The organism is Parapusillimonas sp. JC17, from assembly GCF_052180245.1.
GTDB lineage: Bacteria > Pseudomonadota > Gammaproteobacteria > Burkholderiales > Burkholderiaceae_B > Parapusillimonas.
In genome coordinates, this window is record NZ_CP197474.1 from 3504607 (window position 1) to 3562277 (window position 57671).

General features: G+C 62.5%; 53 protein-coding genes (2 of these 53 only partly in view). 22 read left to right on the forward strand and 31 right to left on the reverse strand.

Annotated features, from left to right (window positions below; all coding sequences use genetic code 11):
• On the reverse strand, positions 1-101 hold the beginning of the coding sequence (locus ACSBPU_RS16935) for a cytochrome d ubiquinol oxidase subunit II (protein WP_442593056.1). It extends 949 nt beyond the left edge of the window; only the first 101 of its 1050 coding nucleotides appear in the window; it begins with the start codon at positions 99-101; the stop codon falls past the left edge of the window.
• Positions 98-1438, reverse strand: a complete 1341-nt coding sequence (locus ACSBPU_RS16940) for a cytochrome ubiquinol oxidase subunit I (protein ID WP_442593057.1) — start codon at positions 1436-1438, stop codon at positions 98-100. Before ACSBPU_RS16940 ends, ACSBPU_RS16935 begins: the two co-directional genes overlap by 4 nt.
• A 112-nt stretch (positions 1439-1550) precedes the next feature.
• Here ACSBPU_RS16940 and ACSBPU_RS16945 point away from each other — a divergent pair, with 112 nt between their 5' ends.
• From ACSBPU_RS16945 to minE, 4 genes are all read left to right on the forward strand, one after another.
• Positions 1551-3317: a glutamine--tRNA ligase/YqeY domain fusion protein gene (locus ACSBPU_RS16945; protein WP_442593058.1), complete on the forward strand. Its 1767-nt coding sequence runs from the start codon at positions 1551-1553 to the stop codon at positions 3315-3317.
• A 37-nt stretch (positions 3318-3354) separates the two neighbouring features.
• Positions 3355-4146, forward strand: a complete 792-nt coding sequence (gene minC / locus ACSBPU_RS16950; protein ID WP_442593059.1) for a septum site-determining protein MinC — start codon at positions 3355-3357, stop codon at positions 4144-4146.
• 114 nt (positions 4147-4260) lie between these two features.
• The gene (gene minD / locus ACSBPU_RS16955) at positions 4261-5076 is read left to right on the forward strand and encodes a septum site-determining protein MinD (RefSeq protein WP_180066453.1); all 816 of its coding nucleotides are present in this window, start codon (positions 4261-4263) and stop codon (positions 5074-5076) included.
• 1 nt (position 5077) lies between these two features.
• Positions 5078-5344: a cell division topological specificity factor MinE gene (gene minE / locus ACSBPU_RS16960; protein ID WP_442593060.1), complete on the forward strand. Its 267-nt coding sequence runs from the start codon at positions 5078-5080 to the stop codon at positions 5342-5344.
• 89 nt (positions 5345-5433) lie between these two features.
• Here the strand turns inward: minE and ACSBPU_RS16965 are convergent, their stop codons facing one another.
• The 3 genes from ACSBPU_RS16965 to ettA all read right to left on the reverse strand — a co-directional run bounded on the left by ACSBPU_RS16965 (position 5434) and on the right by ettA (position 8016).
• A complete protein-coding gene (locus tag ACSBPU_RS16965) occupies positions 5434-5661 on the reverse strand; it encodes a glycine zipper 2TM domain-containing protein (protein ID WP_180066457.1) in 228 nt (75 codons plus the stop codon).
• Positions 5662-5765: 104 nt separating this feature from the next.
• Positions 5766-6320: an isochorismatase family protein gene (locus tag ACSBPU_RS16970; RefSeq protein ID WP_442593061.1), complete on the reverse strand. Its 555-nt coding sequence runs from the start codon at positions 6318-6320 to the stop codon at positions 5766-5768.
• Between the two features lie 22 nt (positions 6321-6342).
• The gene (gene ettA / locus ACSBPU_RS16975) at positions 6343-8016 is read right to left on the reverse strand and encodes an energy-dependent translational throttle protein EttA (protein WP_442593062.1); all 1674 of its coding nucleotides are present in this window, start codon (positions 8014-8016) and stop codon (positions 6343-6345) included.
• Between the two features lie 231 nt (positions 8017-8247).
• Between ettA and ACSBPU_RS16980 the strand changes: the two genes are divergently transcribed.
• Complete coding sequence (locus ACSBPU_RS16980) at positions 8248-8763, forward strand: hypothetical protein (RefSeq protein ID WP_442593063.1); 516 nt, start codon at positions 8248-8250, stop codon at positions 8761-8763.
• Positions 8764-8802: 39 nt separating this feature from the next.
• On the opposite strand, the gene ACSBPU_RS16985 is transcribed toward ACSBPU_RS16980, so the two are convergent.
• Both ACSBPU_RS16985 and ACSBPU_RS16990 read right to left on the reverse strand, forming a co-directional pair.
• Complete coding sequence (locus ACSBPU_RS16985) at positions 8803-9732, reverse strand: glycosyltransferase (protein WP_180066465.1); 930 nt, start codon at positions 9730-9732, stop codon at positions 8803-8805.
• Positions 9733-9907: 175 nt separating this feature from the next.
• Positions 9908-10036, reverse strand: coding sequence for a hypothetical protein (locus tag ACSBPU_RS16990; RefSeq protein WP_264129781.1), 129 nt, complete (start codon positions 10034-10036; stop codon positions 9908-9910).
• Between the two features lie 231 nt (positions 10037-10267).
• On the opposite strand from ACSBPU_RS16990, the gene uvrA reads away from it, so the two are divergent.
• From uvrA to ACSBPU_RS17020, 6 genes are read left to right on the forward strand one after another with little or no spacing between them, the layout of a single operon-like run.
• On the forward strand, positions 10268-15970 hold the full coding sequence (gene uvrA, locus ACSBPU_RS16995) for an excinuclease ABC subunit UvrA (RefSeq protein ID WP_442593064.1): 5703 nt from the start codon (positions 10268-10270) through the stop codon (positions 15968-15970).
• Positions 15967-17112: an aminodeoxychorismate synthase component I gene (gene pabB, locus ACSBPU_RS17000; protein ID WP_442593065.1), complete on the forward strand. Its 1146-nt coding sequence runs from the start codon at positions 15967-15969 to the stop codon at positions 17110-17112. The genes uvrA and pabB overlap by 4 nt, the downstream gene beginning before the upstream one ends.
• Entirely contained in the window at positions 17109-17765 is a 657-nt protein-coding gene (locus tag ACSBPU_RS17005) for an aminotransferase class IV (RefSeq protein ID WP_442593066.1), read from the forward strand. Before pabB ends, ACSBPU_RS17005 begins: the two co-directional genes overlap by 4 nt.
• Complete coding sequence (locus ACSBPU_RS17010) at positions 17762-18466, forward strand: glutathione S-transferase N-terminal domain-containing protein (protein WP_442593067.1); 705 nt, start codon at positions 17762-17764, stop codon at positions 18464-18466. Before ACSBPU_RS17005 ends, ACSBPU_RS17010 begins: the two co-directional genes overlap by 4 nt.
• Before the next feature lie 35 nt (positions 18467-18501).
• Positions 18502-19302 carry a PhzF family phenazine biosynthesis protein gene (locus tag ACSBPU_RS17015; protein ID WP_442593068.1) on the forward strand — a complete coding sequence of 267 codons (801 nt, stop codon included), beginning with the start codon at positions 18502-18504 and terminating at the stop codon, positions 19300-19302.
• A gap of 40 nt (positions 19303-19342) precedes the next feature.
• Positions 19343-19570 (forward strand): hypothetical protein, encoded by a 228-nt coding sequence (locus ACSBPU_RS17020; RefSeq protein ID WP_442593069.1) that lies wholly within the window; start codon positions 19343-19345, stop codon positions 19568-19570.
• On the opposite strand, the gene ACSBPU_RS17025 is transcribed toward ACSBPU_RS17020, so the two are convergent.
• On the reverse strand, positions 19548-20420 hold the full coding sequence (locus tag ACSBPU_RS17025; protein WP_442593070.1) for a tRNA threonylcarbamoyladenosine dehydratase: 873 nt from the start codon (positions 20418-20420) through the stop codon (positions 19548-19550). The genes ACSBPU_RS17020 and ACSBPU_RS17025 overlap by 23 nt on opposite strands.
• 184 nt (positions 20421-20604) lie before the next feature.
• On the opposite strand from ACSBPU_RS17025, the gene ACSBPU_RS17030 reads away from it, so the two are divergent.
• The 5 genes from ACSBPU_RS17030 to purU are packed head-to-tail and all read left to right on the forward strand — an operon-like array spanning position 20605 to position 24504.
• A complete protein-coding gene (locus ACSBPU_RS17030; protein ID WP_442593071.1) occupies positions 20605-21252 on the forward strand; it encodes a gamma-glutamylcyclotransferase in 648 nt (215 codons plus the stop codon).
• Positions 21253-21312: 60 nt separating this feature from the next.
• Positions 21313-21942, forward strand: a complete 630-nt coding sequence (gene pdxH / locus ACSBPU_RS17035; RefSeq protein WP_442593072.1) for a pyridoxamine 5'-phosphate oxidase — start codon at positions 21313-21315, stop codon at positions 21940-21942.
• 21 nt (positions 21943-21963) lie between these two features.
• On the forward strand, positions 21964-22488 hold the full coding sequence (locus ACSBPU_RS17040) for a flavin reductase family protein (RefSeq protein WP_442593073.1): 525 nt from the start codon (positions 21964-21966) through the stop codon (positions 22486-22488).
• 36 nt (positions 22489-22524) lie between these two features.
• Positions 22525-23640, forward strand: a complete 1116-nt coding sequence (locus tag ACSBPU_RS17045) for an NAD(P)/FAD-dependent oxidoreductase (protein ID WP_442593074.1) — start codon at positions 22525-22527, stop codon at positions 23638-23640.
• Between the two features lie 15 nt (positions 23641-23655).
• A complete protein-coding gene (purU, locus tag ACSBPU_RS17050) occupies positions 23656-24504 on the forward strand; it encodes a formyltetrahydrofolate deformylase (RefSeq protein ID WP_442593075.1) in 849 nt (282 codons plus the stop codon).
• Between the two features lie 148 nt (positions 24505-24652).
• Here the strand turns inward: purU and ACSBPU_RS17055 are convergent, their stop codons facing one another.
• Positions 24653-26371, reverse strand: a complete 1719-nt coding sequence (locus tag ACSBPU_RS17055; RefSeq protein ID WP_442598393.1) for a gamma-glutamyltransferase family protein — start codon at positions 26369-26371, stop codon at positions 24653-24655.
• A gap of 71 nt (positions 26372-26442) precedes the next feature.
• Positions 26443-27348, reverse strand: coding sequence for a LysR substrate-binding domain-containing protein (locus tag ACSBPU_RS17060; RefSeq protein WP_442593076.1), 906 nt, complete (start codon positions 27346-27348; stop codon positions 26443-26445).
• Positions 27349-27478: 130 nt separating this feature from the next.
• Between ACSBPU_RS17060 and ACSBPU_RS17065 the strand changes: the two genes are divergently transcribed.
• Together ACSBPU_RS17065 and ACSBPU_RS17070 are read left to right on the forward strand one after the other, a co-directional pair.
• Entirely contained in the window at positions 27479-29179 is a 1701-nt protein-coding gene (locus ACSBPU_RS17065; protein ID WP_442593077.1) for a thiamine pyrophosphate-binding protein, read from the forward strand.
• Positions 29180-29274: 95 nt separating this feature from the next.
• Positions 29275-30468 carry an acyl-CoA dehydrogenase gene (locus ACSBPU_RS17070; protein WP_442593078.1) on the forward strand — a complete coding sequence of 398 codons (1194 nt, stop codon included), beginning with the start codon at positions 29275-29277 and terminating at the stop codon, positions 30466-30468.
• Positions 30469-30597: 129 nt separating this feature from the next.
• On the opposite strand, the gene ACSBPU_RS17075 is transcribed toward ACSBPU_RS17070, so the two are convergent.
• Positions 30598-31053 (reverse strand): MaoC family dehydratase, encoded by a 456-nt coding sequence (locus ACSBPU_RS17075; RefSeq protein ID WP_442593079.1) that lies wholly within the window; start codon positions 31051-31053, stop codon positions 30598-30600.
• 103 nt (positions 31054-31156) lie between these two features.
• Between ACSBPU_RS17075 and ACSBPU_RS17080 the strand changes: the two genes are divergently transcribed.
• Positions 31157-31768, forward strand: coding sequence for a nucleotidyltransferase family protein (locus ACSBPU_RS17080; protein ID WP_442593080.1), 612 nt, complete (start codon positions 31157-31159; stop codon positions 31766-31768).
• Here the strand turns inward: ACSBPU_RS17080 and ACSBPU_RS17085 are convergent.
• The 13 genes from ACSBPU_RS17085 to ACSBPU_RS17145 are packed head-to-tail and all read right to left on the reverse strand — an operon-like array spanning position 31713 to position 48138.
• Positions 31713-33383 carry a thiamine pyrophosphate-binding protein gene (locus tag ACSBPU_RS17085; RefSeq protein WP_442593081.1) on the reverse strand — a complete coding sequence of 557 codons (1671 nt, stop codon included), beginning with the start codon at positions 33381-33383 and terminating at the stop codon, positions 31713-31715. The genes ACSBPU_RS17080 and ACSBPU_RS17085 overlap by 56 nt on opposite strands.
• Positions 33384-33406: 23 nt before the next feature.
• Positions 33407-34561, reverse strand: coding sequence for an alpha-hydroxy acid oxidase (locus tag ACSBPU_RS17090; RefSeq protein WP_442593082.1), 1155 nt, complete (start codon positions 34559-34561; stop codon positions 33407-33409).
• A 28-nt stretch (positions 34562-34589) separates the two neighbouring features.
• Positions 34590-35396, reverse strand: coding sequence for an enoyl-CoA hydratase-related protein (locus tag ACSBPU_RS17095; RefSeq protein ID WP_180066515.1), 807 nt, complete (start codon positions 35394-35396; stop codon positions 34590-34592).
• Between the two features lie 35 nt (positions 35397-35431).
• Positions 35432-36034: a UbiX family flavin prenyltransferase gene (locus ACSBPU_RS17100; RefSeq protein WP_442593083.1), complete on the reverse strand. Its 603-nt coding sequence runs from the start codon at positions 36032-36034 to the stop codon at positions 35432-35434.
• Between the two features lie 7 nt (positions 36035-36041).
• Positions 36042-37484, reverse strand: coding sequence for a UbiD family decarboxylase (locus ACSBPU_RS17105; RefSeq protein WP_442593084.1), 1443 nt, complete (start codon positions 37482-37484; stop codon positions 36042-36044).
• Positions 37481-39028 (reverse strand): AMP-binding protein, encoded by a 1548-nt coding sequence (locus tag ACSBPU_RS17110; protein WP_442593085.1) that lies wholly within the window; start codon positions 39026-39028, stop codon positions 37481-37483. Before ACSBPU_RS17110 ends, ACSBPU_RS17105 begins: the two co-directional genes overlap by 4 nt.
• Positions 39029-39044: 16 nt before the next feature.
• Complete coding sequence (locus ACSBPU_RS17115) at positions 39045-39551, reverse strand: (2Fe-2S)-binding protein (RefSeq protein WP_442593086.1); 507 nt, start codon at positions 39549-39551, stop codon at positions 39045-39047.
• Positions 39548-40381: an FAD binding domain-containing protein gene (locus ACSBPU_RS17120; protein WP_442593087.1), complete on the reverse strand. Its 834-nt coding sequence runs from the start codon at positions 40379-40381 to the stop codon at positions 39548-39550. The genes ACSBPU_RS17115 and ACSBPU_RS17120 overlap by 4 nt, the downstream gene beginning before the upstream one ends.
• The gene (locus ACSBPU_RS17125; RefSeq protein ID WP_442593088.1) at positions 40378-43371 is read right to left on the reverse strand and encodes a xanthine dehydrogenase family protein molybdopterin-binding subunit; all 2994 of its coding nucleotides are present in this window, start codon (positions 43369-43371) and stop codon (positions 40378-40380) included. Before ACSBPU_RS17125 ends, ACSBPU_RS17120 begins: the two co-directional genes overlap by 4 nt.
• A 26-nt stretch (positions 43372-43397) precedes the next feature.
• Positions 43398-44378, reverse strand: a complete 981-nt coding sequence (locus ACSBPU_RS17130; RefSeq protein ID WP_442593089.1) for a Bug family tripartite tricarboxylate transporter substrate binding protein — start codon at positions 44376-44378, stop codon at positions 43398-43400.
• Between the two features lie 37 nt (positions 44379-44415).
• Positions 44416-45876: an aldehyde dehydrogenase family protein gene (locus ACSBPU_RS17135; protein ID WP_442593090.1), complete on the reverse strand. Its 1461-nt coding sequence runs from the start codon at positions 45874-45876 to the stop codon at positions 44416-44418.
• Between the two features lie 53 nt (positions 45877-45929).
• Positions 45930-46961, reverse strand: a complete 1032-nt coding sequence (locus tag ACSBPU_RS17140) for a Bug family tripartite tricarboxylate transporter substrate binding protein (protein ID WP_442593091.1) — start codon at positions 46959-46961, stop codon at positions 45930-45932.
• Positions 46951-48138 carry a mandelate racemase/muconate lactonizing enzyme family protein gene (locus ACSBPU_RS17145; protein WP_442593092.1) on the reverse strand — a complete coding sequence of 396 codons (1188 nt, stop codon included), beginning with the start codon at positions 48136-48138 and terminating at the stop codon, positions 46951-46953. Before ACSBPU_RS17145 ends, ACSBPU_RS17140 begins: the two co-directional genes overlap by 11 nt.
• Positions 48139-48395: 257 nt before the next feature.
• Here ACSBPU_RS17145 and ACSBPU_RS17150 point away from each other — a divergent pair, with 257 nt between their 5' ends.
• The 3 genes from ACSBPU_RS17150 to ACSBPU_RS17160 are packed head-to-tail and all read left to right on the forward strand — an operon-like array spanning position 48396 to position 51115.
• Complete coding sequence (locus ACSBPU_RS17150; RefSeq protein WP_442593093.1) at positions 48396-49304, forward strand: LysR family transcriptional regulator; 909 nt, start codon at positions 48396-48398, stop codon at positions 49302-49304.
• A 12-nt stretch (positions 49305-49316) separates the two neighbouring features.
• Positions 49317-50297 (forward strand): XdhC family protein, encoded by a 981-nt coding sequence (locus ACSBPU_RS17155; RefSeq protein WP_442593094.1) that lies wholly within the window; start codon positions 49317-49319, stop codon positions 50295-50297.
• Positions 50294-51115, forward strand: a complete 822-nt coding sequence (locus ACSBPU_RS17160) for an alpha/beta fold hydrolase (protein WP_442593095.1) — start codon at positions 50294-50296, stop codon at positions 51113-51115. The genes ACSBPU_RS17155 and ACSBPU_RS17160 overlap by 4 nt, the downstream gene beginning before the upstream one ends.
• Here the strand turns inward: ACSBPU_RS17160 and ACSBPU_RS17165 are convergent.
• From ACSBPU_RS17165 to ACSBPU_RS17195, 7 genes are all read right to left on the reverse strand, one after another.
• Positions 51108-52115: an L-threonylcarbamoyladenylate synthase gene (locus ACSBPU_RS17165; protein WP_442593096.1), complete on the reverse strand. Its 1008-nt coding sequence runs from the start codon at positions 52113-52115 to the stop codon at positions 51108-51110. The two genes, ACSBPU_RS17160 and ACSBPU_RS17165, sit on opposite strands and share 8 nt — an antisense overlap.
• A gap of 8 nt (positions 52116-52123) precedes the next feature.
• Positions 52124-53305: a 5-(carboxyamino)imidazole ribonucleotide synthase gene (locus ACSBPU_RS17170; protein WP_442593097.1), complete on the reverse strand. Its 1182-nt coding sequence runs from the start codon at positions 53303-53305 to the stop codon at positions 52124-52126.
• 60 nt (positions 53306-53365) lie between these two features.
• Positions 53366-53908: a 5-(carboxyamino)imidazole ribonucleotide mutase gene (gene purE / locus ACSBPU_RS17175; protein WP_442593098.1), complete on the reverse strand. Its 543-nt coding sequence runs from the start codon at positions 53906-53908 to the stop codon at positions 53366-53368.
• 21 nt (positions 53909-53929) lie between these two features.
• Positions 53930-54811, reverse strand: a complete 882-nt coding sequence (locus ACSBPU_RS17180; RefSeq protein WP_442593099.1) for a phosphoribosylaminoimidazolesuccinocarboxamide synthase — start codon at positions 54809-54811, stop codon at positions 53930-53932.
• 75 nt (positions 54812-54886) lie between these two features.
• Complete coding sequence (gene fba, locus ACSBPU_RS17185) at positions 54887-55951, reverse strand: class II fructose-bisphosphate aldolase (RefSeq protein ID WP_442593100.1); 1065 nt, start codon at positions 55949-55951, stop codon at positions 54887-54889.
• 255 nt (positions 55952-56206) lie between these two features.
• Positions 56207-56812 (reverse strand): molybdopterin adenylyltransferase, encoded by a 606-nt coding sequence (mog, locus tag ACSBPU_RS17190; RefSeq protein WP_442593101.1) that lies wholly within the window; start codon positions 56810-56812, stop codon positions 56207-56209.
• Positions 56813-56898: 86 nt separating this feature from the next.
• Positions 56899-57671: the 3' portion of an aldehyde dehydrogenase family protein gene (locus ACSBPU_RS17195; RefSeq protein ID WP_442593102.1), read on the reverse strand. The gene runs 661 nt beyond the window's last position; the window shows 773 of its 1434 coding nt (coding positions 662-1434); its start codon lies beyond the right edge, outside the window — the gene reads right to left on this strand; the stop codon is at positions 56899-56901.

Below are 57671 nucleotides of genomic sequence, written 5' to 3' on the forward strand. Positions count from 1 at the left end.
GCGACGACGATCCCATAGAAGAGCGCCATGAAGACCAGCGGCATCCAGAACGATGGATCCTGGGCGCCAAGACCCAGCGCCACGGCAAGCGAGTCGATCATGCGCGCCCCCTGTGCCGTGCGACGGGCACGACGCCGTAGCGCACGATATGCCACAGCATCTGAAAGAAGCCAGCCAGGAAAAGCATGTAAAAACAGAGGTATGCCAGGCAGCCGACCAGCACAATGTCGAACGCCGTATCGCCGGTGACTTCACTGACGGTGATCGTTCCGGTGACGACGTAGGGGAAAGAGCCAAAAAATACATATGCCGCGCCCCCAAGCAGCATGGACCATCCGGAAAAGCTCATGGCGATGAGCGCGCGGCGCCAGCCCCGCGACAACGCGCCCGGATCGTAATCGCGCCGCCTTCCGCGCAGCAGCGTGATCGTCGCGACGAAAAGCATGAGCAGGCCCGTGAGCACCGCGAGGCGGTAGGACCAGAAGGTGACGGCCACCGGCGGCGCCATGCCTGCGAACTGATCCAGGCCCCGAAAGCCGCCGTTCTTGTCCCGGGCCAGCCAATAACCCGCAGCATCGCGCCAGAACGGGCTCTTGTCCCCGGCCCGCTCTTCTTCGCCGGACGAGTCGAAGAGCGCCACCCGGGGCGACCCGCCGCTATGCCAATAACCCGACACCGCCGCAGCCTTGGCCGGCTGATACCGGGCGGTCATGCCGCCCGCGCCCGCCGCCAATACGGCCTGCAGCACGATACTGACGCCCGCCAGCCAGACCGCCGTCTTGAACACCAGGCGCCCGCTGTCGTCCACCGGACGCCTCAAGGTTTGCAAGGCAATGATGCCCAGCATCAGGAACGCGACGGCCAACAGGCTGGTCAGCACGAACAGGCCCGCATACCACGGCAAGGCAGGATTGAAAATGATCTGCGCCCAGTCGATCACCCAGTACCTGTCGTCCAGGATGCGGGCGCCGGTCGGGACGTGCATCCACGAGAGCAGGGCCAGCATCCAGAACGAGGACGCTGTCACGCCCGCCGCGACCATGAATACCACCAGGGCGTGCAGCCTTTCGGACAGATGCCGCTGCCCGAACAGCATGGCGCCCAGGAAACAGGACTTGAAGATGAATGTCGACAGAATACCCGCCGCCAGCAGAGGGCCCGCGACATCGCCGATTTTTTCCATCAGCGTGGGCCAGAGTCCGCCCAGCTGTATCAGCACCGGCATGCAGGCGGCAAAGCTGAGTACGAAAGCCAGGGCGAATACCCGCACCCAAAAACGATAGGCGGCCGTCCACGCGGCATGGTCGCGTCCGAATGCGCGCAGCTTGAAGTACAGCAGGACCCAGGCCAGACCCAGCTCTATGACAAGAAACATCAGCATGAAGCCAAGGCTGGCAAAGAACTGGATTTGTGATAGCCACAATGTCGAGTACGTCATAATGAGCGCTAGTTTAGAGCCAGTTCGCCATTTGTAAACCGTCCAGGCAGGCAAATACCGGCGAACGTGGCAAAATGCTTACTTCACTCGACATTCTGTTTCTTATATCGTAATGACCTCAGTGCCCACCCCCGCTCCGGTATCCAATTTTCTGCGCACCATTATTGATAACGACCTCGCCCAGGGCCGCTACGCGGAAAAGCGCTGGGCAGGCAAGCCGGGACCGGCCTCCGTGCAACAGCAAGGCGACATCGACACCGCGCGCATCCGCACGCGCTTTCCTCCGGAACCCAATGGCTACCTGCACATCGGCCATGCCAAAAGCATATGCCTGAATTTCGGCCTCGCCCGCGACTACCAGGGCGCCTGCCACCTGCGCTTCGATGACACCAATCCGGAAAAAGAAGAAGACGAGTACGTCAACGCCATCATCGACATGGTGAAGTGGCTGGGTTTCGACTGGACCAACGGCGACGAGAACAACTGCTATTTCGCCAGCGACTACTTCGAATACATGTACCAGTTCGCCGAAGCGCTCGTCCAGGCGGACCTGGCCTATGTCGACGAACAAAACGCGGACGAAATGCGCGCCACGCGCGGCACGCTGACGGAAAAAGGCACGGACTCGCCATGGCGCAACCGGCCTGTGGAAGAGTCGCTGAGGCTGCTGCGCGAAATGCGGGCCGGCAAGCATCCCGATGGCAGCATGGCGCTGCGCGCCAAGATCGACATGGGTTCGCCCAATATCAATATGCGCGATCCGGTGCTGTACCGGATCCGTCATGTCGCGCACCACCGCACCGGCGACGCCTGGTGCATCTACCCCATGTATTCGTGGGCGCATCCGGTCGAGGATGCGCTGGAAAGCATTTCCCACAGCATCTGCACGCTGGAATTCGAAGACCAGCGGCCGTTCTATGACTGGATCCTGAATCACCTGGCCGATCTGGGGCAGCTATCGCGCCCCCTTCCGCAACAGTATGAATTCGCCCGCCTTAATTTGTCCTACGTGGTGACCAGCAAACGCAAGCTGCTGCAATTGGTCCGTGAAGGCCATGTGGACGGCTGGGACGATCCACGGCTTCCTACCCTGGCCGGCCTGCGCCGCAGGGGCTATACGCCGTCTTCCATACGGCTTTTCTGCGAGCGCCTGGGGGTGTCCAAGGCCGATTCCCGTATCGACTACAGCATTCTGGAACAGGCCTTGCGCGACGACCTCGATCCCAAGGCTCCGCGCACGGTCGCCGTGCTCGATCCCATCAAGCTGGTGCTGACCAACTACCCGGAAGGCCAATCCGAGTCCTGCCAGGCCCCCCGCAATCCGCATGACCCCGATGCCGGCCAGCGCGAGTTCCCCCTTACCCGGGAACTCTGGATAGAGCGCGACGATTTCCGCGAAGAAGCGCCCAAGAAATACTTCCGGCTCTTCCCCGGCAACACGGTACGCCTGAAGTATGCCTACATCGTCCGGTGCACGGGCTGCGTGAAGGACGACGACGGCAACATAGTGGAAGTCCATGCGGAATACCTCCCGGACACCAAAAGTGGCACACCCGGCGCGGACTCGGTGAAGGTCAAGGGCAACATCACCTGGGTCAGCGCCGAACACGCCGTGCCGGCCGAAATCCGACTGTACGACCGCCTGTTCACTGATGCCCATCCCGATGGCGGCGACAAAGACTTCCTTGCCGCCATCAATCCCGATTCGCGGAAGGTCGTCCAGGGCTGGCTCGAACCCGGCACGCTCGCCGAGCCCGGCAACTCCTGGCAGTTCGAACGCCTGGGCTATTTTGTTGCGGATCGCGAAACCTCCACGGCCGCAAAGCCGGTCATCAACCGCAGCACCACCCTCAAGGATTCCTGGGCTCAGCAAAAATAAACCCGGAACATGTAATTTTTATTTGCGAATCAGATCAGTGAGCGACTCTTCCACCCACCGCAAAAGCCAGCTGGCGCTCGATTTCAAAAGCGCCACTCTATACGCCGTCCGCGTCGTGCTGCACAGCCACGAAACCGAAGCGCTGACGGCAGCCCTGGCACAAAGAATGAAAGATGCCGGTGCTTTTTTCGAGAATGAACCCGTGGTCCTCGACGCCGCCAAGTTGGACCAGCCGGTCGACTGGGGGGCGCTCGTCCAGGCGCTGAAGGCGCACAAGCTGCACCCTGTCGGCGTGGTCGCGCCCGAATCCATGCTGGACGACGCCTTGGCGCATGGCCTGCCCGCAGTCGATCTGTCCAGCCCTACCCCTCGCCCTGCCAGCACGCCCGCGCCCGACAAAGACGTTCCGGTGGTGGCGCCGCCCGCTGCCGAAGATGCGGCCCCCGCGCCCAAGGCCAAGCCGGCGCCGTCCGGCGCACCGGCGGAACCTGCCCCGGCGGCCATGGTCATCAACCGGCCGCTGCGTTCCGGCCAGCGCATCTACGCCCGCAATACCGACCTGATCGTGATCGGCGTGGTAAGCCAGGGCGCGGAAGTCATTGCCGACGGCAACATCCACGTATATGGTCCGCTGCGCGGCAAAGCGATGGCCGGCGCACGCGGCGACACGAGTGCGCGCATCTTCACGACGCAGCTCGACCCCGAACTCCTGGCCATTGCCGGCGTCTACCGCGTCATCGAAACCCAGCTCGATGGTTCCCTGCGCAACCGGCCGACCATCGTGCACCTTGAAGACGACACACTGAAGCTGACGCCGCTGGGCGGCTAGCAGATAATATTTGTTGCGAAGCAGCACCGGAAATGCCGCTGGCTTCGGCGCTTTTGAGGCCGTTATGCATTACGATTACGTGATTTACCAAAAACCATAAGGAACTCTATCGTCATGGCGCGAATTGTTGTGGTGACCTCCGGCAAAGGCGGGGTGGGGAAAACGACCACCAGTGCAAGCTTCTCTTCAGGATTGGCAATGCGCGGCCACAAGACCGTGGTCATTGACTTCGACGTGGGGCTGCGCAATCTTGACCTGATCATGGGCTGCGAACGCCGCGTCGTCTATGATTTCGTGAATGTCATCCAGGGGGAAGCCTCGCTCAATCAGGCCTTGATACGCGACAAGCAACTGGAAAACCTGTTCATTCTTCCCGCATCCCAAACGCGCGACAAGGACGCCCTCACCCGTGAGGGCGTCGAAAAAGTCCTGAAGGACCTGGGCGAGATGGGTTTCGAGTATATCGTGTGCGATTCCCCGGCCGGCATCGAAACCGGCGCGCTCATGGCGTCGTACTTCGCCGACGACGCGCTGGTCGTTACCAACCCCGAAGTCTCTTCGGTGCGGGATTCCGACCGCATCCTCGGCATCCTGTCCGCCAAGTCGCGCCGCGCCGAAAAAGGCGAGGAACCGATCAAGGAGTATCTGCTGCTCACGCGCTACAACCCCAAGCGCGTCGCCGAAGGCGAAATGCTGTCGCTCAAGGACATCGAGGACATCTTGCGGATCAAACTGATCGGCGTCATTCCAGAATCGGAGTCCGTCTTGCAAGCATCCAACCAGGGCATACCGGCCATCCATCTGCGCGATACCGACGTCGCCGTGGCCTATATGGACGTCATAGACCGCTACCTCGGCGAAGACAAGCCCCTGAAGTTCGTCGACTACGAAAAACCCGGCCTCTTCAAGCGCTTGTTCGGAGGGAAATAATATGTCCTTCCTGTCATTCCTTCGCGGACAAAAGAAAACCTCGGCAAGCGTCGCCCGCGACCGTTTGCAGCTCATTCTCATCAATGAACGCGGCGACGGCGTAGCACCCGACTACCTGCCCCGCCTTCAAAAAGAACTGGTCGAGGTCATTTCCCGATACGTCAAGATTAATCCTGACGACATCAAAGTCAACCTGGAACGCCAGGACTCTCTGGAAATCCTGGAAGTCAAAATCGAAATGCCGCAACCCGAAGGGCGCTCGACGTAAAAAAACCGTGCCGGGCCTCAGCCCGCACGGTTTCCGGCTTTTGCGCGCCGGCATCTTACGCAAGCGCGCCTGCAGCGGCAATGGCCGCTTTACCGATTCTTGCCGACTTGGTCCCCGATGACGCCGCCTATGGCCGCGCCACCCACGGTGCCCAGCACGCCGCCGCCCGTCACTACCGCGCCGGCGACACCGCCGAGGCCTGCGCCGGTCACCGCACTTTTCTGGCGATGGCTCATGTTGTCCCAGGATGAACACCCAGCCATGGCCACGGCCAACACACCCACAGCACCCAGTTTTGCCAAAGTCGTCGATTTCATTTTTTACCTCCGTAAAACAAACACGTCGGGTTCAAAGTAGCCGAAATCCTGTTTCATAATCAACACGCAACAGGAAAGGCTTGTGAGAGCGCGCAACAAATGTATCAGCCGGGCATGCCATTTGCTTTGACGAGCGCCAATACATCCTTGAAATGGGGATGCGCATTGGATTCGAGCCATTCGAACATCGCCATTTCGGCACTGATGGCCTCCAGCCCGTAATGGCGCCAGCGAGCACATGCGGCCTCGAAGTCGCTATCGCGCCGCGACCCGACACAATCGATGACGAGTATCGGCGACAGTCCCATTCTGGCCAGCCCCATGCCGGTTTGTAACACGCATACGTGCGCCTCGGTACCAATTAACAACACGTCATGCCTGCCTCGAGGAAGCTCCGCGAGAAAGCCGTGTTCCCGCGTGGCGTCGAAATGCGACTTCTGGACGACATGATCCACCCAGGGGCGCAATGCATTGACCGTCTGGCCGATCTTGTCGGAGCAATGCTCGGTGGCCACCACGGGCACGCCCAGCAACTGGGCCGCCCGTGCCAGGCGACCCGCACGCGCGACCAATTGCTCGTGATCGTGGATGGCGGGAACCAGGGCCGCCTGCATGTCTACGACCAGCAACATCGAATCGTGTGTGCTCAAAGCATGCATGGCGGCGTCCTCCGGAATGAATTCACTTCAGCGCTTTATACCTCAAACGCTTGGGCTTCGCACCCTCTTCGCCCAGCCGCCGCTTCTTGTCTGCCTCGTATTCCTGATAGTTGCCATCGAAGAAGACGACCTGGGATTCGCCCTCGAAGGCCAGGATGTGGGTGGCGATACGGTCAAGGAACCAGCGATCGTGGCTGATGACCATGACGCAGCCTGCGAACTCCAGCAATGCGTCTTCCAGCGCGCGCAATGTTTCGACGTCGAGGTCGTTCGAAGGCTCGTCGAGCATGAGCACGTTGCCGCCCGCGATCAGGGTCTTGGCCAGATGCAGGCGCCCGCGTTCACCGCCAGACAGCTTGCCCACCAATTTGTTCTGATCGGCGCCCTTGAAGTTGAACCGGCCGAGGTAGGCGCGCGAGGACATCTCGAAGCGGCCCACCGTCAGCAGATCCGCGCCGTCGGAAATGGAGTCGAACACGGTCTTGTCGTCCGGCAGGGATTCACGCGATTGATCGACGTATGCCAGCTTGACCGTCTTGCCGATCTTGACTTCGCCCGAATCGGGCTGCTCTTTGCCGGCGATCATCCGGAACAAGGTGGACTTGCCCGCGCCGTTGGGGCCGATGATGCCGACGATGGCGCCGGGCGGCACCTTGAAGCTCAGGTTGTCGATCAGGAGCCGGTCGCCGTAGCCCTTGCTGACGTTCTCGAATTCGATCACTTCGTTGCCCAGGCGTTCCGCCACGGGGATGAAGATTTCCTGGGTTTCGTTGCGTTTCTGATATTCGTGCGAAGAAAGCTCTTCGAAGCGCGCCAGGCGGGCCTTGGCCTTGGCTTGCCGGCCCTTGGGGTTCTGACGCACCCACTCCAGCTCCTTCTTGATGGTGCGCTGGCGCGCCGACTCGCTGGCCTCTTCCTGCTTGAGGCGGTCGTCTTTCTGCTCCAGCCAGGAACTGTAGTTTCCTTTCCAGGGAATGCCATGGCCGCGATCCAGTTCCAGTATCCATTCGGCCGCATTGTCCAGGAAGTAGCGGTCGTGCGTCACGCCCACGACCGTGCCGGGGAACTTGCGCAGAAAGACTTCGAGCCATTCCACGCTTTCCGCGTCCAGGTGGTTGGTCGGCTCATCCAGCAGCAGCATGTCGGGCTTGGAAAGCAGCAGGCGGCACAGCGCCACGCGTCGTTTTTCGCCGCCTGAAAGCTTGCCGATCACCGCGTCCCAGGGAGGCAGGCGCAAGGCGTCCGCCGCGATCTCCATCTGGTGCTCGATGTCGTCCGCGCCACTGGAGGCCGCGGCGGCGATGACGGCTTCGAGCTCGGCCTGCTCGGTGGCAAGCTGGTCGAAATCGGCGTCGGGCTCGGAGTAGGCCGCATAGACTTCCTCGAGGCGCTTGCGCGCGCTGAAGAGTTCCCCCAGTCCCTCTTCGACGGACTCCCTGACGGTGTGTTCGGGATTGAGCACCGGCTCCTGCGGCAAGTAGCCGATCTTGATGCCGGGCATGGGAACCGCCTCGCCCTCGATCTCGCGGTCGATGCCGGCCATGATCTTGAGCAAGGTGGACTTGCCGGACCCGTTGAGACCCAAAACGCCGATCTTGGCGCCCGGGAAAAACGACAGGGAAATATCGCGCAAAATCTGGCGCTTGGGCGGCACGATCTTGCCGACCCGGTTCATCGTGTATACGTATTGAGCCATAACAAGAAAAACAAGGAAAAGGAAAAACATCGATTGTAGGCCGTAACCGCTCGAAGAGGTCAGAGGGGGTCAGACCCCATACGGGGTCTGACCCCGGCCCGCGTTCGAATGGGGGTCAGACGCCATACGGGGTCTGACCCCGCCCGTGTTCGAGTTGGGGTCAGACCCTTCGGGGTCTGACCCCAGGCTGCCTTATGCTTTAAAATGGCCGTTTTACAGCCGGGTCTTTCCATGTCCGACAATCAAGAACCGCCACTCGTCTTTTCCGCGGACGAGCTCGATCTGCTGGGCCGCACCGCGGATGCCCTGAGCGCCTACATGGGCAAGCCCGTGCTGGCCGAGGTCATGGACGCGGAAGAAACGGGATTCGAATGGGTCATTTTTGCTGTTCCGCTCGATGTGCAGGACGATCCCTCCGATTTCGTCGTCGTCCAGATCGGCGGTCCCGAGGCCAGGATCATCGGCAACAAGGGCGGCATGACCATCGCGGCCGACGACGTCTTCGACTGCGAATACCTATGGGCAATACAGCTGTCCGATCTTGAAGGCGTCCGCTACATCAAAGTCGACCAAGAAGGCGACGAAGTCGCCTGGGCCGACACGCTGCAGGACATCCTGCCCTTCGTCATGGCAGACGAACTCGCTGCCGACAGCGATGACGATGACGCCGCCGACGAAGACGAAGACGACGATGACGACGATCCTTACGAAGGCGGCGATCCGGCCGCCCCGAGGACACTGCACTAATAGGACCAGGGCCTGTCAACGCTGGTTGGCGGGCCTGCGTCAGCCCGTCTTCAGGCGGTCGCGCATGTAAAGCACCGCGCCGGCCGGCCACATCAGGCCCACCAGCGCGCGCGATGCGAGCCCCTTCAGCCCGCGTCCCGATGGAAACCTTTGCTGGTTATGGCGAAGATGCAGCGAGAAGCGCGTATAGCGGGCGGCCGCCAGCAGAAAGGCCTGAGGGCGATAGCGGAACCATGGCAGGCATTCGACCACGGTATCCTGCGCCAGCAGCCACAGGCCCAAGGCGTGCTGCTGGCTTTCTGCGCCCTGCCTGGACAAAGAGTCGGAGCTGTCGTGATAAACGCGGAACACCTGATTCACGAACCGGGTCATATAGCCCGCGCGCGCAATTGCCCGCCACACCAGGCTTTCCGGGACGAATCCGGCGATTTCCTCGGGGAAGGGGAATTGCAGCAGGACGTCAGTGCGAAGACAGCCGAATTTCTCGCCCTTGACGTGATACTTGAATGTCATGTCCAACGCGGTGGCGTCGAAGACATCGCGCGGATACATGTCGCCCACGATGCGGCCGTCCGGCTTGGCGCACAGCCCGGTGATGGCGACATATCGCGAGCGTTCGCGCTCCGGAATGTCGCTCCAGACGCGAGCCATGGTGTACAGGGCGTTGGTATCGAGACTGTCGTCGCTGTCCAGCGCAACGACGAGTTCGCCGTTGGCCTTGCGAACGCCGCGGTTGAACGCTGTTTTCTTGTGCTGGTTCCGTTGCCACATATAGTGGATGGGAAAGCTGGCTTCCTGCTGCCAGCTCATGACCATGGCGCGCGTGTTGTCCGTCGAACCGTCGTCCACGATGACCCACTCGAAATCCTGGAACGACTGCTCGCGCAGCGATGCGTACACCCTTTCGAGCGTATGAGCCCGGTTATAGGTAGGCGTGACAACCGTAAATAGATGGCGCCAGGAAGACATGATGATGGATATGCATATGAAGTCTTTTTATGCAGCCATCATAGGCCAAAAAAAAACCGCAGACCCATGATCTGCGGTTTCCTTGCCAGTCTTACCTTTCGTCATACTTTTGTGGCGCAATGCTGCATTTTCGATACAGATAGCGTCATTTAGCAGACGAAAATATCTGCTGAATTTAGGCGCGCTTGACTTTTTCGAGCATCTTGAAAACACCCTTGGGTGCGCGCACGAAAAGACGCTTGAAAGCCTTGCCAAGGCAACGGCGCTCAAGAGTGTTGCGACGCGTACGTTTGATTTCTGCCATGATGATTCTCCCTGAATGTGCATGCAAAAGCCGCGCGGGGTTCAAATGCCAATGGCTAAACGCGCATCGCGGGCAAGTAAAAACATAGGTAACCAGCTATTCTACCTTAAAACCCGTTAACGCACAGTCGGGTCAGCCTGGGGTCAGACCCCGTATGGGGTCTGACCCCTCAAACCCCGTATGGGGTCCGACCCCCAACCATGCCGAAATCAGAACGTTTATGATATCCGCATGAGCTCAAATATCCGCATTTTCGGCGCACGCCAGAACAACCTCAAGAACCTCGATGTATCCATAGACACAGGAAAACTGCTGGTCATCACCGGCGTCTCGGGCTCGGGCAAAAGCTCACTGGCCTTTGACACGCTGTACGCGGAAGGGCAACGGCGCTACGTGGAAACCTTCTCGCCCTATGCCCGGCAGTTCCTGGACCGCATGGACAAGCCGCAGGTCGATCGCATAGAAGGCATACTGCCCGCGATCGCCATCGACCAAGTGAACCCGGTTCGCAACTCGCGCAGCACCGTTGGCACCATGACGGAGCTCAACGACCATCTGAAGCTGCTGTTCGCACGCCTGGGCCACCTGCATTGCCGATGCTGCGGCAGACGCGTGCAGCGGGACAATGCGCAATCAATCGCGCAGCAGCTGGCTACGCTGGCCCAGGACGGCGATCCCAGACTGGTCATTACCTTCCCCATTGCGATCCCGTCGAACTATACGGAAGAGGAAGTGCGCGGCTTCCTGGAACAGCAAGGCTACACGCGCGTTCACCACGAAGAAACGCGGACGCACACGCCCACGCCCCATGCCGGCAAGACGAAGAAAAAGCAGCAAGCCAAGTCAGAGACGCTGCGGGTGCTGCATGTGGTCCAGGATCGCTTCCGCTACGGCAGCGCCGAGCCCGAACGCGTCATGGAAGCCCTCGACACCGCGCTGCGGCAAGGCGACGGACACATCGCCATTCACGCCATGCCCGAATCGGAGGAGTCCGGCAAGCAGGAAACCGTCTGGCGCTTCAGCAATCGGCTCCATTGCGCACATTGCAATATCGAATACAGCACACCGCTGCCCAGTACATTCTCATTCAATTCGCCGCTCGGGGCCTGCGAATCATGCCGCGGCTTCGGCCGCGTCATGGGCATCGACTATGGCTTGGTCGTGCCCGACGAAAAGAAGACCTTGCGCGGCGGAGCCGTCAAGCCCTGGCAAACAGCCAGCTACAAGGAATGCCAGACGGAGATGGAGCAGTACGCCGGCGCCGCCGATGTGCGCCTGGACACTCCTTGGGACCAGCTCGATGACCGCGAAAAAGGCTGGGTCGTCGGCGGCACGCCCGACTGGAAGGGCGGTCCCAGCGCATGGAAGACCCAATGGTATGGCGCGCAGCGCTTCTTCGACTGGCTCGAATCGCGCGCGTACAAGATGCATGTGCGAGTGCTGCTGTCCAAGTACCGCAGCTACACCCCCTGCCCCGCCTGCGGCGGTTCGCGGCTCAAGCCCGACGCCACGCTGTGGCGGCTCGGCAACACGGCGCACAACGAGACCGAGAACGGCTATCCGCGATTCCGGCCCGTCCATGCCGACTGGAGCCGAGAGCAACTCGATGCCTTGCCTGGCCTGAGCATCCACGACCTGATGCGCCTGCCCATCGAGCGCGTGCGCGATTATTTCCTGGAAATCAGCTTCGGCGGCGCCATGGATGCCGCCATAGACCTGCTGCTGAACGAAGTGCGCAGCCGCCTGAAATTTCTTTGCGACGTCGGGTTGGGATACTTGTCGCTGGATCGTCAAAGCCGCACGCTTTCCGGCGGCGAGGTCCAGCGCATCAATCTTACGACCGCGCTGGGCACTTCGCTGGTGAACACGCTGTTCGTGCTTGACGAGCCGTCCATCGGCCTGCACCCGCGCGACATGCACCGCGTGGTGGAGATCATGCACAGGCTGCGCGCCAATGGCAATACGCTGGTCGTCGTCGAGCACGATCCGCAAGTCATGGTCGCCGCCGACAGGATCCTGGACATGGGCCCGGGTCCCGGAGAACGCGGCGGGCGGGTGGTCTTCGACGGCACGCCCGATGCCCTGCGCGCGGCCGGCACGCTGACCGGCAACTACCTGGGCGGACGGCTCAAAGTGGAAGCCCCTCGGCCCATGCCCGTTGCGGACAACACGCCGAAGCTGCTGCTGGAAGGCGTCCGCGCCAACAATCTCAAGAACGTTTCCATCTCGATTCCGTTGGGCCGCCTGGTCTGCGTGACGGGTGTATCCGGCTCGGGCAAATCCACCCTGATCCAGGATGTGCTCTACCCCGCCATGCTCAAGCGTCAGGGCAAGCCCACCGAAGCACCGGGCGAGCACGACCGCCTGCTGGGCGCCGAGCAAGTGGCCGACGTGGTGCTCGTCGACCAGACGCCCATCGGCAAGACGGCACGGTCCAATCCCGCCAGCTACGTGGGCGCATTCGACGCCATACGCAAGCTTTTCGCCCAGGCGCCGCTCGCCCGTGAACGCGGCTACACGACCGGCACCTTCAGCTTCAACACGGGCGACGGCCGTTGCCCGACTTGCGGCGGGACCGGCTTCGAGCATGTCGAGATGCAGTTTCTGTCGGACGTCTATCTGCGCTGCCCCGACTGCGACGGCAAGCGCTTCCGGCCCGAAATACTGGAAGTCAAGGTCGAACATCTGGGCAAAAGCGCATCGATCGACCAAGTGCTGGAGATGACCGTCAACGAAGCACTGGAATTCTTCAGCGGTCTGCGCGACGTGCAGTGGGGCCTCGCGCCGCTGGCCGATGTCGGGCTGGAATATCTGCGCCTGGGGCAGCCCGTTCCCACCCTGTCCGGCGGCGAAGCCCAGCGGCTGAAACTGGCGGGCCATCTGGCGGCTGCGGCCCGCAGCGGCATTTCGTCCGCCCGGGTGGCCAAGAAGGGCAGCCTGTTCCTGTTCGACGAGCCGACGACCGGCCTGCATTTCGACGACGTGGCCCGGCTCATGCGCGCTTTCCGCAAGCTCCTGGGCGCCGGCCACTCGCTGCTGATCATCGAACACAATCTGGACGTCATACGGGCGGCGGACTGGCTGATCGACCTGGGCCCGGAAGGCGGCGACGCGGGCGGACAAGTCGTTGGCGTGGGCACGCCCGAACAGCTTATGGCCAACCCTGAATCCCACACGGGCATGGCGCTGGCTGAATACACCAGCGCCATCGTCTACGAAGAGAAATCGCAGCAGGCGCGGCAGCTGGCTGAGCCCGCCGCCGACTATCAGGCAGCAGGCGCGGCTCAACACAACATAGAGATACTGAATGCGCGCGAGCACAATCTGAAAGGCATCAACGTCAGCATCCCGCGCGATACCTTCACCGTCATTACCGGCGTATCCGGGTCGGGCAAATCGACTCTGGCATTCGACATACTGTTCAACGAAGGGCAGCGCCGCTATCTCGAGTCACTGAATGCCTATGCGCGCGCCATCGTGCAGCCCGCCGGCAAGCCGGACGTGGATGCCATCTACGGCATACCGCCCACCGTCGCGATCGAACAGCGCACCAGCCGCGGCGGACGGAAGTCCACCGTCGCCACGATGACCGAGATTCATCACTTTCTGCGCTTGCTGTATGTCAAGCTGGGCACGCAGATGTGCCCGGACTGCAAGGTCGCGGTGGAGCCGCAGAAGCCCGAACAGATCGTTGCCCAGATCATGCGCGAGTACAAGGGCCGTCATATCGGCATATTGGCCCCCCTGGTGACGGCGCGCAAAGGGTATTACACCGATCTGGCCAAATGGGCCGCCGGCAAGGGACACACCCACCTGCGCGTGGACGGCGACTTCATCCCCGTTTCGCCCTGGCCACGGCTGGATCGCTATAAAGAGCACACCATAGAACTGCCCATTGCCGATATGGTGGTCGATCCGGGGGCGGAAGCGGGTTTGCGCTCGGCGGTTAGCACCGCCCTCGAACATGGCCAAGGAAGCATGAGCGTGCTCATCGACCTGACGCCTGACAACGCACAGACGCTGGCTGAACGCCGCGATGGCGGTCTGGCGAACGGAAGCGCCACGCAGCGTCATTTCTCGGTCAAGCGCGCCTGCCCCAGTTGCGGCACGAGCTTTCCCGAACCCGACCCGCGCATGTTTTCGTATAACTCCAAGCATGGATGGTGCCACAGCTGTTTCGGCACCGGCCTGCAGCTGACCGGCTTCGATGCCGAGCAGACCGGCGAGGAAACCGCCTGGAACGCCTGGTACGAAGGCAGCACCGAACCCTGCGCCAGCTGCCATGGCGAGCGCCTCAATCCTGTGTCGCGTGCGTTCCGCTGGCGTGAGAAATCGATCGCGGAGCTTGCGTCCATGCCGGTCTCCGATGCGCGTTCCTTCTTCACCGGCCTGGTCATGCCTGGACGGGAAGGCGAAATCGCCCGCGACATCCTCACGGAAATCCGGGGCCGGCTGAATTTCATGCAGGAAGTCGGCCTGGGCTACCTGGCGCTCGATCGCGCCGCGCCAACGCTGTCGGGCGGCGAGGCGCAACGCATACGGCTCGCCGCCCAGCTGGGTTCCAATCTGCAGGGGGTGTGCTATGTGCTGGACGAACCCACCATCGGACTGCATGCGCGCGACAACCAGATCCTGCTCAACGCGCTGGCCTCGCTCGAAGGAAACGGAAACACGCTCGTGGTGGTCGAGCATGACGAAGACACCATACGGCGCGCATCGCACATCATCGATGTGGGCCCGGGCGCCGGTATCCGGGGCGGCATGATCGTGGCGCAGGGCACTGCCCAGGAAGTCATGGAGAATCCCGCATCCGTCACCGGACGCTATCTCAAGCATCCGCTGGTCCACCCGCTGCAGCCACGCCGGCCCGTCGCCGAGGACGCACCGATGATCCAGGTGCGGGGCGCGCACCTCCATAACTTGCGCAACGTGGACGCCGCCTTGCCAGTCGGACGGCTCAGCGTCGTCACCGGCGTGTCGGGATCGGGCAAGTCCACATTGGCCCGTGACGTCATGCTCGACAACCTGGCTCAGGCGGTTTCCCAGCGCAAGGCGCCGTCCTGGCATGGATGCGTCGATATCGAGGGCTGGGAACGGATAGACCGGGTGCTCGAAGTGGACCAGACCCCGATCGGCAAGACGCCACGCTCCTGCCCCGCCACCTATGTGGGATTCTGGGACGACGTGCGCAAGCTGTTTGCCGATACCCGAGAAGCCCGCATCAGGGGCTGGACGGCGGCGCGCTTTTCCTTCAATACCGGCGAGGGCCGCTGCCCGATCTGCGAGGGACAGGGCATGCGCACGCTGGAAATGAGCTTCCTGCCCGACGTTAAAGTGCCATGCGACGGCTGCAATGGCGAGCGCTTCAACAAGGATACGCTGAACGTGACTTGGCGAGGCAAAAGCGCCGGCGAAGTGCTGAAGATGGAAGTCGACGAGGCGGTCGAGTTTTTCTCGGCGCACTCCCGCATTTCCCGCATCCTGCAGTTGATGCAGGACGTGGGGCTGGGCTATCTTACGCTGGGCCAGCCCTCGCCTACGCTGTCGGGCGGCGAAGCGCAGCGCATCAAGCTCGTCACCGAACTGGCCAAGGCGCGCTTGACGGACGGCCTGATCAAGACCGGCCGCGCGTCCCGCATCCCGCATACCCTGTACGTGCTGGACGAACCCACCGTGGGCCTGTCGGTCGCGGACGTCGAGAAACTCATCCATGTGCTGCACCGGCTGGTGGATGCGGACAACACCGTCGTGGTCATCGAGCATAACCTGGACGTCATCGCGGAAGCGGACTGGATCGTGGACCTGGGTCCCGAGGGCGGAAGCGGCGGCGGCCGTCTGGTGGCGCAGGGTTCGCCGGAACATGTGATCAGCCTGAAGGAAAAGTCCCATACCGGCGCGGTGCTGGATACCTTCATGAAATCGTCGCAGCAATGAGCCAATGCCGTTTCGAGAATCGCCTGACCGGGCAGGCAGGGGAGATGCGCGGCTTTCGCCACGCCATCCGCGCTCACGGCAAGGATGAGCTGGCGAAAGCTTTCGCAGAGATCGAGGCTGCACAGAAGCAAGGCCTGTGGCTTGCATTGCTGCTCGACTACGAGCTGGGCGAATGGCTGGAGCCGGCCTTCGAGGCGCAGCCGTTGGCGAGCCTCCAGCCTTCGCCAGCCGACGCGCCCCGGCCCAGGCTCACCGCACTCGTCTACGAACAGATGGCCGCCGTACCGATATGGCCGGCGCACCATGGCAAGCCCCCGATATTCCGGGCACAGCCGGGCATCAGGAAACGGGACTACCAGGCATGCATCGGCGACATTCGCGCCGCAATCGCCCGGGGAGACCTTTATCAGGTGAACTTCACCTTTCCCATCTCCGTCGAATCGGCCTTGCCTCCGGAAACACTGTACCGCGCTATCGCCGGCAGCCACCCCGCCGCGCACTGCGCCTATGTCGAGGATGGCGCACGACGCATACTCTCGTTCTCGCCCGAATTGTTCCTGGAGCGCCGCGGCGATATGCTCACCGTCAGGCCCATGAAGGGCACGGCCCCGCGGCATGCCGATCCGGTTCTGGACGCGCAGGCATCCGTCGCACTGAAGAACAGCGAAAAGGACCGGGCCGAGAACCTGATGATCGTCGATCTGCTGCGCAACGACCTGGGGCGTATCGCCACGCCGGGGTCGGTCAACGTGGATGCCCTTTTCTCTTTGGAACGCTACCCCTCGGTCTGGACGATGACCTCCACCATCACGGCCCGCGCCCCCGGCGTATCCCTGGAAGAACTGCTGCGCGCCCTGTTTCCCTGCGGCTCCATCACCGGCGCGCCCAAGATCGCCGCCATGCATAAGATCCGGCAGCTCGAAGCGGCGGAACGGGGCATTTACTGCGGCAGCGTAGGATGGCTGTCTCCCGATGGCGACTGCTCCCTGAACGTTGCGATCCGCAGCCTGGAAATGCACAATGAACGCAACGGCGTCTTCGGAGTGGGCGGCGGCATAGTCCATGATTCGGATCCCGAACAAGAATGGCAGGAGTGCCACTGGAAGGCGCGCATTCTCAACCAGCCCCCGGAGACCGCATGAACATCCAGCTCATCGAAACAATGCGCGTCGAATCCGGCGCCATGCCTTTGCTGGACCTTCATATGCGCCGGCTCGAAGCCTCCTGCCGTGAGCTGGCCTATGTTTTCCCCGAAGAAGCACTGCGGTCGGCCATCCGGCAATGCGTTTCAGCGCTCGATGCGGGAACTGCCCACCGGCTGCGGCTGCTGCTGGATGCCGACGGCACTCACACGCTCGAAGCATCGATACTGCCGGCCACCAAGCAGCCCGTTTCCCTGTACCTGGCGGCAACGCCCTTGCGGGCCGACGGCCCCTGGCTGCGGCACAAGACCACGCATCGCCCCTGGTACGCAGAAGCCCAGCGATGGCTGAGCGAGCATCCCGCTTGCTTCGATGTGCTGTACTGCAACGACAAGGACGAAGCCTGCGAAGGCAGCCGGAGCAATATTTATGTGCGGGACGATGCGGGCACCTGGCTCACCCCGCCGATAGCCTGCGGCGCCCTGCCCGGCGTGCAGCGCAGGCATCTGCTGGAACGAGGCTGGGTGCGCGAGGCGGTAATATCCCGTGGGGACTTGCTGCGCGCGCCCGCGCTGCGGGTTTCCAACGCCTTGCGCGGATGGCTGGATGCGGCCATAGTATGTAATGAGCTCGAAGACAAGGACCCGACATGACCGATCTTTCCTCTTTCCCCATCACGCGCAAATGGCCGGCCCGGCATCCGGATCGCATCCAGCTTTATTCGCTGCCCACGCCCAATGGGGTCAAGGCGTCCATCATGCTCGAGGAAACGGGGCTGCCCTACGAACCCCACTTGGTCAGCTTCGATACCAACGACCAGAATTCGCCCGAGTTCCTGTCGCTCAATCCCAATAACAAGATCCCCGCCATCCTCGATCCTCAAGGGCCGGGCGGCGTACCGCTGGCGCTTTTCGAGTCCGGCGCCATCCTGATCTACCTGGCGGAAAAATCCGGCCGCTTCCTGCCCGACGACCCGGCGGGCAGATACGAAACCATTCAATGGCTCATGTTCCAGATGGGCGGCATCGGGCCCATGTTCGGCCAACTGGGCTTCTTCCACAAGTTCGCCGGAAAGGACTACGACGACAAGCGCCCGCGCGACCGCTATGTCGCCGAATCCCGGCGACTGCTGGGTGTGCTCGACCAGCGTCTCGACGGACGCGACTGGCTGATGGGCAATGACTACACCATCGCCGACATCGCCATCTTTCCCTGGGTGCGCAATCTGGTGGGTTTCTACGATGCCGGTCAGCTCGTCGGCTATGAAGACTTCCGCAACGTGCAACGCGCCCTCGACGGCTTTCTCGCCCGGCCCGCCGTCGTCAAAGGGCTGGCAACGCCGGCGCGCGGCTGACGGCGCGCCGCCAACGACCCCATGGAGTCCCCTTCATGAAGCTCTCCATCTTTTATATCGATGCGTTCACCAGCACGGCCTTCAAGGGGAATCCCGCGGCGGTCGTGCCCCTGAACACCTGGCTGCCCGACGCGGCCATGCAGGCCATCGCGGCCGAGAACAATCTGTCGGAAACCGCATTCTTCGTGCGCGAAGCCGATGAACGCTTTCACATACGCTGGTTCTCGCCCCTCACCGAAGTCGCCTTCTGCGGACATGCGACCCTGGCCTCCGCCTTCGTCATGCTGAAGTACGACATGGCAACATCACCGATACGCTTCCATGCCGCGGCGGTGGGCGAAATCATCGCCACGCGTCTGGATTCGGGCCTGATAGAAATGAGCTTTCCGAATCGGGCGCCGCAACCGGTAACGCAGCCGCCCGCGGCCTTGCTCGACGGCCTGACGATCATGCCGGCGGCCATCCTGCGCAATCAGCAGGCATACATCGCCGTGTACCAGAACGAAAGACAGGTGCGCGCGGTCGTTCCGCGGCTGGAAGTCCTGAAGAAACTGGCTCCGCTGGATGTCGCCGTCACAGCGCCGGGGGATACCCATGATTTTGCTTCGCGTTATTTCTGGCCGGCCAACGGCGGCGAGGAAGACCCCGTTACGGGCTCCATCCATGCGGGGCTGGCCCCCTACTGGGCGGAACGGCTCAACAAGAACGAACTCTCGGCACTCCAGGCATCGCGCCGGTCGGGCGAACTCTTCTGCAGGGTGGACGGAGACCGGGTTCATGTGTCCGGCAATTGCGTGCAGTACCTGGAAGGCACGCTTACCCTGCCCGACGACTAGAGCCCGTTAACGGTTGACGCTAAAAACCCAAGGAATGAGCATGTTCGAAAAAAACCGCTCCATCACGCGTACCGGCGCATCGGCGGTAGGCGCCAAAGCAATGGGCGCCGTGGCCGTTGGCGCCCTGGCAATCGGTGCGCTCGCCATCGGCGCCATGGCAATCGGCAGGCTGAAGATCGGCCGGGCCCGCATCCATCGCCTGGAAATCGACGAACTCGTCATACGCAAGCGCCGGGAAATCGACGTCAGCCCGGAAAGCGACCGCTGAGCACCCACTGTATGGCTTCGTTGGCCGCCGCCATCCCCATGGGAGCCGTAACGGTCACGGCCGAGCCATAGCCCGCGCAAGACAAGCCCTGCAAGGCTGCCGCCCCGGGTGCGCGCGCAGCCAATTCGCCTGTTTCGGGCCGCGCGCCGGACGCATCCGTGTCCAGTGCAGTCGTCCAGAGTTCGGGCAGCAGGGCGGGCTGATCGAACCACAAGGCACGCACGCCCATCCTGGGGATGCGCTTTCGCGCCTTCCCGGCATGATCCGCCGCGCGCGGAAAACCATGCCTGCGCCGGAGCGTGTTGCGCAACTTCGACAACAGCGCGTCGTTGACGGCCGTCGACAGGTCGCCGGCCCTTAGCGCCAAGGGGTTGGTCTTGCCGCCCGCGCCGCCGCACACCACGATGGGAATACGCCGGTTGCGGGCCTCGAGTATCATCGCCACTTTTGCAGCGGCCTGGTCCGTGCAGTCGATGATCATGCCGGCGTCCGGCGGAAGCAGTTCCGCCACGTTCTCGGGACTGACGAAGTCATCGACCATGCCGAGCCGGCATCCCGGATTGATGCCGCGAATGCGCTGCGCCATGGCGACCACCTTGGCCTGGCCGAGCGTATCGGTCAGCGCATGCAGTTGCCGGTTGACGTTGGATTCCGCAATGTGGTCCAGGTCGACAAGCGTGATGCCGCCCACTCCAGATCGCGCCAGCGCCTCCGCGCACCATGATCCCACGCCTCCGATGCCGGCCACCACGACATGCGCCCCGCGAAGGAGTTCCAGGCTGGACGGGCCGAACAGGCGCTCGAGCCCGCCAAAACGGCGTTGAAAATCAATGGAATGGGAATCGGACATGGCTTGCTCAAAACAGGACTGACGGCACCACGAGGTGGCCATGAGTGAAGTGTACACGCAGGCCCGCGCCACGCTTGCACACCATCATGTCAAAAAAACGACACTGCCGAAAGGCCGGCGGAAGGCAAAGGCGGACTGGCTTAAAATAAGGCCATTCCCTTCAATGACCGGAGACGCGCACAAAGTGAACACCGTTTTTACCCCCGATCCGCATGCCATGCCGGCGCCCAGCAACTTCCGCCTCCTTACCGAAGCCGAGCGCCACGCGTCACTGCAGGCATCGCTTGCCGAGTGGCAGGAAGATCAGGATGTCTGGGTATACGGTTACGGCTCGCTGATCTGGCGTCCGGAGTTCGACTATATCGAAAAGCGCATCGCCCTGCTGCATGGCTACCATAGGGCACTGTGCCTGTGGTCGCGCGTGAACCGCGGTACGCCGGACCGGCCGGGACTGGTTTTCGGGCTGGACAACGGCGGTTCCTGCCGGGGCATGGCGTTCCGCATCCCGGCGTGCGAGGTGCCGCACACCATGGAGGCGCTGTGGCGGCGCGAAATGCCCAGCGGCGCCTACCTGCCCAAATGGCTCGGCTGCCGAACCGACGACGGCCCCGTCACTGCGCTGGCGTTCACCATGAACCGCAATACCGACGCCTACGTGCGCGACCTGCCGACCGACCGCTTGCTGCAGATCGTGCGCAATGCCCACGGAAGCTACGGTCCTTGCGTGGAGTATGTGCTTGAAACGGCGCAAGCCCTGCAGCGATCGAACATCCACGACAAACGCCTGCAGGCGCTCGTCCGGCAATTGCGGGAAGCCCAGCCGGCGCACTGAGGCCGTCGCAGCGGCACCGGTTCCGGTACACTATCAACTGGTTTCCATTTTCTCGCCATCATGTCCGTTGCCGATATCCGCCAGAGCTACGAAAAGTTCGAACTTCTCGAGGCGTCCCTGGCCGCCAATCCATTCGAGCAGTTCACCCTTTGGTTCAACGATGCACTCAAGGCCGGCGTCCCCGAACCCAACGCCATGACGCTCGCGACCACTCCGCTGGACGGCCGCCCATCCGCACGCATCGTGCTGCTGAAAGGGTTCGACCAGGACGGCTTCGTCTTCTTCACCAATTATTCGTCGCGCAAAGGCCGGGAATTGGCCGGCAACCCATACGCCAGCCTGCTTTTCTTCTGGCCGTCCCTCGAACGCCAAGTACGGATCGAAGGCCGCATCGAAAAGACCTCGGCGCAGGAATCCGACGAGTACTATCGCAGCCGCCCGTTAGGTTCGCGCATCGGCGCCTGGGTGTCGCCCCAAAGCCAGCCCATCACGCGCGTCGACCTCGAAGCCCGTACGATCGAACTCACGCGCACGCTCGGCGACGACCCTTCCCGGCCCGATCACTGGGGGGGCTATCGTCTGCGGCCCGACTATGTCGAATTCTGGCAGGGGCGCCCTTCCCGGCTGCATGACCGGCTCGTTTTCAAACTGGAAGACAAGTCCTGGATCAAGTCACGGCTCGCGCCTTGAGCCTGCGGGATTCCCATTCGCATGACTGCCATTCCAGCCGATTTCGACGCGCGCTTTTTCCGCTCCGCCCTGGGCCGTTTCGCCACCGGCGTCACGGTCATTACGACTGAAACCGCTCCGGACGCCCGCCCTCTGGGCCTGACGATCAGCTCGTTCAATTCGGTGTCGCTGGACCCTCCCATGATTCTCTGGTCGCTGACCAAGTCGGCAAGCTCATTGCGGCATTATCTTCATGCTCGCCGCTACGTCGTCCACGTGCTGTCGTCGACGCAGCTTCAGCTGGCGAAACGCTTTGCGTATGGGCCCCAAGCCCAGCGATTCGACGGCGTCGCGCTGTCGCGGGCCCCCGGAGGCACCCTCATGCTGGACGAACCCGAATGCGCTGCCTGGTTCGAGTGCTACAACCTCACGCAGCATGAGGCCGGAGACCACATCATATTCATCGGACAGGTCGAGCGTTGCCATCGCAACTTCAGCCAGCCCCTGGTCTACCATGCCGGCGATTTCGATCTGACTCCTTCCACAGAACCTCTATCCAGCACATAGGGGCTCACCGTTTCCACCCAGCAAGGCACACACACTATGGCAGCAGATATAGACTGCGTCGTTTTGGGCGCCGGCGTCGTCGGCCTGGCGATTGCTCGCGAACTCGCCCTGTCCGGACGCGATGTATTGATCGTCGAAGCCACCGAAGCCATCGGCACCGGCACCAGCTCGCGCAATTCCGAAGTCATCCACGCCGGGATCTACTATCCGCAAGGGAGTTTGAAGGCACGGCTGTGCGTGAGCGGCAAGGACATGCTGTACGCCTATTGCGAAGAGCGCGGCATTCCGTATAAACGGTTGGGCAAGCTCATCGTTTCGGCGTCGCCGGAACAAAGCGCCCGGCTGGATGAGATCGCCGAACGCGCAAAGCTGAACCACGTCGATGACCTGTACCGCATCAGCGGAGAGGAAGCCCGGCGGCTGGAACCCGCCCTGCGCTGCGATGCGGCGCTCGTGTCGCCGTCAACCGGCATCGTCGATAGCCATGCCCTCATGCTGGCGCTGCAAGGCGACGCGGAGAACCGTGGCGCCCAATGCGTCTTCCACACCCGCTTCAAGCAAGGCCGGATACTGGAGTCCGGCGAGTTCCATCTGGAATTCGAAGGCGACGAAGAGATGGCGCTGACCGCCAATTGCGTGATCAACGCCACCGGCCTTTCGGCGCCGAAGGTGGCGCGCAGTCTTCTGGGGCAGCCTGCAACGCTCATACCCGACGCCTATTATTGCAAGGGGAGCTATTTCACGCTGGCCGGTCGCTCGCCCTTCCAGCGCCTGATCTATCCCATGCCCAGCCATGCGGGACTGGGCGTGCACCTGACGCTGGACCTGGGCGGGCAGGCGAAGTTCGGCCCCGACACGGAATGGGTGGACGGCGAGGACTACACGCTGGATCCGGCCCGCGCCGAGGTATTCTACGGCGCAGTGCGCAGCTATTGGCCCGACCTCCCGGACGGCGCCCTGAATCCCGGCTATACCGGCATCCGCCCCAAGATCGTGGGACCCGACGCCCCCGCCGCAGACTTCATGATTGCCGGCCCGGCCACTCATGGCGTCCCGAACCTGATCAATCTTTTCGGCATCGAGTCTCCCGGTCTCACCGCCTGCCTGGCCATAGCCCGGGAAGCACACGAAGCCCTTCATCAAGCCCCATAGCAACATTCAAAGGCCATGAACGACTATATCCTCACGCTCTCCTGTCCCGACCGCACCGGCATCGTCCACAACGTAAGCGGCTGGCTGCTGGGACTGGACGGCAACATCATCGACGCCCAACAATTCGGAGACCTGGAAACCGAAAGATTCTTCCTGCGGGTGCATTTCATGCTGCCCTCGGCCATGAGCGTGGATGCGCTCGAGCAATCGTTTTCCACGGTGGCGCAGCGTTTCGCCATGCAGGCGCAAATCTACGACGCACAGCGCAAGAGCAGGCTGCTGCTTCTCGTCAGCCGTCAGGGCCACTGCCTGAACGATCTCTTGTTCCGCACGCACAGCGGCCAGCTTCCTGTCGAGATCGCCGGCATCGTGTCGAACCACACGGACTATGCGCGCATGGCGGCGGCCTACCGCATTCCCTTTCATCACCTGCCCGTGACCGGCGAAACGCGGCCGCAGCAAGAGCAGCAGATTCTCGATCTGGTCGAAAAAGAGAATGTCGATCTGGTGGTGCTTGCCCGGTACATGCAGATCCTGTCGGACAACCTGTGCCAGAAACTGACGGGGCGCGCGATCAATATTCATCACAGCTTCCTGCCCAGCTTCAAGGGCGCCCGTCCCTATCACCAGGCGCATACGCGCGGCGTGAAGATCATCGGTGCGACCGCCCATTACGTGACGGCCGACCTGGACGAGGGACCCATCATCGAACAGGACATCGAGCGGGTCGATCACTCGATGGGCGCCCACGACCTGACCCAGGTCGGCAGCGACGTCGAATCCCTGGTCCTGGCGCGGGCGGTGCGCTGGCACGTCGAACACCGGATATTGCTGAACGGGCAAAGAACGGTGGTGTTCAAGTAAAGGGCTAGGGGTCAGACCCCATTCGGGGTCTGACCCCGGCTCAACGACCGGGGCAGACTTGGGGTCAGACCCCGAATGGGGTCTGACCCCTTTCCTTAACGTCCTGCGGCTAGCCCCTCGCGGCACAAATGGGGTCTGACCCCTTCCCTTAACGTCCTGCGGCCAGCCCTTCGCGGCGCGGATCGGCGCCGCCCTGAAGGCCGTCCTTCGTTATCACGACGCCCTGCAGCCCGCTGGGAAACTCGATCTCCCGAACCTCGTGCCCCATCTCGCGCAGGGCCGGAGCCAGGCTGCCCAGGGGCGTGTTTTTTTCCAGCTCGGTAAAGCTGTTGCGGCTGCCGCGATTGGGCAGATTGATGGCCTGCTGGATATCCAGCCCCCAATCCAGCGTACCCAGCAGCGTCTTGGCGACATAATTGATGATGGACGACCCGCCCGGCGAGCCTATGGCCATCACAGGGCGGCCGTCCTGCAAGACCAGCATGGGCGCCATGGAGCTGCGCGGGCGCTTCCGCGGCTCGACGCGGTTGGCCACCGGCCTGCCCTGGGCATCCACATCCGAAAGCGAGAAGTCGGTCAACTGGTTGTTCAACAGGAAGCCGTTCACGAATATCTTGCTGCCGAATGCAGATTCGATGGAGCTCGTCATCGACACCACATTGCGGTCGCCGTCGACGGCCACGATGTGTGTGGTGGACGGACGCTCGGGAGCATTATCCCGGCCCCGCCGCGCCAGCATGGCCGCGGGATCGCCGGGCGGCGCCTTGCCCAGGCTGTGGTCAGGCGAAATCAGGGAGGCCCGCAGCTTGAGATAAGTGGGATCCAGCATGGCTTTCGCAGGAACATCCTGGAAGTCGGGATCGGCGGCGTAGAAGTCCCGGTCCGCAAACGCCAGCTTGCCCGCCTCGGAGAAAAGATGGACCGCCGCGAGCGAATCGGGCGCAAGGCCGGCAATGGGCGTATGCGACAGAATGCCCAGGATCTGCATCACGGCCAGCGGCCCCGCGCTCGGCGGCGGGACGCCGCACAGCGTATAGACCTTATAGGGCATGCACAAGGTGTCGCGCTCCTTGGCACGGTAGTTTCGCAGATCGTCCAGGCTGAGATCGCCCGGGACCGGATGCGAGGCGACGGCAGCAGCGATGCTTTTTGCCACCGGCCCCTCGTAGAAGGCGGAAGGCCCCTCTTTTGCCACGGCGCGCAGCACCTGGGCAAACGGAAGGTTGCGCACCACCCGGCCCACAGGCAAAGCCTCGCCCGTTTCCTCGTAGAAATACGCCGCCGCGGCTGGCTGGCGGCGCAGGTCCTGATTGCCTTCGAGAAGCGTATGCAGCCTGGGAGAAACGGCAAAGCCCTTTTCTGCAATCGAGACTGCCGGCTCGAACAGGCGCTCCCAGGGCAAGCGGCCCTGCTCGCCATGCATCAGCCAAAGCATGCTGAACAAGCCTGGCGTGCCCACCGAGCGGCCGCTGTTCACGGCATCCCAGAAGGGAATGGTTTTCCCGGCCTTCATGAAGCGGTCGCCGCGTGCGGCCGCGGGGGCGGTTTCGCGACCGTCCCAGCTTCGAAGCCGATTGTTGCCGGCGTCGAAGCTGATGGCGAACGCACCGCCGCCTATGCCCGAGGATTGAGGCTCGACCAAGGCCAGCACCAGCTGCGCCGCGATTGCCGCGTCGGTAGCGCTACCGCCGGCTGACAACATCTGCAAGCCGGCCCGGGTTGCCAGGGGATTGGCCGTGCTGACCATGTAGCGCTGCGCGAACGCCAGCTCCCGCTCGGTGAACCCGGAACCGCCTTCGGGATGGATGTCCTCCTTGGCAGGCGGCAAGGCCGTACAAGCGCTCACCAGCGTTGCGCAGGCCAGCATCAGCGCACCGGTCCATCGGCGCCTTCCGCCCCAAGCGGGCCACACGCAAGCAATACGACGCGTCGACATTTTCATTCGGCTTCCCTTCCCGGCAATGAGAGGCCTGCCAGCCAGGCTTCGAACGCCAACAAAGCGTCCGATTGCTCCCCCGCCATAGGATAACTAAAAAAATACGCCTCCTTGACTTTCAGCACGCCCTGCGCGGGCATGACCAGCCTGCCGGCATCGAGCTCGTCCTGCGCCAGGAATCTCGGTATCAACGCGACTCCCAATCCGGCATGCACGGCGGCCAGCGTCATCGTGAAGAGTTCGTAGCGCGGGCCCGCGCTGATGGAGGGCAGGTATTCCCAGCCTTGCGCCTCGTACCAGAAGCGCCAGGCATCGGGGCGGGACAGCATGTGAAGATGCGGCAGGCCCGCCAGCGTGGCCTTGGCGTCGCCGTCCGAGCCGAGCAGCTCGGGGACACAGACCGGCAATAGTTCGCCTTCATCGAAAAGCTTGATGCCGGCCGTTTGCGGCCATGGCCGGTCGGCATGATAGATGGCGGCATCGAAGGGATGGTCCTTGAACTGAAAAGGCAATGTCCGCGCGGACAGGCTGACCGATATATCGCCGTGCCTGGACTGGAAGTCCGCCAGCCTGGGCAGCAGCCAGGTGGTCGCCAGCGTGGGCAGCACGGCGATATGGAGGCTGCGGCCCAGCGCGGCGCGCGAAATCAATCCAAAGGTGTCCTTTTCGAGCTGCTCCAGGTGGTGCCGCACGCGCGCCGCATACTCCGCACCCGCATCGGTGAGCGCAACGCGGCGCCGCACCCGGGTCAGCAATTGCACGCCAAGACGCTCTTCCAGTCCCGTCACTTGACGGTAAACGGCGCTGTGCGTCAGCGAAAGCTCTTCCGCCGCGCGTGAAAACGACCCCAGCCGCGCCGTGGCCTCGAAAGCCTGCAGGGCGCCCAGGTTAGGCACTCCGTTTCTCATGTTGTTTCGCTCCGGTGGCTGGGACAGTAGAATCGGCTATTGAGCCGTGATGACGTCTTGCGTAATAAGCAAGACATTGTGCAATTTTATCAATTGCGTTGTGCAAGCAACGCACATTATCCTTCCACCTATGAACAAGCGTCCCAATACCACACTGCGGCCCCGCATCGGCGGCCACATTCTGGTCGATCAACTGGTCGCCCAGGGCGTCGAGCACGTATTCTGCGTGCCGGGCGAAAGCTACCTGGCCGTGCTGGACGGCCTGCATGACCAGGACATACAAGTCACCGTGTGCCGCCAGGAAGGTGGGGCGGCCATGATGGCGGACGCCTATGGCAAACTCACCGGCAAGCCGGGCATCTGCATGGTGACGCGGGCGCCGGGCGCCTCGAATGCCCTGGCCGGCGTGCACATATCATCACAGGACTCCACGCCGCTCATCCTGTTCGTGGGCCAGATCGAGCGCGGCATGCGCGAACGCGAAGCCTTTCAGGAAATGGACTACCGGGCCGTCTTCGGAACCCAGGCAAAGTGGGTCACCGAAATCGATCAAGTCGAGCGCATCCCCGAAATCATTTCGCGCGCTTTCCATGTCGCCACGTCGGGCCGGCCCGGCCCCGTCGTCATTGCTCTGCCCGAGGACATGCTGGTCGAGACGGCGGAAGTCGCCGACGCGCCCCATTACGAAGTCGTGGAAAGCATGCCCACGGCCGGACAGATGAAGGAGCTCGAACAACTCCTGGCAAAGGCACGCAAGCCGGTGGCTATTCTTGGCGGGTCGCGCTGGGACGCCGACGCGGCGGCCAGGTTTGCCGACTCCGCCTCCGCGTGCAAGCTGCCGGTAGCCGTGCAATTCCGGCGCCAGATGCTGTTCCCGACCAATCACCCCTGCTTCATCGGCGACGTGGGCCTGGGCAGCAATCCGGCGCTCATCCAGTACATCAAGGAAGCGGACCTCGTCCTGCTGATCGGCGGCCGGATGTCCGAAGTGCCCAGCCAGAGCTATACCCTGCTGGACATTCCTGTTCCCAGCCAGACACTGGTCCATGTCCAGCCCGACCCGCAGGAGCTGAATCGCGTCTACCGCGCCGACCTCGCCATCAATGTGTCGCCGGCCGCCTTCACCCAGGCTTTGGCTGCGCTGGACCTGGCTCAGCCCTCACCTGTCTGGGCAAATGAACTGTCCCGCATGCGGGACAGTTACGAAGCCTGGACGGATCCGCTACGCATCAGCCATCCCGGCAATTTCCAGATGGGCCAGGTCATGGCGCATCTGCGCACCGTCCTGCCGCCCGACGCCATCATGTGCAATGGCGCGGGCAACTATGCGACCTGGCTGCATCGCTTCCATCCCTTCACGCAGTACGGCACCCAGTTGGCGCCGACTTCCGGCTCCATGGGCTACGGCTTGCCGGCGGCCGTTGGCGCCAAGCGCATTTTTCCGGAGCGCACGGTAGTCTGTTTTGCCGGCGACGGATGCTTCATGATGCATGGCCAGGAATTCGCGACAGCCGTCCAGTACGACCTGCCCATCGTCGTACTCGTCATCGACAACGGCATGTACGGCACCATACGCATGCACCAGGAGCGCGAGTATCCGGCCCGCCTGTCCGCGACGACTCTGCACAATCCGGATTTCGCCGCCTACGCCCAAGCCTTCGGTGGCCACGGCGAACGTGTCGAAACCACCGAACAGTTCGCCCCCGCGCTCGAGCGCGCAACGGCCAGCGGCAAGCCGGCCATCCTGCACTGCCTGCTCGACCCGGAAACCATTTCGCCCACCACGACGCTGGAGAAAATACGCCAGCAGGCCTTGGCGGCACAGTCATGATGGCATGATGCTCCCAGGGTTTTTTAGCGTTAGCAGGCCCCAGGCATCCAGCGCCACATTCTTTTAACTTGAACATCCTGATTTCGGAGCCCCACATGTCGGCAGCCCCTTCCTTTCATTGGCAAGACCCCTTGTTGCTGGATTCCCAGCTTACTGAAGAAGAACGCATGGTGCGCGACGCAGCGCAAGCCTACGCGCAAGACAAGCTTGCCAGCCGCGTCCTCGAAGCATTCCGCCACGAAAAAACCGATCCGGCGATTTTTGCCGAAATGGGCGAACTCGGCCTGCTGGGCTCGACCATACCGGAAGAATACGGCGGCGCGGGCCTGAACTACGTCAGCTATGGCCTGATCGCTCGTGAAGTCGAACGCATCGACTCCGGCTACCGCTCGATGATGAGCGTACAGTCCTCGCTGGTCATGGTGCCCATTAATGAGTTCGGCAGCGAAGAGCAGAAGCGCAAGTACCTGCCCAAGCTGGCGCGCGGCGAATGGATAGGCTGCTTCGGCCTCACCGAACCCAACCACGGCTCCGACCCCAACGGCATGGAAACCCGCGCCGTCAAGACGGCCGACGGCTACAAGCTCACGGGCAACAAGATGTGGATCACCAACTCGCCCATTGCCGATGTCTTCGTCGTATGGGCCAAGGTGGTGGGCGGCGACGACGACGGCAAGATCCGCGGCTTCATCCTGGAAAAAGGCGCCAAAGGGCTGTCGGCACCCGCCATCCATGGCAAGGTCGGCCTGCGCGCATCCATTACCGGCGAAATCGTGATGGACGAAGTGGAAGTGTCCGCTGACCAGATGATGCCCGGCGTCTCCGGCTTGCGCGGCCCCTTCACCTGCCTGAATTCCGCGCGCTACGGCATCGCCTGGGGGGCGCTGGGCGCCGCCGAGGCATGCTGGCACACGGCACGCCAATACACGCTCGACCGCAAGCAGTTCGGGCGCCCTCTTGCCGCGAACCAGCTCATCCAGAAGAAACTGGCCGACATGCAAACCGAAATCACGCTGGGGCTGCAAGGCTGCCTGCGCCTGGGCCGCATGAAGGATGAGGGAACGGCAGCAGTCGAGATCACCTCCATCATGAAGCGTAATTCCTGCGGCAAGGCGCTGGACATCGCCCGCCTGGCCCGCGACATGCTGGGCGGCAACGGCATCTCCGACGAATTCGGCGTGGCCCGCCACCTGGTGAACCTCGAAGTGGTCAACACCTACGAAGGCACGCACGACGTGCACGCGCTGATTCTCGGCCGCGCGCAAACGGGGCTTCAGGCGTTTTTCTGATTTGCCTCGGCTTGGGGTCAGACCCCGTACGGGGTCTGACCCCGGCTATCTGACCCGACCGGTGTGCTTGGGATCAGACCCCGCATGGGGTCTGATCCCGGGTGATTGATCCCGGCCCGGGCGCTGGGGTCAGACCCCATTCGGGGTCTGACCCCCCAGGTCGAACAGGCTGGTGACTTCGACTTCGAACACGTGCTCATCGCGTTGGTTGAACAAGCGCCAGGTCCAACGCATGATGCCCAGGTCGTCGCGAGAAGATGAAATACGAACCGAGTCGATGGTGGCTTCCAGCCTGAGCGCATCGCCGGGGCGTACCGGCAGGATCCAGCGCAGGCGTTCCACGCCCGGCGAGGCGAACGATTCCGAATCTTGCAGCACCGCCTGGGCCGCCATGCGCATGGCCACGCCGCAAGTAAGCCAGCCGCTGCCGATCAGCCCGCCCCAGCGGCCTTCGCGCGCCGCTTCCTTGTCGACGTGAAACCATTGCGGATCGTATGCCTTCGCAAACGCGAGCATCTCTTCTTCGTCGACGATGACGGGAGGATGCTTGAACACCATTCCAGCTTTGAGCTCAGCAAATTTCATTACAATTACTCCAGACCACCACTGTTCAGTTTTTTGTGCCAGCAGTTTAACCCTAGCACGCCCAGGGCCAAGCGAAATAGGCAACTATATAGCACAACACCCCATGCAGCCCATCACCGCAATCATCCTGGCGGCAGGACGCTCCCGACGTTTCGGGCGCGACAAGCGTTTGGAGCCCATAGATAACGTTCCAATGCTCCTGCGCACGGCACAGGTCTACCAGAGCGTAGTGCCCGACACCGTCGTGGTGCTGGGCCCCGCAGATCACGAACTCGCCGCACTGCTCGCCGCGCACGGGATCACATCGCAGCTTTGCAGCGTATCGTCGGACGGCATGGGCAGCACGCTATCCTGGGCGGTGCGGCAGCATGCGCAATCACGAGGCTGGCTGATCACGCCGGCGGATCTGCCCTTCATACATGCCGAGACCGTGAGCAAATTGGTGGAGGCCGGCCAGACGCATCTTCTGGCGGCGCCCTTGCATCAAGGCCACCGAGGCCACCCCGTGTGGTTCCATCGAAGATATCTGGCCGAACTGAGCGCCATCGAAGGCGAGCACGGAGCAAAGTCCGTGCTGACGGCTCATCGACAGGACTTGCATCTGATCGACGTCGACGACGCGGGCTGCGTGCGCGACATCGATCAGGCTTCCGATTTGCCTAGCCTCCTCGCAAGCCCGAGATCGTCAGGCGGGGGGACAAGGCCTCCTGGCTGACACGCAATTCCAGCAGGGCGGCGCGCCCGGAAGCGCGCGCCCGCTCGAATGCCGGCGCAAAGTCCTCGGTGCGCTCGACCAGTTCGGCATGAGCGCCATACGATTTTGCAAGGCCGACGAAGTCCGGATTCACCAGATCCGTGCCATGCACCCGACGCGGATAATGGCGTTCCTGATGCATGCGTATGCTGCCGTACATGCCGTTGTTGACGACGATGAAGACGGGATCCAGGCCATACTGGACCGCAGTAGCCAATTCCTGCCCATTCATCAGAAAGCAGCCGTCGCCTGCAAAACACACCACGGTCTTGCCTGGGTAGACCACCTTTGAAGCGATCGCCGCGGGAACGCCATAACCCATGGTTCCGCTCGTGGGCGCCATTTGTGTACGCACGCCGCGATACTGGTAGTGACGCTGAACCCACAGCGTGTAGTTGCCGGCACCATTTGTGATGATGCTGTCCGCAGGCAAAGTGTCGTTCAGATGCTTCACGACCTCGCCAAGATTGACGCTCCCGTCCATCGGCTCGGGCTTCAGAAACTCCAGGTAATCGCTCCTGCCCGCCTTCGTCCACTCGCCCCAGGCCGGGATCTTGCGGCCCGGCGTCAGTGCGGCCGCCGCCCTGGCGAAATCGCCCATCGCCGAAACAATCGAAAGCTCGGCCTGGTAGACCCGGCCCAACTCATTGGGGTCGGGATGCACGTGAAGAAACCTTTGCGCCGGGCAAGGCACATCGAGCAGACTGTATCCGTTGGTCGTCGTTTCGCCGAGGCGCGCGCCAACGGACAGAATCAGGTCGGCGGCTTTTATCCGCGCGGCGAGCTTGGGATTCATGCCCAGGCCGGCCTCGCCTACGTAGTTGGCATGGCGGTTGTCCATCAGGTCCTGACGCCTGAAAGCGCAGGCCACCGGCAAATCGAATGTCGCGGCGAAGCGCGCGATGTCGTCGCTGGCTTCCTTGGTCCAGCCTCCGCCGCCGAGCATCACCAGTGGACGCTCCGCCGACTCGAGCGCGGCGGCCAAGGCAAGCATGTCCGCCAGCGCGGGCGCCGATCGCGGCGCATGAAAGGTCCGGCCCGGCGCGGCCTCGACCGATTCGACCAGCATGTCCTCGGGCAGCGCGAGCACCACGGGCCCGGGCCGACCCGATGTCGCCACATGGAACGCACGGCTGATGAACTCGGGAATCCGACGCGGGTCGTCGATCTGTTCGACCCATTTTGCGATATGGCCGAACATGTGCCGATAGTCGATTTCCTGCCAGGCTTCACGGCCCATGCAATCGCGCCCGACCTGCCCCACGAAAACGATCAGCGGCGTCGAGTCCTGCCGGGCTGTGTGGACCGCGATGCTTGCATTGGTCGAGCCCGGCCCCCGGGTGACAAAGCAGATTCCCGGCTTGCCGGTGAGCTTGCCATGGGCCTCCGCCATGTGCGCCGCACCGCCCTCCTGACGGCAGACGATGAGCTTGATTTCATCCCGAACCTCGTACAAAGCGTCCAGCACGGCCAGAAAGCTCTCTCCGGGCACGCAGTATGCCGTATCGGCGCCGTGCAGCCGCAAGGCGTCCACCAGCAGTTGGCCGCCAGTGCGCAACCCATTTCCTCCGCTCATTTATTTTTTCTCCCTGTGTATCGTCACGTTGTTGCCTGCGTATCTCTCAAATAGCGCCCGTCGACGCTCGCCAGTTCGGGACACCCCAGGAGCGCCAGGTCCACATCTATCTCCTTCCTCAACAGGCTCAGTGCGTGGAGCACCCCTGTCTCGCCTCCCGCCGCGAGCCCGTACATGAATGGGCGACCCGCAAAAACAAAATCGGCGCCCAGGGCCATGGCCTTGATCACGTCGGTGCCGCGGCGGAAACCGCCATCGACGATGACCGCTGCGCGAGTCACCGCGGCCGCGACCTCGGGCAGCACCTGCAAGGTGGATATGGCCCCATCGAGCTGGCGGCCGCCATGATTGGACACGAGAACGCCGTCGGCCCCGATGCTTTCCGCCATGCCGGCGTCGTCGGCGCGCAGAATGCCCTTGATGACGAGCCTCCCCTTCCACAAGTCCCGTATCCGGCGGATTTCCTTCCAGCTCATTGCCGCCCGCCCGGCGCGATGATCGCCTTTTTGAGCAACGATGATGGGACCGCCGCGCTCGGCAGTGAAATTCTCGAAATGAGGCACGCCCTGGCGAGCCAGTGTCTTCGCAAACGTACCCAGCAGCCACCCCGGCTTCAGCGCCCCCGACAAGGCCAGCCTGGGCGTCCACTTGAGTGGAATCGAAAAGCCGTTGCGCAACTCGTTCTCACGCGTGGATGCGATGGGCACGTCGATCGTCACCACCAGCACGCCGACGCCCGCGGCATGGACCCGCTGGAGCAAGGGCTCTATGACCGCCATATTGGCGGGCAAGTAGGCCTGATACCAGGCGTCCGGATTCTCTCGCAGCACGCGCTCCATCGGCGTGGTCGACGCAGCGCTCAGAACGAAGGGAATGTCCGCTTTGGCGGCAGCTCTGGCCATTGCGCAGTCCCCGTCGTAAGCCACCACGGCGGACACGCCCATGGGACCTATGCCCACGGGCATGGACCAGGCTCTTCCGAACAGGTCGACACTTTGCGATCGCCGCGACACATCGACGAGCGCATGCGGAGTGAATGCCCAACGCTCGAATGCGGACCGGTTGGCCCGCAGGGTGAGGTGGTCCTCGGCCGCTCCGTCGACATAACCGAATATGCCGGCAGGCAGGCGGCGCTTCGCGGCGTTCCGGAGGTCGTCGATCGACAGCATGGCGTTCATGCCCATACACCCTCCAGGCGAGGGTCGATCATGATCCGATGAACTTCGGAGCGCGCTTTCCATGGAAAGCTTCGACGCCCTCGCGGAAATCGTCCGAGGACCGGAGGCGGCTGTAGCAATGGCCTTCGAGCTCTATCGCCACGGACAGCGTCGCATCGTCCGTGTCGTTGAGCAGCTTCTTTGCGGTCCGCTGGGCGATGGGCGAGAAGAACAGCAACTCCTTCACCAGGCTGTCCGTTGCGGCCTCCAGCTCGGCGAGCGGCACGAACTCGGTTGCAATGCCCCAATCGTAGGCCTGCTTGCCCGGAATCCGGCGCGAACGCATGACGACGTCCTTCGTGCGCGTAATGCCCACCATCTTCTGCAAGCGCGCCGACCCGCCGGATCCCGGAATCTGCCCCAGTTTTTGTTCGGGCAGCGCATAGAGCGTCGTGTCGGTCACGATACGGAAATCGCAGGCGAGGGAAATTTCAAAGCCCACGCCGAAGCAGTATCCCTGGTTCACCGCGATGACCGGCTTGGAGCAGCGGGCGGGCGCGGCGATATTCCATGCAAGCTTCGAGACGTGCTCGGGGCTGGCTTCCAGGAAGCCCTTGATGTCCCCACCGCTGGAGAAGTGCTCGCCTTCCGCGCGCAGCACGATGACACGCACTTTCTCGTTCTCGTCCAGGGACTCGAACACCAACCGCAGCTGGTCGCGCTGAGCCATGGAAATAATGTTGAAAGGCGGACGTTTCAGCACGACGTCCGCACGCCCGGTCTCCGTATCGATGCTGACATGAAACCCGTCCAGCTGTTCGAGTTTGTCCTGAGCGGAATGTTTGAGTTGAGACACGATGTTTTCCTTCTTCGGCGATCCGAAAGTTTAAGTTAGTATGAATTGACACTGGCGGGCCGTATGCCATCCCAGCGCCTGATCAGGTTTTCATGAGGGATATCGAAAAGATCGAGGACGCGGCCCACGGTATGGTCCACCATGTCGTCGATTGAAGTTGGCCGCGCATAGAAGGCCGGGACCGGCGGGCAGATGATGGCCCCCATTTCGGTCGCCGCCGTCATGTTGCGCAAATGAGCCAGGTTCAAGGGGGTTTCCCTCGTCATCAACGCCACCCTGCGCCGCTCTTTCAGGGCGACGTCCGCCGCCCGGGCCACCAGATTGTCGGCCAGGCCCAGCGCAATGGCGGCGAGCGTCTTCATCGAGCATGGCGCCACAATCATGCCGGCATTGTGGAACGATCCGCTGGCGATGGTGGCGCCGATGTTCTTGACGCTATGGACCACGTCGGCCATGGATTCGATCTCGGCCCTGGAGATGTCCAGCTCCTGCGAGGCGGTCAGCGCGCCCGACTGGGAAAGCACCAGGTGGCTCTCCCAGTCGGGCAGCGTTTGAAGGTGCTGAAGGATGCGTATTCCATACACCGCGCCGCTGGCGCCGGTAATGGCTACGATCAGTTTCTTCTTGGAGCTCTGCATGGCGGTATCAGGCCTTGTTCCAGTCGACGCGTGCGCCCGGCACGACCTCGATCGAGAGATCCACGTCCATCTCGCCCGGGATCATGACTTTCGTGAACACATGCTCGTGATAGCGGACCGGGCGTGTCGCATCGAGTCCCATTTTGGCGCTCATGCCTTGCTGATGGAGTTCCAGTTCGGCGGTGTCACGGCCACCGTGATAAAGCGTCGTGGACGGATCCAGAACAGAACCCTGCGCACCCGCAATGACGACGAGGTCCCGGTCCGCCTGGAAGCGGGTCGACACGGCCCATTCGACCTGCTGCGGGTCATGGACGTCCACGTCCTCGTCCACCACGACCACATGCTTGATGTCGTAATGCGCGCCGAAAGCGCAAAGGATCACGTTCTTCGGCATGCCTTCATGCGTCTTGCGCAGCTTGACGAACAGGTGGTAGCGTCCCACGCCGCCGATAGACAGGTGCACGTCCTGTACGCCGGGAAAGCTTCGCTGCAGATGAGCGAGCAAAGTGGCTTCCCGAGGGATGGAGCCTAGAAGCAGATGCTCCATCTCGGCCGGCACGATGGTGTGGTAAATGGGGGAAGTCCGATGCGTAACCAGGTCAACGTCGATGACCTCGCGGAACTCGCGGGCGCTGTAGTACTTGGGAAACTCTCCGAACGGGCCTTCTTCATCGCGCTCGCCCGGCAGGATGCGCCCTTCGATGACGATTTCCGCATTGGCCGGCACGCGCACGTCGTTGCTCAGGCACTTGACCACGTCCAGCGGCTTGCCATGCAGGGCGCCCGCGATCTCCAGCTCATCGTAATCGATGGGTGTGATGGCTTGCGAGGCGAGCAGGGTCAGAGGATCGGCGCCGATGACGATGGCAACCGGCAAGGCCTGACCCGCGGCTTCCGCTTCTTTGTAAAAAGCGTACAGATGCCGCGGCAGCATGAGCAGGGCCATGCGGCGCTTTCCATGTACCTGGATCCGATTGATCGATACGTTCTGGATGCCGGTCACGGGGTTTCGGGCGATGACCATGCCGGCCGTGATGTAAGGGCCACTGTCGTGCTCGCTGTGCGTGGGGATCGGCAACAGGCTGTGCATGTCCACGTCGCGATGCACGACTTGCTGGCATGGCCCCTGCCCCGCAGGCAGCTCGTTCCAGGGCATGGGGCTGTCGGCCGCCTCGCGGAAGCGCTCCAGCAGTTGGGCCTCGGTGACGCCCATCGCTTCAGCGATCCAGCCGCGGCGGGACATGAACCCCGAAACCACAGGAATCCCATGCCCGCCTGGCTTGGGGAAATACGCGGCCTTGCTGCCATCGAGCCGTTTAGCAATGGCGGCCAGCCTGTGCTTGAGCGGCGTGTTCTCGCGCACCACTGCCATGCGATCGGTTTCGGAAAGGTGATGCAACCATCCGCGAAGATCCGAATAGACGGTGCCCATTGACGATTGACTCATGTTTCTGTGACTCCTGTTGATTTGTCGCTCTCGTATTCACCCGCTACGAGCTTGCGGCGCAGAATTTTCCCGACCGGCGATTTTGGAATTTCGCGGACGAACACGTATTCCCGTGGGCGCTTGAAGTTCAGCAGGTCCGACCTGCGGCAGTGCGCATCGAGTTCCTCTGCGTCGATGGCATGCTTGCGCTTCACGAAGGCAACGACCCGCTGTCCCCATTTTTCGTCGGGCAGGCCGGTGACCGCGACTTCGTCCACCGCATCGTGCAGCGACAGCACCGACTCGATATCGACGGGAGAGATGTTTTCTCCGCCGCTGATGATCATGTCGTCCACGCGTCCCGTGACGAACAGGTCGCCGTCGCCGTCGACATAGCCGGTGTCGCCGGTGAAGTACCACCCTTCCCGTATGGATTTCGCATCGGCGTCGGGGCGGTTCCAGTAGCCTTCGAAAGCCTCGTCACCCACGAGGTCGGCAATGATCTGCCCTTCCACGCCCGGCGCCACCTGCTCATCGGGGCCGGCCGCGTCCAGCTTCACCAGTTTCAGCCGCGCATTGATGCCGGCGCGCCCCGCACATCCCGGCTTCTCCAAGGCCCGCTGGTTGATCGAGACCGTGTAGATTTCAGAGGAGCCATAGTGGTTGACGAAGAGCTCGGGCTGGAATGTCTGCTGAACCTTCTTCAGCAAGCCATCCGACATCGGGGCGCCAGCAAATCCCAGTTTGCGCACCGATGCGATGTCCGCCTTTCGACGCTCCAGCATGCCGAGAATTTCGTGGTATAGCGTGGGGACGAGGTACAAGCAGCTTATTCTTTCCGACTCGATCAGATCGAGCGCAGCCTGGGCATCGAATCGCGGCATGCAAACGAACACGCCATCGACCAGCGCCATGGAAAGCAGCGAACGTACACCCATCGTGTGATAAAGAGGCATGACGCCCAATGTGCGTTCACCGGTCAGATAGAGATTCTGGGCGACATGGCCCAGGGCCGCGGCGCGCTCGTGCCGATGGCGGCGCGGAACTCCTTTCGGTTTGCCCGTCGTCCCTGACGTGTAGAGCATGAGCGAGTAATCGCCGCTGTCTGCGCAAGGGATGAGTTCAGACGGCCCCTGCAACTGCAGCGCCTCGAAGCTCATGCCCTCCGGCTGCTGAACGACGCCGACCGACACGCGCGCAATGCCGGCGCTCTCGGGGGCCGCAAGCACGGCCTCTTCGCTGACTGCCTCATAGAAGACGGCTTTCACTTGCGCGTCTTGTATGCAATATCCTACTTCTTCGGGCTTGGCGCGCCAGTTGAGAGGCGTGATCACGAGGCCCAGGAACTGACAAGCCCAGTGCAGGGTCGCCATTTCGTAGCGGTTCTGCAATACGGCAAGCACACGGTCGCCACGTATGAGCCCCAAGCGCTCTAGCCCGCCGACCAGCTTCGCAATCTCCGCTCCCCAATCCGCATAGCTCAATCTTCTTTCCCCGTCGACGATCGCCAGCGCCGTCGGACTGCGTTCCATGCTTTGGAGAAATGTTCTACCCAGGTCCAGCATTTTTATCTCCGGTGGTTCAGTTGGAGACGGCAGCGCGCCGCTCCGCTGCCGTCTCCAGTACGGCTTTGACAATATTGGTGTATCCGGTGCAGCGGCAAAGATGGCCGGACAGCATTTCCCTGACTTCAGTCTCCGTCGGATCCGGCTTGCGCTTGAGGTAGTCCTCGCAAGACATCAATATGCCGGCTGTGCAAAACCCGCATTGCAAAGCGTGGTTCCGGCGAAACGCGGCCTGCAGGTCGCTCAGCCCCTCATCGTGGCCGGAAAGCCCTTCGACGGTGTCGACGCGCCTGCCCTCGGCCTGTACCGCCAGAGTCATGCAAGAGCGCTGCGCAACGCCGTCGATCTGGACGGTACATGCGCCGCATACCCCATGCTCGCACCCAACATGCGTGCCCGTCGCGCCCAATTCATGACGCAGGAAATCCGAGAGCAAGGTGCGCGCTTCGCAGCGCCCGCTGCGGGCGTTGCCATTCAACGTCAATGCGACTGTGCGGGTTTCGCCTTTCTTCAATTGGCTCATGCCTGTACCTCTTTCGCCTGCACGGCTTTCATCATCTTCTTCCCAAGCCGTCTTACGAGATGCCTGCGGAATTGCGCGCTTGCGTGGTGATCGTCCTGGGCCTGCAAATCCCAGGCGAACTCGTTGAGCGCATCGTCGAAGCCCGATTCGTCGAGCCCTTCCCACTCGCGCGCGACCGGGCGATCCGCGACTCCGCCCACGGCCAGGCGCAGGCGTCGTCCATCGGCGACCGCGGCCACCGACGCCATGGCGAAATCGCCGTGCCTGGCGGCGAACTCCAGGAAGGCCACTTTCTGTCCCGGCTTGGCGAGCGGAAAACGCACCTCCTCGACCAGTTCGTCCGGCTGGCGTGCCGTGGTCAGCATGCCCTGGAAGAACTCCTGCGCCTTCAGGCTGCGCCGCGACTTCTTGTTGCGAAGCACGACTTCGCCGCCCAAGGCCACCAGCACCAGCGGCAACTCCGCGCTGGGATCGGCGTGAGCCACCGAACCGCATACGGTGCCGCGGTTGCGGATCTGGAAGTGCGAGATATAGGGAATTGCCTGGGCCAGCAAAGGGACCTCATCCGCCAAGTTGGCACGCCACTCCACGCTGGCCTGTGTTGCAGCAGCGCCGACCGCCATGTGGCCTTTCTCGATGCGCACGTAATCCAGATCGGCCGTGCGGGAAATATCGATCAGCGCGGATGGCTGTGCGAGCCGCATGTTCAGCACCGCCATCAAGGACTGCCCCCCCGCGAGAATCCTCGCGTCGTTGCCTAGTTCGGCCAGCAGGGCGACCGCTTCCTGAGCGGAATTCGCAGCCAGATAGTCAAATGCATATGGCTTCATTTCGCCCCCCTCAGAAACCGCAACAGACGCGCCCAAAGCGAAGGACTGGCAACTGCGGGGCTTTCGCCCGACGCCTGCCGGCCCAGTTGTTCGAACAGTTGGCCCAGAACGATGCGCGCCGCACCCTCCAGCATCCGCCCGCCCACTGCCGCGACCTTGCCCGACACCTCGGCCTCATAGTCGTACTTGAGCAAGGTGCCTTTCGCATTGGGTTCGAGCCGAACCATGCCGGTCCCCTTCGCGGAACCGACGCTCGACAATCCCGCGCCGGATAGGCGCAGGCTGTTCGGCGGATCCAGCTCGCTCAGGGTCACCTCGGCGGCGTAGCGCGCCTTGATCATCCCGATGCCTACCGTCACGTCAGCCTTGTATTGATTCTTGCCGATGCTCTGCAATGCGTTGCAGCCCGGAATGACTTTCGCCAGCGCACTCGGATCCAACAGCACGGCAAACACCGCTTCCTGGCCGGCGGACAACTGGACCTCGCCGCTTGCAGTCAGCGCCTTGCCGCCCTTTGCCGCAACCGGTGCCGTGCTGGACGGCGTCCGGGCGGAGGGCGGATCATCGATGCCGATCAGTCCCATTACCCGCGACGGCGTGAGCGGCAGCGTGAGATCCTTGATGGAGAGCGCGTCCGCCACGGCATTCGCGATGCAGGGCGGCGTGCTCATGTTGTTCCCCTCGCCCAAGCCTTTCGCGCCCAGTGGCGTAAAAGGAGACAAGGTCTCCTGGTGCACGATGACCGGCTCGGGCACTTCGCAGCTGGTTGGCAGCAGGTAGTCGGCAAAGGTGCCGGACAGAAAGCTGCCATCCGGGCCGTACTGGAATTCCTCCATCAAGGCGGCACCCATGCCTTGTGCGAACGCGCCGCGTATCTGGCCGTCCGCCAGCGCGGGATTCAGGAGCCGTCCGGCATCATGACCGGTGACATAGCGGTCTATCCGCACGCGGCCCGTGTCGCGATCGACCTCGACGCCGCAGATATCGAAGGTGAAACTGTAGGCGGCCGAGGTGTTCACGCGGTCGTCCTCGTCGGGCGGCGTCAATTGCTCGGGCGTCCAGAACACCGTCTCGCGCAAAGGCGGCTCCATGCCTCCCGGCAACAGTCCCGGTGCCCAGTGCGAACTTCCCGCCGTGCGGGCAAAGGGCAGGCTGCGCGACGCATCGCCCTTGACTTGTATTCTCCCGCCATGGAATTCCAGCTCGTCCACTTCGCAAGCCAGTTGTCCAGCGGCAATGCGCGCCAGTTTTTCTCGCAACCGGTTGGCGGCCAGATGCACGGCACCGGCCACCGCCCCCGCGAACCTGCTGGAATAGTTTCCGGCGGCGACGGACCAGGCGTCCTTCTGCGTATCGAAATCCACATTGACGACGATCTGCGCCGGTTCCAGCCCGAACACGTCGGCCGCCACCTGGGCGCAGACAGTCCGGTGGCCTTGGCCCGCCGGCGAGGATGCCACCACCACCGTCAAGCCGCCCAAGGGGTCCACGCTGATGGTGGCCGCGGCGATGGCGCCGTTCTTGGGACCCGCCTTGGCGCGCATCTCGGGTGTCAAGGCAATGGTGATGTAGCCCATGTTCGATATGGAAGGCTCCACAATGGCGCAAAAACCCACCCCGTATAACCTTCCCTCCGCCCGCGCGGCCGCGCGCCGTTCGTACAGTTCGTCCAGCCCGCCTTGCGACACGGCCTTGTCCAGCAAGCTTTCGTAGTCGCCCGAATCGAGCAATGCGCCCGCGACCGTGCGATAGGGAAAGGCGTCCGGCTGCACGAAATTGCGCCGGTACACGGTAAGCGGGTCGATGCCGAGCTCCACCGATATACGCTGCATGAGCCGCTCGAGCGCAAAATAGACCTGCGGCCCGCCGAATCCCCGTACCAGGCCGGTGGGCATTTTGTTGGTAAGAAGGATGCGATTGCGTACCTTCAGGTTGCGGATGGCATAGGCACCGGTCAGCACCCCATGCATCCGATAGAAAGTCGCCGGCTCAGGTGCGCGCAGATAGGCGCCGCAGTCGTCCACCTGGTCGTAACTCAACGCGGTGATGCGCCCCTCTGCATCGACCGCGGCCTCCAGCCGTGTCAGGCGCCCAGTGGCCGAGGTAGCCGCCGTCAGATGTTCAAGGCGATCCTCCACCCACTTGACCGGTGCGCCGGCCTTGCGCGATGCCAGGCACATCAGAACGATGTAGGGGAACACCGCCTGCTTGACACCAAAGCTGCCGCCGGAATCGCGAAACCCCCGGTGACGGAGCTGCGTGCCGGGTATATTCAGCGCCAGCGCCATGACCGTATGCAACGAAAACGGACCCATGAAGTTGGAGCTGACTTCGTAGCCTTCTTCGGAGGAAATATACTCGGCGACGACGACGGCGCCTTCGATCGGCGTACAGGAGTTGCGCGGATACTTCGCGATCAACTCGATGCGGTGTGCCGCTTCGGTAAATGCCTTGTCGGGGTCGCCGTAGCTGAAGTTCCGCTCGCTGACGACGTTGCTGCCGACTTTGTCATGCAGCACGGGCGCGTCGCAAGACAGCGCCTGCTCGATCTCGACCGCCACAGACAGCGGCTCATAGCGCGCCTTCACCAGGTCGGCGCCATCTTCAGCCAGGTAGCGGGATTCGGCGACAACCACCGCCACAGGCTCGCCCACGTAGCGCACTCTGTCCATGGCCAGCGCCCATTGCTCCATCGGCTGCTTGACGCCGACGACAAAAGGCCGGGACCACGCCCTGATGTCCTCTCCGGTCAACACCGCCCTTACGCCTCCCAGCGCAAGCGCCGCACTGGCGTCCACATCCAGGATGCGCGCATGCGCGTGGGGTGAGCGGACAACGGCAGCGTAGAGGGTGCCGGGCTTGACGCCCATGTCATCGCCATAGCGCCCACGCCCCGTCAATAGGGTGGCATCCTCGATGCGTTCTGCCCGACGGCCGACATGCGGCTGATCGGCCACTGCGTCACCGGCTCTATCCTCTACCTGCTGCATAACGTTAGACCTCGCTTCGGAACGGCTTAGTTGGCCTTGATTCCGGTGTCTTTGACGACCTTCGACCACTTGTTCATCTGCTCATGGAAGAACTTTTGGAAGTCTTCCGGAGAACCGCTCAAGGTCTCCACGCCCTGCTTCGCGAAGATGTCCTGCACTTCCGGCGTGGCGATCGCCTTTTGCAGCTCGGCGTTGATCTTGGCGACGACCTCCGCAGGGGTGCCGGCGGGTGCGAATAGCCCATAAGGCACTGCCACCTCGAAATCGGGATAACCTTGCTCGGCGACGGTGGGTACGTCCGGGGCGAGCGTGGACCGCTGCTTGCTTGTAATGGCCAATGCGCGCATCTTGCCGGCCTGCACGTGTGGCAGCACGTGCGGAACGTTGTCGAACATCACGTCGACTTGCCCGCCCAACAGATCGGTGATCATGGGCGCGCTGCCTTTGTATGGAATCTGGGTCAGATCCGCGCCGGTTTCGTTCTTGAAATATTCCATCGTGACGTGGTTCGAGCTGCCGTTCCCCGCCGACGCGTAGTTGAACTTGCCTGGCTCGGCCTTGGCGCGCGCGACCAGATCCGATACGGACTTGATCGGAGAATCGGCACGGACCACCAGCAGATTGCGCGACTGCGCGCCGGCGATGACGGGCACGAAGTCCTTTGCCGTGTCATAGGGCAGCTTCTCGTGCAGATACTGGTTCAGTATCAGCGGAAAGCCATTGATCAGCAGCGTATAGCCGTCGGGTACTGACCGGGCGACCATTTCCGTTCCCACGATGGTACCCGCGCCGCCTTTGTTCTCGACCACGACCGGCTGGCCCCAAGCCTCTTGCAGCTTGCGGGCGAAAAGGCGCCCCAGCGTGTCATTGAAGCCGCCCGGAGCGTAGGGAACCACTATCCTAATCATTTTCTCGGGGTACTTTGCGGCGGCATCGGAGGCTTGCGCCACCGTCGCTGCCAGGCACAGACCCGTTGCAGCCAGAAACTTCAGTCCAAGATTTTTCATTTCATCTCCTCAATGATGGGAACATCGATGCGCCGACCTATGCGGTCAAAACGCCTACGCTTTGATAAATATGTTTGATTTCCATGAAGTCGATGAGCGCATCGTAGCCATGCAAGCGGCCTAGTCCGCTGCGGCGATAGCCGCCCGTCTCCGCTTCCGCGAACAGCTTGTTGTGATCATTCAGCCAGACCGTGCCATTGCGCAGTGCGCGGGCCACGCGCATGAAGCGCGCGCCGTCATGGGTCCAGACGCTGGCGGACAAGCCGAACTCGCTATGATTGGCACGCTTCACGGCGTCCGCCTCGTCCGAGAACCTTTCCAGGACCAGCAAAGGGCCGAATATTTCTTCCTGTATGAAGAACGCGCTGGTGTCTTCATGCGCGAGCAGGGTCGGCAGCAAGTAGCTGCCGTTCGCTAGATCGCCCGAAGGCCTGCCGCCCCGCAGCACGACCTCATCAGCACAAGCCACGGCCTCTTCAATCCGGCTTTCCACCTGCTTTCTCGCCGCCTCATCGATGAGCGGCCCCATTTGCATGCCCGCCGCCAAGCCGTTTCCAACCCGTAAGCTGGCGAGCGCATCGCGCAACGCCGTCCTCATTGCGTCGTACTTCGATTCATGCACCAGGACACGTCGCGCCGCGGTGCATTGCTGTCCGGAAATGATGGTTGCAGCGGCCGCCAGCGCCGGCGCCACCTGATCGACATCCGCGTCTTCGAAAACCAGGCAACTGGATTTTCCACCCAGCTCCAGAGAAAGTTTCTTCATCGTGGGTGCCGCTGCGGCCATGATGCGCTGCCCGACCGCATTCGAGCCCGTGAAGCTGATGACATCGATGTCGGGCGACTCCACCAGCCGGCTCGCCACCTCGTGGCCCTGCTCCGTCACCAGATTGACGACGCCGGGCGGCAAACCTTCGACGCCGTGCAGTTCGCGCATCACGGCAATCGAAATCAGGGCGGTCTGAGGCGCAGGCTTCACTACCGCCGTGCATCCTGCCGCGAGCGCGGGAGTCAACGCACGGATCAACAGCACCACGGGCGCATTCCAGGGAACGATGATGCCGGCCACGCCCGCCGGCTCCTTGATCAATGTGGAGAAAGCCCCGGGCTCCACCTCAAAGACGTGCCCGGGTATGTATCGCGTCAGGCCCGCGTAATAGCGTATTTCGGATATGGCGCCCGCCATCTCGCCTCGGGACTGTGCGATCGTCTTTCCGTTCTCGAGCGTAAGCAAGCGTGCGAATTCTTCCGCCTTGCTTTCCAGACGGTCCGCCCAGCGCAGCATCACCAGCTGACGCACGCGGGGATTCTGCGACCAGCCGGCCCGCTCGAACGCCCGTCTTGCCGCGCTTATGGCCGCCTCGGCGTCCTGTTCATCGCTCGCTGCGAATCGGCCCAGGACCGCTCCGTCGGCGGGATTGATGCTCTGTCCGGCAGCGCCGCCGGCAGCCGGCAGCCATGCGCCATCGATCAGATTATTTGCATCGTGCAGATTCATGTTTCCCTCCTTGTCAGCCATGGCCATCCTTGCTGATACACCAGGCATGGCCCTTACTGGGCCTCTATCCCCGCTTCTTGGACAACGCGTTTCCAAAGGTCGAGCTGACCATTGATGAAGTCGGCGAAGGCTTCACGGCTGCCGCCGTCCGGTGTCACGCCCTGCTCGGCGAACACGTGCTTGACGTCCTCCATCTGAAGCACCTTGTTCATCTCGCGATTCAGCGTCACGAGAATGTCGTCTGGCGTGCCCGCAGGTGCGACGAAGCCATGCCACGAGGAAACCTCGTAACCTTCCACGCCGGCCTCGGTCACCGTCGGCACGTCGGGCAGCACCGGAGAACGGGTGGCGTGCCCGATTGCAATGGGACGCACCTTCCCTGTCTGTATGAAAGGCAGCGCATGAGGCAGCGCATCAAAAGCGATTTCAATCTGGCCGCCCGCCAGGTCCGTGAGCATGGGGCTGCTTCCTTTGTATGGGACCTGCGTCATCGATATCTTGGCCATGCTTTCAAACAGCGCCATGGCCAGATGGTTCGACGATCCGGGACCTGACGAGCCGTAGTTGATCGCCCCGGGGTTCTTTCGCGCCTTCTCCAGAAGATCGGAAAGGGACCGGATGGACGACTCCGAGTTCACCACGAGCACCATGGGGGAACGTCCCGCCAGCATGATGGGCGCGAAATCTTTGCGCGTGTCATAGGAAATGCTCTTGTACAGCCACGGGTTCGCTGCGAAAGGAAACTGGATCACCAGCAAAGTGCCGCCATCCGCTGGGGATTTTGCCACTTGCGACGTACCGATCATGGTGCCCGCGCCCGGCTTGTTGTCCACGATGAACGGCTGACCGAAAATATCGCCGAGCTTGTTGCCCATCAGCCGACCCAGCGTGTCGTTGAACCCGCCGGCGGGATAGGGCACGATGATCTTTACGGGTTTTTCGGGATAAGCTGCTGCGGCCGGCCCTGAAATCCCGACGGCCGCCAGCGAGATCGCCAGCGCCGTCAGCAAGGTGCGACGAAGTTTATGAAAGGGCCGTTCCAGACGAACGGCGCCACCGACTCGGATTGTCTCTTTATTCAACATAAGCTGGCCCCTCTATGAATGGGTGTTTTAGTAAGAATTCTTCGTCGACGACCACGCCGATGCCAGGACCCTCCAGCGGACGGACGCAGCCGTCTTTTCCCAGGATGTACGGGGCGTCGACCAATTCGTCGCGAAGCAGATTGTTGCGGGAGGCGTCGGCTTCAAAATAGCCGGCATTGTCGATCGCGCTGAGGAAATGGACTGTCGCCGCCATATTGATCCCAGTCATCGAGATATGCGGATGAACCGGCAGGTGATAGGCGGAAGCCATTGCGGCGATGCGCAGGCATTCAGTCAGGCCACCCGCCTTGGAAAGATCGGGCTGCAGAACTGACACGACCCGGTCGTCGATCAAGCGCGTGAACTCATAACGCGTGTAGTGGTTTTCTCCCGCGGCGAATGGCAGCTTGCCGAAGGGGCGCGCCAATTCATAGCTGCGATAGTCATGGGGAGCGAAAGGCTCCTCGAGCCAAGCAATGTTCAAATCGTCGAGCACCGGCATTGCGCGCGCGGCGTCCGCCAGGCTGTAGGCCATCATGGCGTCGGTCATGATGTGCAGATCGTCACCCAAGGCTTTGCGCACCGCGCTGACACGCGCGACATCCCGTTCGACACGATCACCGATGCGTAGCTTGATTGCGGTGAATCCGCGCTCGATATGCTCGGAGGCTTCCTGGACCAGGCTGTCCGGTTCCTGCCAGCCCAGGGCGACGCCGCCCGCGTAGGCCGGCAGCGGGCGGGACGCCCCGCCCAGCAGACGATACAAGGGCATGCCCGCGGCCTTGCCCCGGATATCCCACAAAGCCATGTCCAGGCCGCTCATCGCCAGGACGCAAGCGGCACCCAGCCCCATGCCGCGCAACTGTCTTTCATAGACGGTGCGCCAGATGCCGACGGTGTCATGGGCGTCGCGCCCGAGCACCATCTCGCGCAAGGCCGTATTAATGAAGTGCGCAATCGTGGTGTGCGCGCGCCCGTGATGGGATTCCCCGTAACCGATCAGTCCGCAATCGGTCGTCACCTTCACGACCACCGCGTCGCGCTTGACGGCGCGCCCGACGCCCAGCCTTACGCTGTTGCTTTCGGATACCGGCACCGATATCGGATACGCCTGCAGGTCGCGGATCCGCAAGGGGTCCACCATGCCTCGCTTGCCTTGTTCATCGATTGCCGACATTCCGCCTCCCTGCGACCACCCCGCCTCTTGTGCCGTGAAGGCGCGGACGGATTTGATAAAGAAGCGAGTTTAGTTCCGAGCATCAATCAGATCAATTAATATATAATTATTGTTTTAATCACTATTAATGATATCAAGTAAATGGAACTGCTACTGGTTTAGTTCTATACTTTTTATTATTCTAGTAGAAGCTGTATTTTTATATATCATTTTTTCTTATCAACGAGATCAACATCCCTTTACCTCACGGGAAAGCCATGGAGCTACGCCAGATCCAATATTTTGTGTGCCTGTTCGAAGAAGGCACGGTGACGCGTGCGGCAAAGCGGCTCAATATCGTGCAGCCCGCGCTCAGCATGCAAATCGCGAAGCTGGAGGAAGAGCTTGGTCAGAAGCTCTTCGAACGCAGCCAGCAAGGCATGCAGCCCACCAATGCGGGCAGGCAGATGTATCGGCTATTCCTTCCGATCCTGCGCGACATCGTCCATGCACGCGATCAGCTTCTCCATACTGACGGAGAATTAAGCGGCCACGTCAACGTCGGCATGATCGCGTCCATCGCCCAGGGGGTCCTGGCCGACGCCTTGCGCGAATATGCCGAACTGCATCCCAAAGTCAGTGTCACGGTGGCCGATGGCTATAGCACCATGCTTGCGGACTGGGTGGCCGGAGGCCAGCTGGATGCCGCCGTCATCAACAAGCCGCGGCGGCCATTAGGCTTGAACATGGAGCACATCATCGACGAGGATCTCACGCTGATCACCGGCACTGACTACCGGCAGTCCTTGCCGCCCAGCGTACCGTTCCGTATGGTTCAGGAACTTGAACTCGCGTTGCCCACGCGTCATCATGGTCTGCGCGCGATTCTGGAAAGCTTCGCCCAAGCGGAGGATGTCGACCTTTCTCCGAAGCTGGAAACCGATTCCGTCATTTCCATTTTGAAGCTGGTCGAGAGGACGCAGTTCGCCACCATACTGCCGCGGATCTCCATTGCGAACCGCCAAGAACTGTACGGGCTTCGATGCTACCCCATCATTTCGCCCCGGCTCGTCCGCCAGGTGGTATGCGTCACGCATCCACGGCGCCCTCTGAACCCAGCCAGCGCGGCGTTCATTTCCATCATCACCAAGCGTCTGCGGTCACTGGATGCAGGGCCTGAACATTAATATCGGCACGACATGGACAGCACAGACATCGAGGCACTCGCCGCAGCGGTTCAATGGTTATCGGAAGACAGGCGCGCCATGCTGGCCACCGTCGTCCATACTTGGGGCTCCGCCCCCCGCCCTCCCGGGTCCATGATGGTCATCCGCAGCGACGGCCACGTGAAAGGTTCCGTCTCAGGCGGATGCATCGAAGACGACTTGATACGCAAGGTGCAGGCGGGCAATGGCATGCAATGCTTTCCGCAGACGCTGGTCTACGGCCTGGGCGCCGACGAAGCGCACCGCTTCGGGCTGCCCTGCGGCGGAACATTGAAACTGGTGATAGAGCCGGTCACCGCGGCGTCGAGCCTGCCGGAACTGCTGGCCTCGTTGCGGCGCGGGCAGCTCACCCAGCGCAAGCTCGACCTGCGCAACGGCACGGCGACGCTGACCCCGGCGGAAAGGGCTGGCCCCCTGCACTACGACGATCACTATCTGATCACCACCCATGGGCCGCAATTCCGCCTCGTCATCATCGGCGCGGCGCAAGTATCGCGCTATGTCGCCAACATCGCCCTGAGCCTGAACTACGAGGTGATCATTTGCGACCCGCGCGAAGAGTACCTGGATGAATGGGATATTCCCGGCGTGCAGCTGTCGCGCGAAATGCCCGACGATCTGATTCTTCGCCTGGAACTGGATCCGCATTGTGCCGTGCTGACCCTGACGCATGACCCCAAGCTGGATGACATGGCCTTGCTCGAGGCCTTGAAATCGCCGGCGATGTATGTCGGCGCCCTGGGCTCGCGGCTCAACAACGAACGCCGACGCGAACGCCTGACCCTGTTCGACCTGAGCCCCGCGCAGATCGGCAAGCTGCGGGGCCCGGTCGGCTTGTACCTGGGTTCCCGCACGCCACCGGAAATCGCGGTGTCCATCATGGCCGAGATAACAGCCGTGCGCAACGGCATAGAGGTTTTGCAAAAGTATCCCCTATCGGAAACCACGACATGAGCCGGATCGAGCACCACGATGCCTGTTTGCGATTACCGTCCGGAACCGTCCAGCTGGAATCGCGCTGGATCGCCCCGGAGCGCAGCAATGCACCGCTATTGGTTTTCCTGCATGAGGGCCTCGGCTCGATCGCGGCATGGCGCGGCTGGCCGGAATCCTTGTGTGCCAGCCTGAAATGCAGGGGCTTCGTCTTCTCCCGGCAGGGATATGGCCGCTCGCTGCCGGCGCCTCGGGCCGATGAATGGCCCATGGATTATCTGAAGCGCGAAGCAATAGAGCTCATGCCCGCCGTGCTCGACGCCGCCGGCATCGATCCGACCCGAGACCGCCCAGTCATTGTGGGTCATAGCGACGGCGGCTCCATCGCCCTGCACTATGCGGCCGCATTTCCCGAGCATGCCGAGGCAGTAGTCGTCATCGCGCCTCATGTGTACGCAACCGGTGTCAATTTCGAACTGATCGGCCAGCTGCAGCGCAATTACACAGGCTCAGCCCTTCAGCGTTATCTGGCCGGTTTCCACGACCATCCCGACGACGTATTCTGGCGCTGGAGCAAACGCTGGACTTCGCCCGAGTTCCGCCAATGGGACATCACGGCGTGCCTGCGGAACATATCCGCCCCGTTGCTGGCGATACAAGGCCGTGATGATCAATACAGCACGCTGGACCAGCTGTACGAGATTGCGCGCCATGTCGTTCAGGTGGAGCTCATGATTCTTGAAAAATGCCGGCATACGCCGCAGCTGGAATACCCAGTGATGCTGGCCCAACGCATCGCTTCCTTCCTGGACGGAAGGAGACCGCGTTCCCCTATCTGAAAGCCGCTGCCGCGCGGCCGATGCGGTCATTCACGGCCTGCCATTCCGGCAGCGCCGGGGGCTGTTCAAGTACGATGCCCGAGTAGGCTTGCTCATCCAGATGGCGAAGCAGCGCATACAGTTCACGCGCATAGGCTTCTGGATCGCGGGCGCCGGAAATCCAGTCCACGTCGGGGCCGGGCGGGGCGTCGGGCGCCGAAAACGCCACCACCGCGATGCGTCCCTTGCGATGCTCGTCCGCCATCCGCAGGATGTCCCGCCGGGGCAGAATCTGCAAGGGGGTGCGAGGCGCATAATGGGCTTTCAGCGTACCCGACGCGCGAGGCGCAGAGGCATCGGGACGCGCGGGCTCCCTGCCAAGCACCGCCGCGATCTGCGCAGCGGTGACATGCCCAGGCCTGAGCAGGACCGGCCCCACGCCCTTGCCTATGCGCGAGACATCGACAATGGTCGACTCGATGCCCACCTGCGACGGCCCCCCTTCGAGCACCAGCAGTGCATCGGGGCCGAGCTCCGGAAATTCGCTGCGGACGTGCGCGGCATGAGTGGGCGATACCTGTCCGAATTTATTGGCCGACGGCGCCGCCACGCCGCCCTGCCCGCCCGGCTTCAGGCTTGCGAACCGACGCAACAATGCCTGCGCCACCGGATGCGAAGGGCAGCGCAGGCCTATGCTGTCCTGCCCGCCGCTGACCGCGTCGGGGATATGCGGTGCGCGAGGCAGGATCAGGGTCAGCGGCCCCGGCCAGAAAGCCTGAATGAGCGCACGCGCTTCCGGCGGCAGTGTTCCCGTCCAATAGGCAAGATCGGCTTCCGGCGCGACGTGCACGATGATGGGATGCCCCGACGGGCGGCCCTTGGCAGCATAGATGCGGGCAACCGCGGCCGGATTCTCGGCATCCGCGCCCAGGCCATATACGGTCTCCGTGGGAAAAGCCACCAGCCCGCCGGCGGTCAGCCGCGCTGCGGCTTCCGTCAGCATATGGTCCATATCGGACATGGAAGGACTCATGGCTGGAACGCGATGCCCAGCACACCGGCCACTTCGGCGGCGGCCGCCTCGGCCTGGGCCAGCGTCGGAGCAACGACGTTCACGTGGCCCATCTTGCGGCCTCGCCGTGCTTCGGCCTTGCCATATAAATGCAGTTTGGCGCCCGGCACCTTCAGGACACCTTGCCAGTCCGGTTCGCGCTTTTCGCCGCCCGGCCCATCGAACCATATGTCGCCAAGAACATTGAGCATGATGGCCGACATGGGGCATCCCGCGTTGCCCAGCGGCATGCCGGCCATGGCGCGGGCCTGTTGCTCGAACTGGCTGCTCACGCAGGCATTCATGGTGTAGTGGCCGCTGTTGTGAGGCCTGGGCGCGATTTCGTTGGCCACCAGGCTGCCATCGCGCAAGATGAAGAACTCCACGCAAAGCACCCCTACATAATGCAGGGCCTGGGCAATGGTAACCGCCGCCTCGGCTGCCTTGACCGCCTGCGGTGTGGCGGCCGAGATGGCATCGACCGTGGATACGGCAAGGATGCCGTCCCGATGCTCGTTGCGGGCGGACGGAAACACCACGGTTTGCCCGTCCATGCCGCGCGCCATCACCACGGACAATTCACTGTCCAGGGGCAGCATCGCCTCCAGCACGCATTCGGCCTGCTTGAAATCCTCGAAAGCGGCTAGCGCCTCTTCGAGCGTCTTGACCCGGGCCTGGCCCTTGCCGTCATAGCCCAATCGCGCGATCTTCAAGATGCCGGGAAACAATTCGCCAGGCGCTGAACGGAGGTCGTCGGCGTTGCGAATGGCGGCATGGGGCGCTACAGGCACCCCGGTTCCGGCGATGAAGGCTTTTTCCCGGATGCGGTCCTGGACGATGGCGACGGCGTCGGCGGATGGGCTGACGGAGGACGATTCCGCCAGGATCGCCAGGCTGCGCGCGGGAACGTTCTCGAATTCAGTGGTAATGGCTTTACATCGCGCCGCCAACCGGGCAAGTCCATCGGAGTCTTCATAGCCGGCCCGGATATGCATGTCGGCGACCGCACCGGCGGGACTGTGTTCGTCGGGGTCGAGCACGGCCACTTTATAGCCCATGCTTTGCGCGGAATGACAGAACATGCGCCCGAGCTGCCCTCCCCCTATCATGCCCAGCCAGTTGCCCGGAAAAATAGGAGAAGAAGTAGAGACCTCACTCATGAAAACGACCTGTATTGATAATCAAAACGTGAAAGAAACTCGGTGAGCAGCAAGCGGACGCTACAGCGTAACGTGCGGCGGGACGACCATGGCGCGCGCCGCCTCGGTTTGCCTGGCGCGATAGGACTCTAGCCTTTCAAGAAGCCCGGCGTTGGTCATGGCGAGGCACGCAATGGCGTGCAGCGCGGCGTTTGCGGCACCCGCCTCGCCTATGGCGAATGTGGCGACGGGCACGCCTTTGGGCATTTGCACGATGGACAAGAGCGAGTCTTCGCCGCGCAGGTAGCGCGAAGGCACCGGCACGCCGAATACCGGCACTGGCGTCAAGGCTGCCATCATTCCCGGCAGATGGGCCGCGCCCCCCGCCCCCGCGATAATGGCGCGCAAGCCCCTGCCTGCGGCCTTCGCGCCGTACTCGACCATGTCCAGCGGCATGCGATGAGCGGATACGACGCGCATTTCGTGGGGAACGCCGAACTCTTCAAGTATGGCGACCGCGTTCTTCATGATGTCCCAGTCGCTGGAAGAACCCATGATGATGCCGACGATGGGATTCGCGGCGCCTGGATTGTCTGTTGCGTCGGTCAATTGAAATTCAGCCATGGAATGATCCTCGTGCCAGGTTCAGCTTGTCAGGCGCGTCGCCGCTTCGCGGTACTTCGCCGCCGTTTTTTCCAGCACTTCGGCGGGGAGCCGAGGCGCCGGGGGCGTCTTGTCCCAGACCTGGGTTTCGAGCCAGTCACGGACGAACTGCTTGTCGAACGAAGGGGGACTGATGCCGACCGCGTATTCGGACGCGGGCCAGAACCTCGATGAGTCGGGCGTGAGGACCTCGTCCATGAGATGCAATTGCCCGTCGCCGTCCAGGCCGAATTCGAATTTCGTGTCTGCGATGATGATGCCCTTGCCGGCCGCATATTCGGCCGCCTCGGCATAGAGGCGCAGCGTGACCTCGCGGATTCGCTCGGCGAGTTCCCTGCCCACCGCATTCACGACGTAGTCGAAATCGACGTTCTCATCGTGCTCGCCGAACTCGGCTTTGGCGGCCGGCGTGAAAATCGGTTCCGGCAAGCGGCTGGCCTGCTGCAGGCCGGGCGGCAGCGCGATGCCGCAGACGCTTCCCGTGGCCTGGTAGTCCTTCCAGCCCGAGCCGATGAGATAGCCGCGCGCCACCGCTTCGACCAGTATCGGCCTGAGGCGCTTCACCACGACCGAACGTCCGGCCACCTGATCGCGCTCGTCCGCCGCAACGACGTCTTGCGGATCGATGCCGGTCGAGTGGTTGGGCAGGATGTGAGAGAGCTTCTGCAGCCAGAATTCGGTGAGCTCGGTCAGGACCTGCCCTTTGCCGGGTATGGGATCATCGAGGATGACGTCGAAAGCGGAGATCCGGTCGGACGCCACGATCAGCAGCTTGTCGTCGCCGACCGCGTACATGTCGCGTACCTTGCCGCGCCCCAGCAAGGGCAGCGATTTGATGGTGGATTGATGAAGGGACTGCGCCACGATGTATCCTTGAAATGAAACATCCCGCCGGCCTGCAGGCCGGGCGGGATGGACTTAATGCCAGAACGAAAACATTTATTGAACGACTTGTGCCAGTTCGCCTGCCGCGTAGCGACGCGCCATTTCGGTCAGTGAGATCGGCTTGATCTTGCTGGCGTTGCCTGCCGTGCCGAATTGCTCGTAACGCTGCTTGCAGATGGCCTTGGCCGCCTCGCGGGCAGGCTTCAGGTATTCGCGCGGATCGAACTTGGACGGGTTCTCGGCCATGAAGCGGCGGATGGCGCCAGTCATGGCCAGGCGGATGTCGGTATCGATGTTGACCTTGCGAACGCCGTACTTGATGGCTTCCTGGATCTCTTCGACCGGCACGCCGTAGGTTTCCTTCATGTCGCCGCCGAACTGGCGGATCTCGGCCAGCAGGTCTTGAGGCACGCTGGAGCTGCCATGCATGACCAAGTGGGTGTTGGGCAGGCGGCGATGGATTTCCTTGATGCGGGAAATGGAAAGGATGTCGCCCGTGGGCTTGCGCGTGAACTTGTAGGCGCCATGGCTGGTGCCGATGGCGATGGCGAGCGCGTCGAGCTGGGTCTTGGAGACGAAATCGGCAGCCTGCTCGGGATCGGTGAGCAGTTGGTCCATGGTCATGGTGCCTTCCGCGCCGTGGCCGTCTTCCTTGTCGCCCTTCATGGTTTCCAGGGACCCCAGACAGCCCAGCTCGCCTTCCACCGTTACGCCCAGCTTGTGGGCCATTTCGACCACACGGCGGGTGACGTCGAGGTTGTATTCGTATTCGGCGATGGTCTTGCCGTCTTCCTTCAGAGAGCCGTCCATCATCACGCTGGAAAAGCCCAGGTCGATGGCGCCCTGGCAGATTGCGGGCGACTGCCCGTGGTCTTGGTGCATGACCACGGGAATATGGGGATAGGACTCGACCGCAGCCTGGATCAGGTACTTCAGGAAACCTTCGCCCGCATATTTGCGCGCGCCGGCCGATGCCTGCATGATGACAGGGCTGTCGGTTTCGGCAGCGGCTTCCATGATGGCCTGGACTTGCTCGAGGTTATTGACGTTGAACGCGGGGATACCGTAGCCATTCTCGGCTGCATGATCAAGCAGCTGGCGCATGGAAACAAGGGCCATGACAAGACTCCTGAAATCGATTGTTGATTGAATCCGACCATTTTACCCGAATGCAGGGAGGGGCCGGACCCCCTGGGTCCGACCCCGAAAATCATGGGTTGGGGTCAGACCCCATACGGGGTCTGACCCCGGCATCGGCCTTGCCTGCGTATCGCAAAAGGGGTCAGACCCCATACGGGGTCTGACCCCGGCATCAACCTCGCCTGCGCATTGGGTAGGGGGTCAGACCCCGAATGGGGTCTGACCCCAGCGGCATTAGCTGCGTATGGCGGACTTGGGCCGGAATGCCTTGCAGACTTCGGCATGGGTTTCCACGTACGGCCCGCCGATCAGGTCTATGCAATACGGCACGGCGGCAAAGACGCCGGGCACCAGTACCGCCCCGTCTTCGCCGCGCAGCCCTTCCAGCGTTTCCTTGATCGCCTTGGGCTGGCCCGGGAGATTGATGATCAGGGCCGCATGGCCATCGGCTTCACGGATGACGGCCACTTGCCGGGAGAGGATCGCAGTGGGCACGAACCTGAGGCTGATTTGCCGCATCTGTTCGCCGAAGCCGGGCATTTCCTTGGTGGCCACCGCCAGCGTCGCCTCGGGCGTGACGTCGCGCCGCGCCGGGCCGGTGCCGCCGGTCGTGAGGACGAGGTCGCAGCCCAGTCCGTCGACCAGCTCGATGAGCGTGGCGGATATCCCGGCGGATTCGTCGGGAATCACACGGGAAGCATACTGCGGCGCACGAGTCAGGGCCCCGTCCAGCCAGCCCTGCAAGGCGGGTATGCCCTGATCCTGATAAGCACCGCTGGAGGCGCGGTCCGACACCGATACCAAGCCGACCAGCAACTGGTCGGGGTGCTGGCGTACCATGCGTTCTTGCATCCTTAAACCTCGACTAGGGTCTGTTAACATCAGAGGCGGGGTCAGACCCCGTACGGGGTCTGACCCCGCCCCGACTAGTGCTTGATTGCCACCGTCTTGACGGTGGTGAATCCATACAGGGCTTCGAAGCCTTTCTCGCGGCCATAGCCGGACTGCCCGGATCCGCCGAATGGTAGCTCCACGCCTCCCGCCGCGCCATAGTTGTTGATGAACACCTGGCCCGAGCGGACTTTACGGGCCATTCTCAACTGCCGGGCACCGTCCTGGGTCCACACGCCCGCCGCAAGACCATAGGGAGTCCCATTGGCGATGCGTACCGCTTCTTCCTCGGTATCGAAGGGAATGGCGCAGAGCACGGGTCCGAAAATCTCCTCCTGGGCAAGATGATGGTCGGGCGGGACATCGCTGAGCAGAACCGGCACCTGGTAGAACCCGCCCTTGGGCGCATTGGGATCCAGCATGCCTTCGGCCGCGACTGTCACGCCGGAACCGTCGGCGCCCGAAAGAAGCTTGCGCACACGCTCGTGCTGCTTGGCATTGATCAGGGGACCGCAATCGGGATCATCGGCTGCCGCGCCGGTGCGCGTTGCGCGGAAGAGCTCGGACAGACGTCCGACCACGTCGGCATAGATGGCACGCTGGATCAGCAGACGGCTGCCCGCGGAGCAAGTCTGCCCCGCATTCTGGATGATGGCGTTCAGCAACACCGGCAAAGCGGCGTCGATGTCCGCGTCGGAAAAGACGATTTGCGGAGATTTTCCGCCGAGTTCAAGCGTGACCGGAGCGAAATGCGCGGCGGCGGCATGGGCCACCTGGCGACCCGTCTGTGGTGACCCCGTAAACGATA

Coding starts and splice junctions, on each gene's coding strand:
- ACSBPU_RS17110 (WP_442593085.1), bottom strand. CDS start 39,028: ATGCTGGACCTGGGTAGAACATTTCTCCAAAGCATGGAACGCAGTCCG.
- ACSBPU_RS17020 (WP_442593069.1), top strand. CDS start 19,343: ATGTTCGAAAAAAACCGCTCCATCACGCGTACCGGCGCATCGGCGGTA.
- ACSBPU_RS16945 (WP_442593058.1), top strand. CDS start 1,551: ATGACCTCAGTGCCCACCCCCGCTCCGGTATCCAATTTTCTGCGCACC.
- ACSBPU_RS17135 (WP_442593090.1), bottom strand. CDS start 45,876: ATGAATCTGCACGATGCAAATAATCTGATCGATGGCGCATGGCTGCCG.
- uvrA (WP_442593064.1), top strand. CDS start 10,268: ATGAGCTCAAATATCCGCATTTTCGGCGCACGCCAGAACAACCTCAAG.
- ACSBPU_RS17105 (WP_442593084.1), bottom strand. CDS start 37,484: ATGAGTCAATCGTCAATGGGCACCGTCTATTCGGATCTTCGCGGATGG.
- ACSBPU_RS16990 (WP_264129781.1), bottom strand. CDS start 10,036: ATGGCAGAAATCAAACGTACGCGTCGCAACACTCTTGAGCGCCGTTGC.
- ACSBPU_RS16940 (WP_442593057.1), bottom strand. CDS start 1,438: ATGACGTACTCGACATTGTGGCTATCACAAATCCAGTTCTTTGCCAGC.
- minD (WP_180066453.1), top strand. CDS start 4,261: ATGGCGCGAATTGTTGTGGTGACCTCCGGCAAAGGCGGGGTGGGGAAA.
- ACSBPU_RS17040 (WP_442593073.1), top strand. CDS start 21,964: ATGACTGCCATTCCAGCCGATTTCGACGCGCGCTTTTTCCGCTCCGCC.
- purU (WP_442593075.1), top strand. CDS start 23,656: ATGAACGACTATATCCTCACGCTCTCCTGTCCCGACCGCACCGGCATC.
- minE (WP_442593060.1), top strand. CDS start 5,078: ATGTCCTTCCTGTCATTCCTTCGCGGACAAAAGAAAACCTCGGCAAGC.
- ACSBPU_RS17130 (WP_442593089.1), bottom strand. CDS start 44,378: ATGAAAAATCTTGGACTGAAGTTTCTGGCTGCAACGGGTCTGTGCCTG.
- ACSBPU_RS17115 (WP_442593086.1), bottom strand. CDS start 39,551: ATGAGCCAATTGAAGAAAGGCGAAACCCGCACAGTCGCATTGACGTTG.
- ACSBPU_RS16965 (WP_180066457.1), bottom strand. CDS start 5,661: ATGAAATCGACGACTTTGGCAAAACTGGGTGCTGTGGGTGTGTTGGCC.
- ACSBPU_RS17045 (WP_442593074.1), top strand. CDS start 22,525: ATGGCAGCAGATATAGACTGCGTCGTTTTGGGCGCCGGCGTCGTCGGC.
- ACSBPU_RS17060 (WP_442593076.1), bottom strand. CDS start 27,348: ATGAGAAACGGAGTGCCTAACCTGGGCGCCCTGCAGGCTTTCGAGGCC.
- mog (WP_442593101.1), bottom strand. CDS start 56,812: ATGGTACGCCAGCACCCCGACCAGTTGCTGGTCGGCTTGGTATCGGTG.
- ACSBPU_RS17075 (WP_442593079.1), bottom strand. CDS start 31,053: ATGAAATTTGCTGAGCTCAAAGCTGGAATGGTGTTCAAGCATCCTCCC.
- ACSBPU_RS17120 (WP_442593087.1), bottom strand. CDS start 40,381: ATGAAGCCATATGCATTTGACTATCTGGCTGCGAATTCCGCTCAGGAA.
- ACSBPU_RS17065 (WP_442593077.1), top strand. CDS start 27,479: ATGAACAAGCGTCCCAATACCACACTGCGGCCCCGCATCGGCGGCCAC.
- ACSBPU_RS17010 (WP_442593067.1), top strand. CDS start 17,762: ATGACCGATCTTTCCTCTTTCCCCATCACGCGCAAATGGCCGGCCCGG.
- ACSBPU_RS16970 (WP_442593061.1), bottom strand. CDS start 6,320: ATGCATGCTTTGAGCACACACGATTCGATGTTGCTGGTCGTAGACATG.
- ACSBPU_RS17165 (WP_442593096.1), bottom strand. CDS start 52,115: ATGTCCGATATGGACCATATGCTGACGGAAGCCGCAGCGCGGCTGACC.
- ACSBPU_RS17150 (WP_442593093.1), top strand. CDS start 48,396: ATGGAGCTACGCCAGATCCAATATTTTGTGTGCCTGTTCGAAGAAGGC.
- ACSBPU_RS17085 (WP_442593081.1), bottom strand. CDS start 33,383: ATGAGCGGAGGAAATGGGTTGCGCACTGGCGGCCAACTGCTGGTGGAC.
- fba (WP_442593100.1), bottom strand. CDS start 55,951: ATGGCCCTTGTTTCCATGCGCCAGCTGCTTGATCATGCAGCCGAGAAT.
- ACSBPU_RS17145 (WP_442593092.1), bottom strand. CDS start 48,138: ATGTCGGCAATCGATGAACAAGGCAAGCGAGGCATGGTGGACCCCTTG.
- ACSBPU_RS16980 (WP_442593063.1), top strand. CDS start 8,248: ATGTCCGACAATCAAGAACCGCCACTCGTCTTTTCCGCGGACGAGCTC.
- ACSBPU_RS17015 (WP_442593068.1), top strand. CDS start 18,502: ATGAAGCTCTCCATCTTTTATATCGATGCGTTCACCAGCACGGCCTTC.
- ACSBPU_RS17005 (WP_442593066.1), top strand. CDS start 17,109: ATGAACATCCAGCTCATCGAAACAATGCGCGTCGAATCCGGCGCCATG.
- ettA (WP_442593062.1), bottom strand. CDS start 8,016: ATGGCTCAATACGTATACACGATGAACCGGGTCGGCAAGATCGTGCCG.
- ACSBPU_RS17070 (WP_442593078.1), top strand. CDS start 29,275: ATGTCGGCAGCCCCTTCCTTTCATTGGCAAGACCCCTTGTTGCTGGAT.
- ACSBPU_RS17140 (WP_442593091.1), bottom strand. CDS start 46,961: ATGTTGAATAAAGAGACAATCCGAGTCGGTGGCGCCGTTCGTCTGGAA.
- purE (WP_442593098.1), bottom strand. CDS start 53,908: ATGGCTGAATTTCAATTGACCGACGCAACAGACAATCCAGGCGCCGCG.
- ACSBPU_RS17025 (WP_442593070.1), bottom strand. CDS start 20,420: ATGTCCGATTCCCATTCCATTGATTTTCAACGCCGTTTTGGCGGGCTC.
- ACSBPU_RS17160 (WP_442593095.1), top strand. CDS start 50,294: ATGAGCCGGATCGAGCACCACGATGCCTGTTTGCGATTACCGTCCGGA.
- ACSBPU_RS17080 (WP_442593080.1), top strand. CDS start 31,157: ATGCAGCCCATCACCGCAATCATCCTGGCGGCAGGACGCTCCCGACGT.
- pabB (WP_442593065.1), top strand. CDS start 15,967: ATGAGCCAATGCCGTTTCGAGAATCGCCTGACCGGGCAGGCAGGGGAG.
- ACSBPU_RS17170 (WP_442593097.1), bottom strand. CDS start 53,305: ATGAGTGAGGTCTCTACTTCTTCTCCTATTTTTCCGGGCAACTGGCTG.
- ACSBPU_RS17090 (WP_442593082.1), bottom strand. CDS start 34,561: ATGAACGCCATGCTGTCGATCGACGACCTCCGGAACGCCGCGAAGCGC.
- ACSBPU_RS17125 (WP_442593088.1), bottom strand. CDS start 43,371: ATGCAGCAGGTAGAGGATAGAGCCGGTGACGCAGTGGCCGATCAGCCG.
- ACSBPU_RS17100 (WP_442593083.1), bottom strand. CDS start 36,034: ATGCAGAGCTCCAAGAAGAAACTGATCGTAGCCATTACCGGCGCCAGC.
- pdxH (WP_442593072.1), top strand. CDS start 21,313: ATGTCCGTTGCCGATATCCGCCAGAGCTACGAAAAGTTCGAACTTCTC.
- ACSBPU_RS16985 (WP_180066465.1), bottom strand. CDS start 9,732: ATGTCTTCCTGGCGCCATCTATTTACGGTTGTCACGCCTACCTATAAC.
- ACSBPU_RS17055 (WP_442598393.1), bottom strand. CDS start 26,371: ATGCTGGCCTGCGCAACGCTGGTGAGCGCTTGTACGGCCTTGCCGCCT.
- ACSBPU_RS17155 (WP_442593094.1), top strand. CDS start 49,317: ATGGACAGCACAGACATCGAGGCACTCGCCGCAGCGGTTCAATGGTTA.